General features: G+C 32.8%; 38 protein-coding genes, 2 tRNA genes, 3 rRNA genes and 1 pseudogene (1 of these 44 running past the window's edge). 26 read left to right on the forward strand and 18 right to left on the reverse strand.

Features of this window, described 5'->3' with window-relative positions:
- Both AWN65_RS09900 and AWN65_RS09905 read left to right on the forward strand, forming a co-directional pair.
- A protein-coding gene (locus tag AWN65_RS09900) for a SpvB/TcaC N-terminal domain-containing protein (RefSeq protein ID WP_060383020.1) crosses the window boundary here: on the forward strand, positions 1-8,135 show its 3' portion. 1,573 nt of this gene lie to the left of the window's left edge; 8,135 of the gene's 9,708 nt are visible here — the last part of the coding sequence; the start codon falls outside the window, past its left edge; its stop codon occupies positions 8,133-8,135.
- Positions 8,136-8,269: 134 nt separating this feature from the next.
- Complete coding sequence (locus tag AWN65_RS09905; RefSeq protein WP_123907311.1) at positions 8,270-8,518, forward strand: hypothetical protein; 249 nt, start codon at positions 8,270-8,272, stop codon at positions 8,516-8,518.
- Between the two features lie 56 nt (positions 8,519-8,574).
- Here AWN65_RS09905 and AWN65_RS14920 read toward each other — a convergent pair whose 3' ends face one another.
- A complete protein-coding gene (locus tag AWN65_RS14920; protein WP_158447602.1) occupies positions 8,575-8,748 on the reverse strand; it encodes a hypothetical protein in 174 nt (57 codons plus the stop codon).
- 194 nt (positions 8,749-8,942) lie between these two features.
- On the opposite strand from AWN65_RS14920, the gene AWN65_RS09910 reads away from it, so the two are divergent.
- The 3 genes from AWN65_RS09910 (at position 8,943) to AWN65_RS09920 (ending at position 11,647) form a co-directional block, all read left to right on the forward strand.
- Entirely contained in the window at positions 8,943-9,833 is an 891-nt protein-coding gene (locus tag AWN65_RS09910) for an RHS repeat-associated core domain-containing protein (RefSeq protein WP_060383022.1), read from the forward strand.
- A gap of 505 nt (positions 9,834-10,338) precedes the next feature.
- Positions 10,339-11,310, forward strand: a complete 972-nt coding sequence (locus AWN65_RS09915; RefSeq protein WP_060383023.1) for an RHS repeat domain-containing protein — start codon at positions 10,339-10,341, stop codon at positions 11,308-11,310.
- Between the two features lie 10 nt (positions 11,311-11,320).
- Positions 11,321-11,647 (forward strand): DUF1493 family protein, encoded by a 327-nt coding sequence (locus AWN65_RS09920; RefSeq protein WP_060383024.1) that lies wholly within the window; start codon positions 11,321-11,323, stop codon positions 11,645-11,647.
- 38 nt (positions 11,648-11,685) lie between these two features.
- On the opposite strand, the gene AWN65_RS09925 is transcribed toward AWN65_RS09920, so the two are convergent.
- Entirely contained in the window at positions 11,686-12,012 is a 327-nt protein-coding gene (locus AWN65_RS09925) for a helix-turn-helix domain-containing protein (protein ID WP_060383025.1), read from the reverse strand.
- 164 nt (positions 12,013-12,176) lie between these two features.
- Between AWN65_RS09925 and AWN65_RS15260 the strand changes: the two genes are divergently transcribed.
- From AWN65_RS15260 to AWN65_RS09950, 5 genes are all read left to right on the forward strand, one after another.
- Positions 12,177-14,456, forward strand: coding sequence for a CHC2 zinc finger domain-containing protein (locus tag AWN65_RS15260; protein ID WP_081078429.1), 2,280 nt, complete (start codon positions 12,177-12,179; stop codon positions 14,454-14,456).
- Positions 14,457-14,711: 255 nt separating this feature from the next.
- On the forward strand, positions 14,712-15,629 hold the full coding sequence (locus AWN65_RS09935) for a tyrosine-type recombinase/integrase (RefSeq protein WP_060383026.1): 918 nt from the start codon (positions 14,712-14,714) through the stop codon (positions 15,627-15,629).
- Positions 15,626-16,516 (forward strand): tyrosine-type recombinase/integrase, encoded by an 891-nt coding sequence (locus AWN65_RS09940; RefSeq protein ID WP_060383027.1) that lies wholly within the window; start codon positions 15,626-15,628, stop codon positions 16,514-16,516. The genes AWN65_RS09935 and AWN65_RS09940 overlap by 4 nt, the downstream gene beginning before the upstream one ends.
- Positions 16,517-17,338: 822 nt before the next feature.
- Positions 17,339-18,136, forward strand: coding sequence for an RHS repeat-associated core domain-containing protein (locus tag AWN65_RS09945; RefSeq protein ID WP_145902556.1), 798 nt, complete (start codon positions 17,339-17,341; stop codon positions 18,134-18,136).
- Between the two features lie 10 nt (positions 18,137-18,146).
- Positions 18,147-18,473, forward strand: coding sequence for a DUF1493 family protein (locus tag AWN65_RS09950; RefSeq protein ID WP_060383024.1), 327 nt, complete (start codon positions 18,147-18,149; stop codon positions 18,471-18,473).
- Positions 18,474-18,511: 38 nt separating this feature from the next.
- On the opposite strand, the gene AWN65_RS09955 is transcribed toward AWN65_RS09950, so the two are convergent.
- On the reverse strand, positions 18,512-18,838 hold the full coding sequence (locus tag AWN65_RS09955; RefSeq protein ID WP_060383025.1) for a helix-turn-helix domain-containing protein: 327 nt from the start codon (positions 18,836-18,838) through the stop codon (positions 18,512-18,514).
- Between the two features lie 164 nt (positions 18,839-19,002).
- Here AWN65_RS09955 and AWN65_RS15265 point away from each other — a divergent pair, with 164 nt between their 5' ends.
- From AWN65_RS15265 to AWN65_RS09995, 6 genes and pseudogenes are all read left to right on the forward strand, one after another.
- Positions 19,003-21,282, forward strand: coding sequence for a CHC2 zinc finger domain-containing protein (locus tag AWN65_RS15265; RefSeq protein WP_081078429.1), 2,280 nt, complete (start codon positions 19,003-19,005; stop codon positions 21,280-21,282).
- 255 nt (positions 21,283-21,537) lie between these two features.
- A complete protein-coding gene (locus AWN65_RS09965; RefSeq protein WP_060383026.1) occupies positions 21,538-22,455 on the forward strand; it encodes a tyrosine-type recombinase/integrase in 918 nt (305 codons plus the stop codon).
- Positions 22,452-23,342, forward strand: coding sequence for a tyrosine-type recombinase/integrase (locus AWN65_RS09970; RefSeq protein ID WP_060383027.1), 891 nt, complete (start codon positions 22,452-22,454; stop codon positions 23,340-23,342). The genes AWN65_RS09965 and AWN65_RS09970 overlap by 4 nt, the downstream gene beginning before the upstream one ends.
- 1,066 nt (positions 23,343-24,408) lie before the next feature.
- The gene (locus AWN65_RS09980) at positions 24,409-24,846 is read left to right on the forward strand and encodes a hypothetical protein (RefSeq protein WP_060383030.1); all 438 of its coding nucleotides are present in this window, start codon (positions 24,409-24,411) and stop codon (positions 24,844-24,846) included.
- Positions 24,843-25,082 carry a hypothetical protein gene (locus tag AWN65_RS09985; RefSeq protein ID WP_060383031.1) on the forward strand — a complete coding sequence of 80 codons (240 nt, stop codon included), beginning with the start codon at positions 24,843-24,845 and terminating at the stop codon, positions 25,080-25,082. Before AWN65_RS09980 ends, AWN65_RS09985 begins: the two co-directional genes overlap by 4 nt.
- A gap of 494 nt (positions 25,083-25,576) precedes the next feature.
- Positions 25,577-26,406: pseudogene (locus AWN65_RS09995) on the forward strand (IS3 family transposase); the annotation flags it as partial.
- A gap of 81 nt (positions 26,407-26,487) precedes the next feature.
- Here AWN65_RS09995 and rrf read toward each other — a convergent pair.
- From rrf to AWN65_RS10030, 6 genes are all read right to left on the reverse strand, one after another.
- Positions 26,488-26,596: ribosomal RNA gene (gene rrf, locus AWN65_RS10000) — 5S ribosomal RNA — on the reverse strand.
- A gap of 181 nt (positions 26,597-26,777) precedes the next feature.
- Positions 26,778-29,653, reverse strand: a 23S ribosomal RNA gene (locus AWN65_RS10005).
- A gap of 219 nt (positions 29,654-29,872) precedes the next feature.
- Positions 29,873-29,949, reverse strand: a tRNA-Ala gene (locus AWN65_RS10010).
- Positions 29,950-30,101: 152 nt separating this feature from the next.
- Positions 30,102-30,175, reverse strand: a tRNA-Ile gene (locus tag AWN65_RS10015).
- Positions 30,176-30,248: 73 nt separating this feature from the next.
- Positions 30,249-31,764 (reverse strand): 16S ribosomal RNA (locus tag AWN65_RS10020).
- The 16S, 23S and 5S rRNA genes sit together here with 2 tRNA genes alongside, the layout of an rRNA operon.
- A gap of 796 nt (positions 31,765-32,560) precedes the next feature.
- Positions 32,561-33,271, reverse strand: a complete 711-nt coding sequence (locus tag AWN65_RS10030) for a DUF4294 domain-containing protein (RefSeq protein ID WP_060383034.1) — start codon at positions 33,269-33,271, stop codon at positions 32,561-32,563.
- 80 nt (positions 33,272-33,351) lie between these two features.
- On the opposite strand from AWN65_RS10030, the gene AWN65_RS10035 reads away from it, so the two are divergent.
- Positions 33,352-34,440 carry a M42 family metallopeptidase gene (locus AWN65_RS10035; protein WP_060383879.1) on the forward strand — a complete coding sequence of 363 codons (1,089 nt, stop codon included), beginning with the start codon at positions 33,352-33,354 and terminating at the stop codon, positions 34,438-34,440.
- Positions 34,441-34,565: 125 nt separating this feature from the next.
- On the opposite strand, the gene AWN65_RS10040 is transcribed toward AWN65_RS10035, so the two are convergent.
- The 5 genes from AWN65_RS10040 to AWN65_RS10060 all read right to left on the reverse strand — a co-directional run bounded on the left by AWN65_RS10040 (position 34,566) and on the right by AWN65_RS10060 (position 42,141).
- Positions 34,566-35,870: a M43 family zinc metalloprotease gene (locus AWN65_RS10040; RefSeq protein WP_158447603.1), complete on the reverse strand. Its 1,305-nt coding sequence runs from the start codon at positions 35,868-35,870 to the stop codon at positions 34,566-34,568.
- Positions 35,871-36,345: 475 nt separating this feature from the next.
- A complete protein-coding gene (locus AWN65_RS10045) occupies positions 36,346-37,107 on the reverse strand; it encodes a cyclase family protein (protein WP_060383036.1) in 762 nt (253 codons plus the stop codon).
- Positions 37,108-37,615: 508 nt separating this feature from the next.
- On the reverse strand, positions 37,616-39,001 hold the full coding sequence (locus AWN65_RS10050; protein WP_060383037.1) for a hypothetical protein: 1,386 nt from the start codon (positions 38,999-39,001) through the stop codon (positions 37,616-37,618).
- 725 nt (positions 39,002-39,726) lie between these two features.
- Positions 39,727-41,118, reverse strand: a complete 1,392-nt coding sequence (locus AWN65_RS10055) for a hypothetical protein (protein ID WP_060383038.1) — start codon at positions 41,116-41,118, stop codon at positions 39,727-39,729.
- A gap of 63 nt (positions 41,119-41,181) precedes the next feature.
- The gene (locus AWN65_RS10060) at positions 41,182-42,141 is read right to left on the reverse strand and encodes a phosphoribosylaminoimidazolesuccinocarboxamide synthase (protein ID WP_060383039.1); all 960 of its coding nucleotides are present in this window, start codon (positions 42,139-42,141) and stop codon (positions 41,182-41,184) included.
- 155 nt (positions 42,142-42,296) lie between these two features.
- Here AWN65_RS10060 and hmpA point away from each other — a divergent pair, with 155 nt between their 5' ends.
- Together hmpA and AWN65_RS10070 are read left to right on the forward strand one after the other, a co-directional pair.
- Positions 42,297-43,493, forward strand: a complete 1,197-nt coding sequence (gene hmpA / locus AWN65_RS10065) for an NO-inducible flavohemoprotein (protein ID WP_060383040.1) — start codon at positions 42,297-42,299, stop codon at positions 43,491-43,493.
- Positions 43,494-43,501: 8 nt separating this feature from the next.
- Positions 43,502-43,930 (forward strand): Rrf2 family transcriptional regulator, encoded by a 429-nt coding sequence (locus AWN65_RS10070; RefSeq protein WP_060383041.1) that lies wholly within the window; start codon positions 43,502-43,504, stop codon positions 43,928-43,930.
- Positions 43,931-44,162: 232 nt separating this feature from the next.
- Here AWN65_RS10070 and AWN65_RS14960 read toward each other — a convergent pair whose 3' ends face one another.
- From AWN65_RS14960 to AWN65_RS10085, 3 genes are all read right to left on the reverse strand, one after another.
- On the reverse strand, positions 44,163-44,642 hold the full coding sequence (locus AWN65_RS14960; protein WP_060383042.1) for a hypothetical protein: 480 nt from the start codon (positions 44,640-44,642) through the stop codon (positions 44,163-44,165).
- Positions 44,629-46,545, reverse strand: coding sequence for a pyroglutamyl-peptidase I family protein (locus AWN65_RS10080; protein WP_060383043.1), 1,917 nt, complete (start codon positions 46,543-46,545; stop codon positions 44,629-44,631). Before AWN65_RS10080 ends, AWN65_RS14960 begins: the two co-directional genes overlap by 14 nt.
- A 110-nt stretch (positions 46,546-46,655) precedes the next feature.
- Positions 46,656-47,606 carry a PhoH family protein gene (locus AWN65_RS10085; RefSeq protein ID WP_060383044.1) on the reverse strand — a complete coding sequence of 317 codons (951 nt, stop codon included), beginning with the start codon at positions 47,604-47,606 and terminating at the stop codon, positions 46,656-46,658.
- A gap of 94 nt (positions 47,607-47,700) precedes the next feature.
- Between AWN65_RS10085 and AWN65_RS10090 the strand changes: the two genes are divergently transcribed.
- The 6 genes from AWN65_RS10090 (at position 47,701) to AWN65_RS10115 (ending at position 54,157) form a co-directional block, all read left to right on the forward strand.
- A complete protein-coding gene (locus AWN65_RS10090) occupies positions 47,701-48,522 on the forward strand; it encodes an SAM hydrolase/SAM-dependent halogenase family protein (RefSeq protein ID WP_060383045.1) in 822 nt (273 codons plus the stop codon).
- Positions 48,523-48,547: 25 nt separating this feature from the next.
- On the forward strand, positions 48,548-48,844 hold the full coding sequence (locus AWN65_RS10095) for a putative quinol monooxygenase (protein WP_060383046.1): 297 nt from the start codon (positions 48,548-48,550) through the stop codon (positions 48,842-48,844).
- Between the two features lie 71 nt (positions 48,845-48,915).
- Complete coding sequence (gldF, locus tag AWN65_RS10100) at positions 48,916-49,647, forward strand: gliding motility-associated ABC transporter permease subunit GldF (protein ID WP_060383047.1); 732 nt, start codon at positions 48,916-48,918, stop codon at positions 49,645-49,647.
- A gap of 1 nt (position 49,648) precedes the next feature.
- Positions 49,649-51,316 (forward strand): gliding motility-associated ABC transporter substrate-binding protein GldG, encoded by a 1,668-nt coding sequence (gene gldG / locus AWN65_RS10105; protein ID WP_060383048.1) that lies wholly within the window; start codon positions 49,649-49,651, stop codon positions 51,314-51,316.
- A gap of 98 nt (positions 51,317-51,414) precedes the next feature.
- Complete coding sequence (dnaN, locus tag AWN65_RS10110; RefSeq protein WP_060383049.1) at positions 51,415-52,533, forward strand: DNA polymerase III subunit beta; 1,119 nt, start codon at positions 51,415-51,417, stop codon at positions 52,531-52,533.
- Between the two features lie 277 nt (positions 52,534-52,810).
- On the forward strand, positions 52,811-54,157 hold the full coding sequence (locus AWN65_RS10115) for a DEAD/DEAH box helicase (RefSeq protein ID WP_060383050.1): 1,347 nt from the start codon (positions 52,811-52,813) through the stop codon (positions 54,155-54,157).
- 657 nt (positions 54,158-54,814) lie between these two features.
- Here the strand turns inward: AWN65_RS10115 and AWN65_RS10120 are convergent.
- Entirely contained in the window at positions 54,815-56,995 is a 2,181-nt protein-coding gene (locus AWN65_RS10120) for an ATP-binding protein (protein WP_060383051.1), read from the reverse strand.
- A gap of 86 nt (positions 56,996-57,081) precedes the next feature.
- Between AWN65_RS10120 and AWN65_RS10125 the strand changes: the two genes are divergently transcribed.
- A complete protein-coding gene (locus AWN65_RS10125; RefSeq protein ID WP_235588309.1) occupies positions 57,082-57,621 on the forward strand; it encodes a DUF4442 domain-containing protein in 540 nt (179 codons plus the stop codon).
- Positions 57,622-57,671: the final 50 nt, after the last annotated feature.

The following is a 57,671-nucleotide window of genomic DNA, read 5'->3' on the forward strand; positions in this document are numbered from 1 at the left end:
AACAGTTTTATCCTAGAAAAGAAGGTGCTTTCCAAAAAATAACCCGTAAAGGAAATAACCCTACCAACTATTATTGGATAGTAACAGACAAGAGCGGTACAACAACCTACTATGGCGGTACACCCGCTGGCATAGATAACACCGCTATTTTACAAGATACCAATGGCAATATAGGCCATTGGGCAATTACTTTACAAATTGACTTAAAAGGAAATACGATAGCCTATCAATACGAAAAATCCGAAGGCGAATTATATATCAAAAATATATATTATACTGGAAAAAATGACCAAAAAGGAGCATACAGCATACACTTTATTAAAGATACAGATTTAGGAGAACCCACTAGAGAAGACGTACAAATAGCAGCAAGATTAGGTTTTCAGCAAACCTCTAATAAACTATTGCGAAAAATAGAAGTCAAATTTAAAGACCAAATGGTTCGTAGCTATGGACTTACCTATAAACAAGGTGCATTTAAAAAAACATTGCTAAAAGATATAGAAGTATATGATACAAAAGGAAATCTGTTTTACAAAAACTCCCTCGATTATTATGACGATGTACGAGATGCTAGTGGCAACTACACCCCTTTTGGCGAAGAACAAACCTGGAGCGTACCTAATGATGGTATTACACCTGCTTTTGCCGCTTTTAAAGAATTTAAAGGAACTCACACTCTTACAGGAAGTTCCCGCTCTATTTCTGGAGGTTTTAATTATAGATTAGGAATTGGAATTCCAGGAATTGGAGTCTTAAATCAAAATACTTTAGGCGGACAAGGAGGAAACAACTGGAGCAATACCTCTACCTATGTTGCCTTAGAAGATTTAGACGGAGATAACTTACCTGACAAAATTTTCACCAAAGGAGATAAAGTCTATTTCAGAAAAAACCTTGGGGCAACAGGTATAAACCAATTTTCAGACACATACCACGTTATTAATATTGGGAATGTTGGATTCTCTAGAAACTATTCCTATAATTACGGCGTCGATCTAATTTTAGGCTTTGGACAATTGGGTGGTAATTTAGGATATGATCGACAAATATCAAAAAGCACCACCACCAGTTATTTTATGGATTTTAATGGCGATGGACTCACTGATTTTGCCGATGGCGGAACCGTTTATTACAACCGTTTAGTAAATGGCATCCCTACTTTTACCCCAAACAGTACAGGAACCCCTTCCCCCATAGTTAATGAAGGCGAGTTATTACTAACAGGCAATACACAAAACTCCGAAGCCGAAATAATAAAAAAGAACCCATTGCACGACATCGTACGCCTATGGCAAGCTCCAGCTACTGGATTTATACAAATTTCGCATATCTATAAATTACTAGAAGACACCTCCACTGATAGACAAAATTATAAAAACAATGATGGCACAGATAAAGCCGATGGTGTAACGTTATATTTTCAACAAAACAATAATTTAATCTGGTCTGAAACTATTGGAGCAACAAACTATCTATCAAAACAAAAACAAGACAATCTTTTTGTTACTAAAGGAGAACACCTCTATTTTAGAGTTAGTTCTATAAAAGATGGTAATTTTGATAACATCCTTTGGGAACCTACCATCAACTATCAAGACATAGACCCTAGTCATACGGACCCTAATGGCTTTAGTTTAAAAACTTACAATCCTAAAAAAGATTTTTTAGTAAGTTCACAAACACTTATTATGGCCCCAAAAGATTCTCCAATACGATTTGATGGTATTTTTTCTAAAAAAACAACTTCCGATCACATCCTTTTAAAAATTATTTCCAATAGATTCAGTCTTGGCGAAACAGTTGTCTTTTCAAAACAATTTTTAGCATCAGAAAACATTACATTCAATTTTAACACCATTCCTCTTATAAATGCCCTAAAAGGCGACGGATTCAGAGTAATCATAGAATCCGAAACAAATATAGATTGGAAAAATTTGATATGTAACCCTTCCATTATATACAAAGACCACTCCGACAACCAAGAAACAAAACCCCTAGAAGTTACACATACAATTTATAATCGAGTAGATGACAAATACATCCTCAACCACATTATACCTAGTTCCAAAGGAAAAGCAACCTTTCATAATTACAGCGGAGTAATTCAATTTAATAAAGTTAGACCTAATCAAAGTTTTGATAGCGACATACTAATAACAGCCAAACAAGAAGAAAAACTAGTAGCTAGAATTAGATACAAATTAACAGATGGATACCTAGCTTACACACCAAAAGCAATTGATCTATCATATCCTTACGACAGTATTGTAGCTAACAAACCTATTAAAATAGAATACTACTTCAATAACAAAAATACTTCAACCCTCTTTCAACAAAATCATTCTAGCGCATTCCTCGTTATAAAAGATTCTGTCATAATAAAAAACAAAAAAACATTAGTAGAATATAATTATTTCAGCTCAGAAAACAGCTACTACGGCAATTTTGATGATGTCGAAAAAAAATTAAAAATCAGAAATAGAAATTGGGGCGTATTTTTAATTAACGGAAATCTAGCAGCCAATACCATTGACAAAAACCTTATAATATCAGATAAAAAACCCTACGATATTGACCCAAAAAATATGCCAGACATCAGCGGAAACACATCTGTTACCCCAGCAACTCATGGACAATTTGAAGCCTCCAAAGAATACTTTATCCAAGCCCGAGGAAATTACGCTTCAAACAAATGGTTAGGCGCAGAAGATGCTATTTTTATCAAAGAAGAATATATTAGTTCAGCACGTCTAGGCGAAGATGATCTACAAAAATTCTTAGACACTTCCTTACCTACTGTTCAAGGAGGCGGCAGTCGAGCCTTATTTACCATATCAGAATCCACAAGTAACGCCTATGCTGCCGGCTTATCCGCTAGTTCTTCCGGGGCAGGTGCCAACTATTCAGAAGGCAAGTCTATCGTTATAGAAACTATGACCGATTTTAATGGAGATCGTTACCCCGATTTTGTACGCAATGGCAACGTACAATTTACAACCCCTAGAGGAGGTTTGTCTAACCTACAAAATAATATTGGCAATTTTAGCGTATCCATTATAGGAAGCAAAGGAGGAAGTGTCAATGGAAAATACAGTCATGGGAGTGCCAATTCATCTGATACAAAAACTAATGCAAAAACAACTGTGCAAAAAAGTTCTAATGATAAAAAATCAAATTCCGATGCCCAAAAAGCAGGAAAATACACCAGTATAAGCGGAAATATAGGCACAGGAAATGATTACTCCCAAAAAATACATACAGACATCAATGGTGATGGACTAACAGATCAAATTAACGATAACGGAATTGTTTTACTTAATACAGGATACCGATTTCTTCCCGATTACAATTGGAAAAACCTAAACAAAGGAATAAACGAAGGAAATTCATCCGATTTTGGAGCAGGATTAGGCTTTAGTTTCGCATCAGGCTCTATATCTGGAGGATTTTCTTATAATGGCTCTTCTAATGAACAATCTAAATCCTTTCTTGATATTAATGCCGATGGATTACCCGATAAAATAATTTACACACAAAACAACATCCTCATTTTCCTAAACCTAGGAAACGGTTTTGATACTAACCCATTACAATACCCAAAATACGCTAGTATGAGTAAAAACAAATCAACTAGTTATGGTATGAATGCTAGTTATGCTTTCGATTTTAGTTTAACCCCTATTCCTATTCGGATTGCTATACAAGCAGGGGCTAGCACCGGTAATTCAGTAAGCAAAATCGAATCTACTTTTAACGATATTAATGGCGATGGTAATTTAGACTACATAAAATCCGAAAACGAAGACAACCTTACCGTACGTCTTTCTAACATAAAACGTACCAACAAACTAAAAAGCGTAACTAACGCTATGGGCAATAGCTTTACCGTTGATTACGAATTTAAACCAAGCTCTTACGAAGCGAACGGAGCAAAATGGGTACTCAAAGAAGTAAACCTTTTTGACGGCCACACAGGCGATGGTGTAGACAACCTTATTAGCCGTTTTACCTATGAAAACCCTTATTACGACCGCCGTGAACGTGATTTTTATGGCTATGCCAAAATTACTACACAACAAATAAATGCTACCAACAATACCGTATATAACACCCAAATACAAGAGTTTTACAATACCGATTTTTATCGTAAAAACCTCTTAAAAAGCACTTTATTATTAGATAAAGACAATAAAAAACTACAAGAAACCAGCACCACCTATAGTATAACCAATGCTCAAAACCAAACCCCTATTACCGAGGGCTTGTTAAGCAACCCTGCCGCCGATTTGTTATCAGTGTTTATCGCACCTATACATACCCAAGAAAAACACTACGAAGCAGGCACCGCCTTTTTAGACAAAAACACCTATAATAAATATGATCCACAAGGTAATATTGTAGAATATACAGATTTAGGCAACGGCACACCACAAGATAAAGTAACCGCCAAAATAAGCTACCACAACAGCCTATCCCCTTATTACGATGGCATCCCTAAACAAATAGAAGTATTTACCATTGATGGACTAAAACGAAAACGAGCTACCCAAATAAACCCCGCAACAGCCGAGGTTACACAATTTAAAATGTATGCTAGTAACGACAAGGTAGCCATAACCGATATTGTATATGACACCTATGGCAATATTATAAAAATTACAGGCGCCCCTAATTACAAAAACCAACGAGCTCAAATTACCTATACCTACGACGATCAAGTCTACAGCCACATCACCCAAATACAAGACCATTTTGGGTATGCAAACAAAACGGAATACGACTACCGTTTTAACACCCCTATAAAAACCACCGATCGTAACGAACAAAGTACCCTATACACCCTAGACGACAAAGGACGTACCAGCACCATACAAGGCCCTTACGAAATAGCCAGTGGCAAACCCTACACCATTGCCTACGAGTATTACCCTACCGCAGAAGTACCCTATGCCAAAACCCGAAATTACGACCCTGAACTAAACAAAGACATAGAAACCTATACCTATATAGATGGGCTTGGGCGTACCTTACAGGTCAAAAAAACAGCCTCGCTTTTTGGCGGTATAGATGCCCCAGACCAAGAAGGTCATATTATATCGGGCAAGGTGGTGTACGATGCTTTTGGTAGAGCGGTAGAGAGTTTTTACCCAACCTTTACCACTACCCTAAACAACAGTTTTAGTACCCTAGCAAGCACCGTAAACCCTACTAAAACCCAGTACGATGCCCTAGGCAGAGCCACAAAAACAACCCTGCCCGATGGTAGTACCACCACCACCACTTTTGCCATAGAAAATTTTAAAGGCATAAATGCTTTACAAACCACACAAACAGACCCACACGGTAAGGTGGCAAAAACCTATACCGATGCCACTGGCAAAAATATAGCCACTATACAATATGACGGTGGCAACGAGCTACTTACCCAGTTTAGCTACAACGCCCTTGGCGAAACTGCCGCTGTTATAAACACTATGGGACAAACTACCCTAAGCACTTACGACTGGCTAGGCCGACGCACCCAGTACATACACCCCGATGCTGGTACTACCACCATTACCTACGACCTAGCAGGCAATATGACCAAAAGAGTAACTAGCCAAATAGAGCAAACCATGCCCGATGGCGGTATCCTATATGAATATGATTACAACCGATTAGAACACATAAAATACCCTAGATACCCACAAAACAATATAAGCTATTATTATGGTAGTGCTACCGAAAATGCCCCACGCCGTGGACGTATGTGGCTAGTAACCGATGCCAGTGGAGGTACCGAGTATTTTTATGGTAAACTAGGCGAGGTTGAAAAAGAAATAAAAACCCTACGCATAACCCCTACCGATAACCAAACCTACATTACCCAATACGAGTACGACACCTGGAACCGTTTGCAAAAAATGATATATCCTGATGGCGAGGTGCTTACCTACACCTACAACCGTGCAGGAAATTTACAAACAATGCAAGGCACCAAAGAAAACCAAACCTACCTCTATATTAAGCAACTAGCCTACGACGAGTTTGAACAACGCAAGTACCTAAAATACGGCAACGATACCCAAACCCATTACACCTACGACCCCACCTTACGTCGTTTGCAACAACTAAACGTAAACAGTGGTAACCGTGCCATTATAAACAACACCTACACCTACGACCTTGTAGGCAATGTACTAGGCATAAAAAACACCGTGCCTGTAGTAGCCAATAGCCTAGGCGGTAGTAGCCAGCAAAGCTACCAGTACGACGATTTGTACCGACTAAAAAACGCCACAGGCAGCTACAACGGCCAGAACAACCATGCCACCTACACCCTAGCCATGCGCTACAACAATATGCACAATATAGTAAGCAAAGAGCTACAACACCAGGTAAACGGTACCCAAAAAGGCTACAAACTAGACTACCAGTACAACAACACCCAGCACCCCAATGCCCCAAGTGTAATAACCGAAGACGGCAAACCCGAACCTCGTAACTACGAATACGACGGCAACGGCAACCCTACCCAATACCTAGAATTTAACAATTTTAGAAAAATGACATGGGACGAAGAAAACCACCTAATGGGCATAAACGACAACGGGCGTATGCACCTATACACCTACGACCACACAGGCGAGCGGGTACTAAAAAGCAGTGGCGACACCCAAAACGTAAGCATAAACGGCGCACAAGCCGCCAGCATAAACCATTTTGACAATTATACAGGTTACGTAAGCCCCTATTTTGTAATAAGTAAAGGCAAATTTACCAAACATTATTTCGAAGGCGCAGGGCGTATAACCTCCAAAATAGGACAAGGAACCTTTGCCCAACCTACCAAAATTACAGCAGGCGGAATAAACTATGCCCAATTAAGCACAGAACAACAACAGTGGTTAGACGACTATGTACGCAACCTAGGACTCCCTCCAGGACCACCCACACAGCAAGGACTATACGCCAGTCCAGCCGCTACAGGAAAGCCTTACCCAAGCCCGCCCAAGCAAAACGCTAACCAAAACCAAGAAACACCCGAGGGCTGGCCTAGACAACCCGTGTTTAATCCCCCAGGCAATGTACCAGGACCACCCATACAGTTTGGCGATCCTATAAAACCCGCAGATGTAACCGCAGGCGATGGTTTTGTAGGCAACGGCTTGTTTGAAAAAGATATTTTTTATTACCATAGTGATCATTTAGGGAGTACTTCGTATATTAGCTCTATGAATGGCCAGTTGTCTCAGCATGTAGAGTATATCCCTTTTGGAGAAGTCCTTTTTGAAGAACACTCCTCCTCTATTTCTATGCCGTATTTATTTAATGGAAAGGAATTGGATAGAGAGACCAATCTCACTTATTACGGAGCGAGATATTTGGATATGAAGACTTCCCTTTGGCTCAATGTTGACCCGCTAGCGGAACTTCAACCAAACAAGACACCGTACCATTTTTGTTCAAATAATCCAGTTAGTAGAACTGACCCAACAGGAATGCTGGATGGAGAATTTGAAAAAGATAAAGATGGTAATTGGCAAAAAACATCTAATGTTGGAGACAGCATCGGAGTAGATTTTTATCATTCTGATCAAAAAGACAAAACAGGAAATCAAATTACTTATGTGACTGATCGTAAAGGGAATTGGAATACAATCAAAAATGGTAAGGAACTATTAGCAAATAGTGAAATTAGAGATAGGAATACTGATTGGAATGATATATATAATGAATGGAGTGAAGGATATGGTCCTGAAAAAAGTATTTTTGAGGGGTCACATCCTGCCAATAAAGCTATTCACGACAATTATTTATATAGAGATTTAGAAGATAAATTTTTAGATTCAGGAAAAAGCAAAGGTGCTTATGAAGCTAACTTCTATTATGGATGGGATAATTATTGGACATATAACAATATGCAAGTTCAAATGATGGGAAGTTATAATGCAAGTTTTTATAAGTTAGGAGATACAGTCTTAAATCTTATTCAAGATTCTAAATCAAGAACATCTTTTTATTATCATTTACCAGTAGATAACTATCCAAGAGGAAGTTTAGAATATAATTTTAGAACTAAAAGTTTTGATTTGAATAACAGAGAAACAAATACTTTTCAAACTTATTTATTTTTAACTACAAAAAAATAATTTAAATGCAAAAAAAAAGGTTAATTATATTTTTTATAATATTTCTATTGTCTTTATTCTTATATAGTAATTTTTATGTTATCAATACAATAAAAGGAACATATGTAAATCGAAATTACCAACAGAAGCATTTTTTGAGTAATATACCATATGAAGCAGATACGTTAAAACTATTAGATAATAACAATTTTAGTAGCTCATATTATGGGAAAGGGAAATATAAAATCTACTATACAATTACAGGCACAAAGATTGTATTAAACTATGGACAAGGTATAGAAGAGGATAGTTTTGACACTTCTCTTGAGAGAGAATTTTTTTTAGGCAACCTTAAAATTAATTTATTTAAAGATTTAAATCAATTTTATGAAAAAGTAGATTGATAAAATTATAATTATACTTAAACAAACCCCGAGCCAACACTCGGGGTTTGTTATTTTTACAAAGTATAAGATTGTTTAGTTTTAAAATCTCGTATGTAAGCAGAAATCACTTTAAGGATAGTATTTTTTTCTTCTTGTGGTAGTTCTTCAATCTTTTGAAATTCTTTTATAAGCTCGGCATCTTTAAGTGGAATAGCAACAAAATTTGGTACGAAAATCTTAAGCCACATTTTGGTTTAAATTTCTTAAATATATTTCCATTTCGAGAGGTATTTTTATACCAGGACCACCCATACAGTTTGGCGATCCTATAAAACCCGCAGATGTAACCGCAGGCGATGGTTTTGTAGGCAACGGCTTATTTGAAAAAGATATTTTTTATTACCATAGCGATCATTTAGGAAGTACTTCGTATATTAGCACTATGAATGGTCAGTTATCTCAGCATGTAGAGTATATCCCTTTTGGAGAGGTGCTTTTTGAGGAACATAGCTCTAGTTTTTCTATGCCTTATTTATTTAATGGGAAGGAGCTAGACAGAGAGACTAACCTTAGCTATTATGGGGCGAGGTATTTGGATATGAAGACTTCCCTTTGGCTCAATATTGACCCACTAGCCGAGAAGCATCCTAATCAAAGTCCATATCTGTTTTGCAATGCAAACCCCATAATTTATATGGATCCTGATGGAAGGGATGGGATCATAGTTATAAAAGGAGGACAAATAACCATATCATCAAATATACAATTGTATGGTGCGGGTGCTACAAAAGCGGTAGCGGCACAATACCAAAAAGATATAAACTCAAGATGGGGAGGAACATATAGTGCAAAGACCTCTGATGGAAAACAGTCTTTTAAAGTAAATGTTAAAGTAAATGTTGGATTGTACGAAGGAAAAGCACAAAATGATCCAGCAATAATACCTGAAAGTTGGAATCCGAACAATCGCGATAATTTTATTGAAGTAGGAGCTGGAGTCGCTCGATCTTATGTCACTGGCGGAGATGAAGGAGAATGGAGAAGTCAAGGCAGAAATGGCAATACTTTAGCGCAAGATGATCCAGCACCTCATGAGGTAGGGCATTTATTAGGATTAGATGATAGATATACTGATGGTAATGGACCAGATAAAGGCTGGGGGAATAACATAATGGGAGACTCTAAAAATGGAAAAGTGGAGCAGAGAAATGTGGATGGAATTCTTCAGGATGCAATGAAAGCATACGAAAATTGGTCACAAGATAAAAATAACGCAGGTAAAGAATTTAGATATGAAATCGATGTTAACAGACCAAATAAAGAAAATAATTAGGAATTGTTTTTTTAGGTTATTAGTGATTGATTTATTTTTATTGCTATTGTATTGGTATTATCAACCTTTGTGCGAACCTTGCTTGGATAAAAATGATTGTCCCCCGTGTCTTTCAAAAGAACAGTATTTTATAATTTATTTAGGGGTCTTCTTAAATATAATATTTGGAATCTACTGTATTTTTAAGTCAAAGTCTATAAACAACAAAGCCCTCAAATGAGGGCTTTGTTGTTATTACAAACTATTCAATTTAGTAGCTTTAATAAAAATGGAATAGCAACAAAATTTGGTACGAAAATCTTAAGCCACATTTTGGTTTAAATTTCTTAAATATATTTCCATTTCGAGAGGTGTTTTTATACTAGGACCACCCATACAGTTTGGCGATCCTATAAAACCCGCGGATGTAACCGCAGGCGATGGTTTTGTAGGCAACGGCTTATTTGAAAAAGATATTTTTTATTACCATAGCGATCATTTAGGAAGTACTTCGTATATTAGCACTATGGATGGTCAGTTATCTCAGCATGTAGAGTATATCCCTTTTGGAGAGGTGCTTTTTGAGGAACATAGCTCTAGTTTTTCTATGCCTTATTTATTTAATGGGAAGGAGCTAGACAGAGAGACTAACCTTAGCTATTATGGGGCGAGGTATTTGGATATGAAGACTTCCCTTTGGCTCAATGTTGACCCACTAGCGGAGAAGTTTCCTCACGCTTCGCCATATAACTATTGTCTTGGAAATCCGATTAGGCTAACAGACCCAACAGGGATGGAGCCAGTAGATGAAAGAAACAATGATGAAAGAAAAATTGATATAACCGTACCTATTAGCTCTGGTTATGAAAGTAATTTACAAAAGTTACTAAATATAAACAAAACAGGAACTACTGGAATAAATCCAGATGGGGATAGTGATGATAGTGGGCTCAATCACGCGATGCATTTGGGGGATGATAATGGCTACGATAAAAATGGAAAACAAGTTAACAACAAAGGTGGAGATACTACTGATTATTTGTATGACGAGAAAGGTAACATTATAGATTCTACACCTGTGCAATTTAGAGCTGTATCGCAAGAAGAATTTAGAGAACTTGGAGGATTTAGAGGCTATGGAGTTAAAGGTTTTCCAATGGCTACTGGAGCTATTAATGATGATTCATTAAATTTTACAACAAATCTTGTAGGTGCTGGAGAAATTTATCATGGAGGTAAATTAATAGCAATGGGGTTCACTAAAGTATTAAAATCTTCTGTTGGGGTTAGAACAGTTTTAGGTGGCTCGAAATATACTTTAAAATCTTCAGTTTATTTCGAAAAAATGATTGGTTCTAAATCAATAAATGTTTTGGGAGTGAAATCTTTACCAACTCTATATGGAAGAAGTACCACTTGGGGTACATTTTTAGGAAGGAATGCTCCAATTATTGGGACAGGAAGAATCGGATTTGGAGGCTATTTAATAAGTAACTAAATCTATTAATATGGAAAAAGATACTAAAGTTTTAGATTTTTTAATAGCCTATACTGGTATAAAATCTTTAAAAAAGAATTCAAATATTGCAAGTGATCAGTATAAAATATTTGATTTAGATGCTGAAAATTTAATGGAAAATTTTTTCGAAAAATTTGAAATTAATTATAAAGGCTTTATCATTGACAAATATTTTAATTATCCTGATTATAGTTGGAGAGAATTAGTTTTTTTTAAACCTTTTTTTAAAAAGAAAGTATATTCAGAGAGACAGGAATTACTAATATCTCATTTAATTGAAGTTGCTAAACGAAAAGAATGGTTTGACCCATCGTAATATTATAAAAGCCGAGCGATGCTCGGCTTTTCTTTGTTTTATAAAATACTTTGAATTTTTCTTTTAGCAATAAAGGCATCAATAACCGAAAAAATATGGTTACGGTCAGCTTCTTCAAATTTAGAAACTTCTAAAATACGGCTACTGGTATCTTTATCAATTTGTACATCGTCTTTTCCAGTAAGGTAATCTAAAGACACATCAAGAATATCAGCAATTTTACGAGCTAAATCAATAGAGGGATAAACTTCGTTTCTCTCATATCTTCCTAATACATTTTTATGAATACCTAATTGACTAGCTAAGTCGGTTTGGGATATTCCTTTTTGTTTTCTAAGTTCAGAAACTACACTTCCAAAATCCATAATAAGAAACTTTATAGGGTTAAAAAACCTTGTTTACTATTGAATTGCAAAGATATGAAAACTAAATCAGTTCTTCAAAACTCAAAAAGTTTGCAAAATAAAACTAAAATGGTATCTTTGCACCTAATTAGTTGTCAAGAATAATTTTAAATATTTTTTAGTCAATGGAAATCCAAGACATCAAAGAGCAATTAACCATCGCCAACGTATTACACTACTACGGCTTAAAAACCGACAAACAAAGTCGTTTAAATTGTCCGTTTCACGAAGATAAAACCCCAAGTTTTCAAGTGTATTACAAAACACAAACGGCATACTGTTTTAGTTCCAATTGCAAAACACACGGCAAAAGTATTGATGTGATCGATTTTATACTGCATAAAGAAAACTGCACCAAACACGAAGCCATTAACAAAGCGGTTGAAATTTTAGGGCATAAAGAACCCAACAAAAATGAAAGGTATCAGCAAGATTTATCACGAGAGCAATTTTTGGGTAATATGTACCAGTATTTTAAAAATGCCATCAGCAACAGTAAACCAGCCAAAAAATATCTACAAAATAGAAATTTAGATAATAAAAAAATAGAAGTCGGTTACAATGGTGGGCAGTTCCATCACGGAGCAAGAAAAGACAAAACTTTAATTAATCAATGTTTAGAATATGGATTACTAATTGACAAAGGAAACAAAGGCAGAACAGGAGAAACAGCTTACAACGTTTTTGGCAAATGGTGTATTGTTTTTGCTTTAAAAAACAGAAATGATCAAGTAGTGAGTTTATACTTTAGAAGCACATTAAACGAGAAAGAAAGTAAACATTTTTATTTAAAAAACAGACAAGGTTTATATCCAAATTATCCCAATGTAAATACTAAAAAACTAATCTTAACCGAAAGTATTATTGATGGTGCAAGTTTGTTGCCAACGCTTGAAAAAGCCCCCTTTGGGGGTTGGGGGCTTATAGCTTGCTTTGGAACTAACGGATTGAATGATGAAATTTTAAAAGCAATAAAAGAACTCAAACAATTAGAAGAAATCATCTTTGCTTTTGACAATGATACCGCAGGTCGCACGGCGACAGCGAATTATTCTAAAGTAATATTAGAACTTATACCAGGAATAAAAATAAGCGTGTTAGAACCCATAAACAAAGACATCAATGAAACACTACAACTACACAACGAAGATATTTTTATTGAACTTTTAGACAAAAGAACACAGTTAAATCCTTCTTTTTCAATTGAAGATAAAACAACAGAACAGCCAAAAACTGAAAGCCAAAAACCATCAAACGCAATCGACTTCTTAAAACGAAAACATTTACTAAAAAACTTAAATATAGAAATCGGCAAAGCAGGAATAGTTGGAGAAGAAAACAGCAGAATGTTATTATTTTTAATCATCATTAGTTATTTAAATAAAAGTCCATTACACGCACTCGTACAAGGCTCAAGCGGAAGCGGAAAAACCCATATTATAAGCAGAATTGCAGACCTTATGCCTCAAGAAGACGTTTTAAGATTTACACGAATTACAGAAAGTTCTTTATACAATTGGGGTGAGTTTGATTTATTCCAAAAGGTGGTGATTATTGAAGATTTAGACGGTTTAAAAGAAGATGCACTATATGCTTTAAGGGAATTTATAAGTAATCAAGTATTAAGAAGTTCTGTAACTATCAAAGACAAAAAAGGAAACAATAAAAGCAGTCATAAAATAGTAAAAGGTCAGTTTAGTAGTTTATCGGCAACAACAAAAGGCGAAACCTACGAGGACAATATGAGTAGAAGTTTTTTAATTGCTGTTGATGAGAGCAAGGAACAAACCGCAAGAATAATCGAATACCAAAACAAACGCAATGCAGGAGAAATAGATCCAAACGAAAGTCAAAAAGCAATAGGATTTATACAAAGTATGGTAAGAAATTTAAAGGTTTATGAAGTTATAAATCCGTATGCCACACAATTACATTTACCAGAGAAAGTGCATAAAATAAGACGGTTAAACGAAATGTATCAAGCCGTAATCAAACAAGTAACCTTCTTAAATCAATACCAAAGAAAACTAACCAACAACAACCAATTAATAACCGAAATCGAAGACATAGAACAAGCCACCGAAGTACTTTTTGAAAGTATCATTTTAAAAGTTGATGAACTTGATGGAAGTTTAAGACAATTTTTTGAACGATTAAAAAAACACGTTAAAAACGAAAATCAAGAGTTTATTTTAAGAGATATAAGACAAGATTTAGGAATAAGTAAAACACAGATATTTAGATATATACAAACGCTTTTAGAGTTAGAGTACATCAAACAGGTTGGCGGTTTTGCAAACAAAGGCATAAAATATAAAATCTCCTATTGGGATAATTACCAAAAATTAAGAGCTGAAATAAAAGATTACTTAATGAACCAAATCGAAAGCCTTAAAAATAAGTAATCTTTTATTCATGAACTCCTTTAAAAAAACAATAAAAAAAGAAGTGAATAAATAAAAGACTTTTTAATGTTACAGATTGAACAGCTACGACAAGAGCAAAAGTAAGTTGGAACACTAAAAGAACGCAAAAGGAACACTAGAAAACCTTGTAAAGTATTGTAAAATATAAGAAAACAATAAAAAAATAGTCTAGCGTTCCTAAATTCAAAATATTGAGTAAGCAAAAGCATCATAAACCTTAAAAACATCATAAGCATGGGTGCTCCAAGTAAACACAAAATCTACACAGAATATTACCAAACAGAAGCCATAAACTACAAAAAACATTTAGACATTTTAGGATTAAACCCCGAAACCACACAAGCGAGATATTTATATCTGAAGGAGTTTTTTAGTTGGCTGGAAAAGTATCAAATATTTGAAATAAAAAAAGTTACACCAAAAGAAATAGCCGAATACAACAACTATCTAAAAGAAAAAATTAGTCAAAGAACTAAACAAAAACTAAAGCAGAAATCTATTTATGATAATATGCGAAATCTTCAACAATATTTAGGGTATTTATTAGAATTAGGAGTTATAAAAAGCAGTCCGGCATCACATTTAAAATTTACTCCAATCAATGAAAAAGTAGAACGATTTATTTTTACTCAAAATCAAATACAAGAACTCTATAAAATAGCGAATTTACAAGAAAAAACGATTTTAAATATGGGGTATGGTTGTGGGTTAAGAGTTCAAGAAATCAGCGATTTAAATAAAGAAGATATTAGAATAATTGAAAATTTAGTAATAGTACAAAAAGGTAAAAACAGCAAAAGAAGATTAATCCCAATTAGTGAAAAATTAGCCCAAGAATTACAAGAATATTTAGAAAGTTTAAAGCATAAAACTAATGAGTTTTTAATAAATAATAAAGCAAGAAGAATGAGTGATGATACTATAAATAAACACTTTAAGAAACTAATTTTAAAAACAGAATTTGGTAAAAAATTAAAGATTGAAGAATTAAATAAAATCGGAATTCACTCATTAAGGCACTCAATCGCAACACACTTACTACAAAACGGAATGAAGCTCGAACAGGTTCAAAAATTTTTAGGACATAGCCACATCGAGAGTACAGAAATATATACACATATAACTCAAAATCAAATTAATAATATGAAATGACACTACGTAATTATTTGGAAAAGAAATACAGCAAAAGCACATTAAACAGCAACTTATTTTTAATAAAACGATTTACAGATTACTACGGAAATAAAGCCAAATTAGCCACTTTTAAAGATATTTTAAACTACATAGAACACTTACGAAAGAATTACGATTTAAGTCCAAAAACATTACGACACTCGTTGTATGGAGTTAAAATTTACTTCAATTATTTATTAGAAATCGGAAAAAGAAAGGATCATCCTTGCAGTGAATTGTTTTTAAAAGATAAAATAGATAGACAAATACAAGTTGATACACTTTACAGCCCAGAAACATTAGAAAAATTCTTTGAAACCTATCAAATCAGAAAGAAAAAATATTTAGAAAACAGAAACAAAGTAATTATAAGTTTACTCATTTATCAAGCCTTAACCGTCAAAGAAATAGCAGAATTAGAAGTTGAAAACATCAATTTAGAAAAGTGTGAAATTTACATCAAAGGAAGTCTAGAAATCACTTCAAAAAGTCCACAATCAAGAACTTTACCATTACAAGCCAAACAAATATTATTAGTTTATAAATACTTAAATGACGATAGAATTAAACTACTGAAATACAACAATAAACAAGAAAATAAAACTTTTATACTTGGACAATACGGCGAAAAAATAAATGCACACGGAATCAGTAAAATGATAAACGAACAAAAACCAAAAAGCGAACAAATACAACCAATGAAAATCCGACAATCTGTAATTGCTAATCTATTAAAAAAAGAAAACGATACTAGAATAGTACAAGTTTTTAGCGGACATCGCAGGGCAAGTACAACAATCCAATACAAACAAACTGAACTGGAGCAATTACAACAAGCAGTAAACCAATACCATCCAATCAAATAAAAAAGCGGTGTGCTTCGCACGAAGTATTTGCACCCACCCAGCCAACGCACCCCAACGCTCCAGTGGTTCTCCCAACGCTATCGGCACTTGTTTTTCCCCACAGTAAGCCAATAAAAAAAGGGTTTTTGTTTTCCAAAGCCCATCGCACACAAAAAAACCTTTTTTTATCCGCTTACTTCCCACGCTCAAAAAACAAGAGCCGAAACCCAACCCTCAACCACTCCCAAAGCTATGTTACATAATAAGCCATTATGAGTCAAGCCCTAAAGGGTTCGCTTCGCCTTGCACCATAAGCTTATTATGTAAAATAGCCCCACTCCATCGCTCCCACCCACTGCCGACCCTACTGCCAACGCACTACGAAAGCTTTATTATTTGTAAATTCTTTGTTCAAAAAACTTCGCAAAATTACGCCTACTTCGTGAAAACTTGTAGCCTTAAATCTTTGCTTGTTTTTTATCACAAAAATTTTAAAAAACAGTACGATGACTAACGCCCTACGGTTGTTGGCTCATTTTTTTAGAAGATTGCCAAGAAGCCTTTTTTTCAATTGAAAAATAAAAAGTGGCAATCTTCCAAAAAAATCGAGCGAAAGAACAAAACCAACCCCAAACCACAGGCAAAATGGAAAGTTGGTTTTGTACTTGCTTTTACTTTTTCAATAAAAAACAACTTCTTTTTTTTTCAACTGAAAAACAATTGAAAAAATAAGTACTTTTGATTTTACAAATGGGATGCTACAAACTCACATATAATCCATTACAAATTGTTCGTAGGCACGAACCCAAGCCCTCGCGCGAGGCGAAAGTTGTGCAGTGTTGGATGTCTGTTGACCCGCTAGCGGAGAAGTTTCCTCACGCTTCGCCATATAACTATTGTCTTGGAAATCCGATTAGGCTAACAGACCCAACAGGGATGGAGCCAGTAGATGAAAGAAACAATGATGAAAGAAAAATTGATATAACCGTACCTATTAGCTCTGGTTATGAAAGTAATTTACAAAAGTTACTAAATATAAACAAAACAGGAACTACTGGAATAAATCCAGATGGGGATAGTGATGATAGTGGGCTCAATCACGCGATGCATTTGGGGGATGATAATGGCTACGATAAAAATGGAAAACAAGTTAACAACAAAGGTGGAGATACTACTGATTATTTGTATGACGAGAAAGGTAACATTATAGATTCTACACCTGTGCAATTTAGAGCTGTATCGCAAGGAGAATTTAGAGAACTTGGAGGATTTAGAGGCTATGGAGTTAAAGGTTTTCCAATGGCTACTGGAGCTATTAATGATGATTCATTAAATTTTACAACAAATCTTGTAGGTGCTGGAGAAATTTATCATGGAGGTAAATTAATAGCAATGGGGTTCACTAAAGTATTAAAATCTTCTGTTGGGGTTAGAACAGTTTTAGGTGGCTCGAAATATACTTTAAAATCTTCAGTTTATTTCGAAAAAATGATTGGTTCTAAATCAATAAATGTTTTGGGAGTGAAATCTTTACCAACTCTATATGGAAGAAGTACCACTTGGGGTACATTTTTAGGAAGGAATGCTCCAATTATTGGGACAGGAAGAATCGGATTTGGAGGCTATTTAATAAGTAACTAAATCTATTAATATGGAAAAAGATACTAAAGTTTTAGATTTTTTAATAGCCTATACTGGTATAAAATCTTTAAAAAAGAATTCAAATATTGCAAGTGATCAGTATAAAATATTTGATTTAGATGCTGAAAATTTAATGGAAAATTTTTTCGAAAAATTTGAAATTAATTATAAAGGCTTTATCATTGACAAATATTTTAATTATCCTGATTATAGTTGGAGAGAATTAGTTTTTTTTAAACCTTTTTTTAAAAAGAAAGTATATTCAGAGAGACAGGAATTACTAATATCTCATTTAATTGAAGTTGCTAAACGAAAAGAATGGTTTGACCCATCGTAATATTATAAAAGCCGAGCGATGCTCGGCTTTTCTTTGTTTTATAAAATACTTTGAATTTTTCTTTTAGCAATAAAGGCATCAATAACCGAAAAAATATGGTTACGGTCAGCTTCTTCAAATTTAGAAACTTCTAAAATACGGCTACTGGTATCTTTATCAATTTGTACATCGTCTTTTCCAGTAAGGTAATCTAAAGACACATCAAGAATATCAGCAATTTTACGAGCTAAATCAATAGAGGGATAAACTTCGTTTCTCTCATATCTTCCTAATACATTTTTATGAATACCTAATTGACTAGCTAAGTCGGTTTGGGATATTCCTTTTTGTTTTCTAAGTTCAGAAACTACACTTCCAAAATCCATAATAAGAAACTTTATAGGGTTAAAAAACCTTGTTTACTATTGAATTGCAAAGATATGAAAACTAAATCAGTTCTTCAAAACTCAAAAAGTTTGCAAAATAAAACTAAAATGGTATCTTTGCACCTAATTAGTTGTCAAGAATAATTTTAAATATTTTTTAGTCAATGGAAATCCAAGACATCAAAGAGCAATTAACCATCGCCAACGTATTACACTACTACGGCTTAAAAACCGACAAACAAAGTCGTTTAAATTGTCCGTTTCACGAAGATAAAACCCCAAGTTTTCAAGTGTATTACAAAACACAAACGGCATACTGTTTTAGTTCCAATTGCAAAACACACGGCAAAAGTATTGATGTGATCGATTTTATACTGCATAAAGAAAACTGCACCAAACACGAAGCCATTAACAAAGCGGTTGAAATTTTAGGGCATAAAGAACCCAACAAAAATGAAAGGTATCAGCAAGATTTATCACGAGAGCAATTTTTGGGTAATATGTACCAGTATTTTAAAAATGCCATCAGCAACAGTAAACCAGCCAAAAAATATCTACAAAATAGAAATTTAGATAATAAAAAAATAGAAGTCGGTTACAATGGTGGGCAGTTCCATCACGGAGCAAGAAAAGACAAAACTTTAATTAATCAATGTTTAGAATATGGATTACTAATTGACAAAGGAAACAAAGGCAGAACAGGAGAAACAGCTTACAACGTTTTTGGCAAATGGTGTATTGTTTTTGCTTTAAAAAACAGAAATGATCAAGTAGTGAGTTTATACTTTAGAAGCACATTAAACGAGAAAGAAAGTAAACATTTTTATTTAAAAAACAGACAAGGTTTATATCCAAATTATCCCAATGTAAATACTAAAAAACTAATCTTAACCGAAAGTATTATTGATGGTGCAAGTTTGTTGCCAACGCTTGAAAAAGCCCCCTTTGGGGGTTGGGGGCTTATAGCTTGCTTTGGAACTAACGGATTGAATGATGAAATTTTAAAAGCAATAAAAGAACTCAAACAATTAGAAGAAATCATCTTTGCTTTTGACAATGATACCGCAGGTCGCACGGCGACAGCGAATTATTCTAAAGTAATATTAGAACTTATACCAGGAATAAAAATAAGCGTGTTAGAACCCATAAACAAAGACATCAATGAAACACTACAACTACACAACGAAGATATTTTTATTGAACTTTTAGACAAAAGAACACAGTTAAATCCTTCTTTTTCAATTGAAGATAAAACAACAGAACAGCCAAAAACTGAAAGCCAAAAACCATCAAACGCAATCGACTTCTTAAAACGAAAACATTTACTAAAAAACTTAAATATAGAAATCGGCAAAGCAGGAATAGTTGGAGAAGAAAACAGCAGAATGTTATTATTTTTAATCATCATTAGTTATTTAAATAAAAGTCCATTACACGCACTCGTACAAGGCTCAAGCGGAAGCGGAAAAACCCATATTATAAGCAGAATTGCAGACCTTATGCCTCAAGAAGACGTTTTAAGATTTACACGAATTACAGAAAGTTCTTTATACAATTGGGGTGAGTTTGATTTATTCCAAAAGGTGGTGATTATTGAAGATTTAGACGGTTTAAAAGAAGATGCACTATATGCTTTAAGGGAATTTATAAGTAATCAAGTATTAAGAAGTTCTGTAACTATCAAAGACAAAAAAGGAAACAATAAAAGCAGTCATAAAATAGTAAAAGGTCAGTTTAGTAGTTTATCGGCAACAACAAAAGGCGAAACCTACGAGGACAATATGAGTAGAAGTTTTTTAATTGCTGTTGATGAGAGCAAGGAACAAACCGCAAGAATAATCGAATACCAAAACAAACGCAATGCAGGAGAAATAGATCCAAACGAAAGTCAAAAAGCAATAGGATTTATACAAAGTATGGTAAGAAATTTAAAGGTTTATGAAGTTATAAATCCGTATGCCACACAATTACATTTACCAGAGAAAGTGCATAAAATAAGACGGTTAAACGAAATGTATCAAGCCGTAATCAAACAAGTAACCTTCTTAAATCAATACCAAAGAAAACTAACCAACAACAACCAATTAATAACCGAAATCGAAGACATAGAACAAGCCACCGAAGTACTTTTTGAAAGTATCATTTTAAAAGTTGATGAACTTGATGGAAGTTTAAGACAATTTTTTGAACGATTAAAAAAACACGTTAAAAACGAAAATCAAGAGTTTATTTTAAGAGATATAAGACAAGATTTAGGAATAAGTAAAACACAGATATTTAGATATATACAAACGCTTTTAGAGTTAGAGTACATCAAACAGGTTGGCGGTTTTGCAAACAAAGGCATAAAATATAAAATCTCCTATTGGGATAATTACCAAAAATTAAGAGCTGAAATAAAAGATTACTTAATGAACCAAATCGAAAGCCTTAAAAATAAGTAATCTTTTATTCATGAACTCCTTTAAAAAAACAATAAAAAAAGAAGTGAATAAATAAAAGACTTTTTAATGTTACAGATTGAACAGCTACGACAAGAGCAAAAGTAAGTTGGAACACTAAAAGAACGCAAAAGGAACACTAGAAAACCTTGTAAAGTATTGTAAAATATAAGAAAACAATAAAAAAATAGTCTAGCGTTCCTAAATTCAAAATATTGAGTAAGCAAAAGCATCATAAACCTTAAAAACATCATAAGCATGGGTGCTCCAAGTAAACACAAAATCTACACAGAATATTACCAAACAGAAGCCATAAACTACAAAAAACATTTAGACATTTTAGGATTAAACCCCGAAACCACACAAGCGAGATATTTATATCTGAAGGAGTTTTTTAGTTGGCTGGAAAAGTATCAAATATTTGAAATAAAAAAAGTTACACCAAAAGAAATAGCCGAATACAACAACTATCTAAAAGAAAAAATTAGTCAAAGAACTAAACAAAAACTAAAGCAGAAATCTATTTATGATAATATGCGAAATCTTCAACAATATTTAGGGTATTTATTAGAATTAGGAGTTATAAAAAGCAGTCCGGCATCACATTTAAAATTTACTCCAATCAATGAAAAAGTAGAACGATTTATTTTTACTCAAAATCAAATACAAGAACTCTATAAAATAGCGAATTTACAAGAAAAAACGATTTTAAATATGGGGTATGGTTGTGGGTTAAGAGTTCAAGAAATCAGCGATTTAAATAAAGAAGATATTAGAATAATTGAAAATTTAGTAATAGTACAAAAAGGTAAAAACAGCAAAAGAAGATTAATCCCAATTAGTGAAAAATTAGCCCAAGAATTACAAGAATATTTAGAAAGTTTAAAGCATAAAACTAATGAGTTTTTAATAAATAATAAAGCAAGAAGAATGAGTGATGATACTATAAATAAACACTTTAAGAAACTAATTTTAAAAACAGAATTTGGTAAAAAATTAAAGATTGAAGAATTAAATAAAATCGGAATTCACTCATTAAGGCACTCAATCGCAACACACTTACTACAAAACGGAATGAAGCTCGAACAGGTTCAAAAATTTTTAGGACATAGCCACATCGAGAGTACAGAAATATATACACATATAACTCAAAATCAAATTAATAATATGAAATGACACTACGTAATTATTTGGAAAAGAAATACAGCAAAAGCACATTAAACAGCAACTTATTTTTAATAAAACGATTTACAGATTACTACGGAAATAAAGCCAAATTAGCCACTTTTAAAGATATTTTAAACTACATAGAACACTTACGAAAGAATTACGATTTAAGTCCAAAAACATTACGACACTCGTTGTATGGAGTTAAAATTTACTTCAATTATTTATTAGAAATCGGAAAAAGAAAGGATCATCCTTGCAGTGAATTGTTTTTAAAAGATAAAATAGATAGACAAATACAAGTTGATACACTTTACAGCCCAGAAACATTAGAAAAATTCTTTGAAACCTATCAAATCAGAAAGAAAAAATATTTAGAAAACAGAAACAAAGTAATTATAAGTTTACTCATTTATCAAGCCTTAACCGTCAAAGAAATAGCAGAATTAGAAGTTGAAAACATCAATTTAGAAAAGTGTGAAATTTACATCAAAGGAAGTCTAGAAATCACTTCAAAAAGTCCACAATCAAGAACTTTACCATTACAAGCCAAACAAATATTATTAGTTTATAAATACTTAAATGACGATAGAATTAAACTACTGAAATACAACAATAAACAAGAAAATAAAACTTTTATACTTGGACAATACGGCGAAAAAATAAATGCACACGGAATCAGTAAAATGATAAACGAACAAAAACCAAAAAGCGAACAAATACAACCAATGAAAATCCGACAATCTGTAATTGCTAATCTATTAAAAAAAGAAAACGATACTAGAATAGTACAAGTTTTTAGCGGACATCGCAGGGCAAGTACAACAATCCAATACAAACAAACTGAACTGGAGCAATTACAACAAGCAGTAAACCAATACCATCCAATCAAATAAAAAAGCGGTGTGCTTCGCACGAAGTATTTGCACCCACCCAGCCAACGCACCCCAACGCTCCAGTGGTTCTCCCAACGCTATCGGCACTTGTTTTTCCCCACAGTAAGCCAATAAAAAAAGGGTTTTTGTTTTCCAAAGCCCATCGCACACAAAAAAACCTTTTTTTATCCGCTTACTTCCCACGCTCAAAAAACAAGAGCCGAAACCCAACCCTCAACCACTCCCAAAGCTATGTTACATAATAAGCCATTATGAGTCAAGCCCTAAAGGGTTCGCTTCGCCTTGCACCATAAGCTTATTATGTAAAATAGCCCCACTCCATCGCTCCCACCCACTGCCGACCCTACTGCCAACGCACTACGAAAGCTTTATTATTTGTAAATTCTTTGTTCAAAAAACTTCGCAAAATTACGCCTACTTCGTGAAAACTTGTAGCCTTAAATCTTTACTTGTTTTTTATCACAAAAATTTTAAAAAACAGTACGATGACTAACGCCCTACGGTTGTTGGCTCATTTTTTTAGAAGATTGCCAAGAAGCCTTTTTTTCAATTGAAAAATAAAAAGTGGCAATCTTCCAAAAAAATCGAGCGAAAGAACAAAACCAACCCCAAACCACAGGCAAAATGGAAAGTTGGTTTTGTACTTGCTTTTACTTTTTCAATAAAAAACAACTTCTTTTTTTTTCAACTGAAAAACAATTGAAAAAATAAGTACTTTTGATTTTACAAATGGGATGCTACAAACTCACATATAATCCATTACAAATTGTTCGTAGGCACGAACCCAAGCCCTCGCGCGAGGCGAAAGTTGTGCAGTGTTGGATGTCTATTGACCCACTAGCGGAAGAGTTTCCTGACACTTCACCTTATGCATTTTGTGAAAATAATCCACTTCGATTTACCGACCCAACTGGTATGTCGTCAGAGGATGTCATAGATCCACCAGGAAAGAAAAAACAAAATCAACAAACTTTCTATTACTTTAAAGAAATTAGAAGTTCCAAAAGTACAAGGAGGTTATGTAGGTCAAGGATTAGATGAACTGGTAACAGCTGGTATACAATGGTTGGGAGAAAAAATTTCAGGTAGTGATGTATCAAAAGAAACATCTGAAAATGTTCAGTTAGTTACAAGTTTAGCTGTTGTTATTACATCCAAAGGTAAAAACACAAAAGCAGATACAGAATTAACAGAACAAGTATCTAAAAAACTAGGAGTTGAAACTGCTAATGGAATTAAAGTTACAGGATTTGGTAAACACGCACTAAATAGAGCAGTTGGAGATTTTAGTAGAAAGGGAGTAAAACCAGATGCGATTTTAGATGCTTTAAAAAACCCACTAGTTGTTAAAGATGCTATTACGGATGGATTAGGGAGACAAAGTCAAAGATTTATAGGGAAAGCAGGCGAAGTAGTTATAAATCCAAGCACAGGAAAAGTTATATCTGTAAATCCAACATCTTCAAGTAAAGCTGCTAAACTAATAAAACAGATTAAAGAATGAAAGTGAAATTTTCTAAAGACGAATTAAATCTTTTAAAGAATAATTTTTTTAAAGACAAGACAAATTATGACTTTGCCGTAAAAGAAAGCGAAATAATTAATATAGATAATAGCTTCGCTGATGAAATTAGAGACTGGGCTTTAGAAGAACAGCAATTAATTGGTTTTGATGAAGACTATGAATTAACTCAAGAAGGAAAAATACTTGAAAATATAATTGACAAATTATGTAATTAACTATAAAGCCCCGAAATCGGGGCTTTATTATTTTACATCGTTCAACACTCCAGAGAGCGCATCTTTTAATTTTTTCTTACCTACAAAAGCATTGGAATAGCAACAAAATTTGGTACGAAAATCTTAAGTCACATTTTGGTTTAAATTTCTTAAATATATTTCCATTTCGAGAGGTATTTTTATACCAGGACCACCCATACAGTTTGGCGATCCTATAAAACCCGCAGATGTAACCGCAGGCGATGGTTTTGTAGGCAACGGCTTATTTGAAAAAGATATTTTTTATTACCATAGCGATCATTTAGGAAGTACTTCGTATATTAGCACTATGAATGGTCAGTTATCTCAGCATGTAGAGTATATCCCTTTTGGAGAAGTCCTTTTTGAAGAACACTCCTCCTCTATTTCTATGCCGTATTTATTTAATGGAAAGGAGTGGAATGTCTATCTTTGATGGTACGAAAAAAGTAAGCCCGAAATATTAACTTTGTATTATGGGAAAAGTGTATGAAAATGAATTTAAAGTAATGATAGTAGAATTACTTAATTCAGGTAGAACAGTCAAAGAAGTAAGTGAAGAATACGGTCTCAATGACAGTATGTTACGTAGATGGAGGTGAGAATTTGAAGCAAAAGCAGGTGATTTTACCAAGAAAAAAGAATTTTCAGCTGAAGAGTTAGAATTAAAGGCCTTACGAAAAGAGCTAAAAGAGATTACTTTAGAACGAGATATTTTAAAAAAGGCGGTGAGCATCTTCTCCAAGAACGACAGATGAAATATGAATTCATTTATAAACATGAATCCAATTATCCTGTTAAGAAGATGTGTAAATATCTAAAAATCAGTAAAAACTCCTATTACAAATGGTTAACTACTAAAGATAAAATTCGGCAAAAAGCCTCTTTAATAGTATTAAAAGAAAGAATTCAATACCATTTTCAGCAAAGTAAAAGTGTGTACGGAAGCTATAGAATTAAGAAAGCATTAGAACGAGAAAATATCTATTATTCAAGAGCTTATATTGCTGTTTGGATGCAAAAAATGGGCTTAAAGAGTGTTTTAAGAAGGAAATATGTAATCACAACAAACTCTAATCATTCTTATCCAATCGCTGAAAATAAACTTAATAGAGAATTTACCAGTTATCAATTAGGAGAAAAATGGGTTTCGGATATTACCTACGTTCGAGTAAACGACAATTGGAATTATCTCACTACAATAATGGATTTAGCTGATAGAAAGATAGTTGGATGGCAATTAAGTGAGGATATGACAGTGGAAAATACCACTTATAAAGCCTGGATAAAAGCAAGAGAAAACAGACCCCATTCTGGTAAGTTTTGTCATGGACAAACACGTATAAAACAAAAAACCCTTCATCGTTTCGGATGAAGGGTTTCTAAAGAAAGGCGGCGATCTACTCTCCCACAGTATGCAGTACCATCGACGCTGGCGGGCTTAACTTCTCTGTTCGAAATGGGAAGAGGTGAGCCCCGCCGCAATAACCACCTTAAGGTTTTTAGTGATGAGTGATTAGTGAGAAGTGATTAGCTTAAATCTAGTCACTGGTTACTTATTACTTTTCACTGCAAGCTTTGCTTGCCAATATTTTAACATATTGAGATAAATATTCAATTTGGAAAGAATTTTACGCCCCACCCTTGCTCCTCCCCTTTGGGGAGGTTGGGTGGGGCACCAATAAGCTTACGGGTTATTAGTACTACTTGACTGTGACATTACTGCCTTTACATCTATAGCCTATCAACGTGGTGATCTTCCACGACCCTTAAAAGAAATCTCATCTTGTGGTGGGTTTCGCGCTTATATGCTTTCAGCGCTTATCCCTTCCCAACGTAGCTACTCTGCGGTGCTCCTGGCGGAACAACAGATACACCAGCGGTTGGTCCAACTCGGTCCTCTCGTACTAGAGTCAGATCCACTCAAATTTCTAACGCCCACAGTAGATAGAGACCGAACTGTCTCACGACGTTCTGAACCCAGCTCGCGTGCCACTTTAATGGGCGAACAGCCCAACCCTTGGGACCTTCTCCAGCCCCAGGATGTGACGAGCCGACATCGAGGTGCCAAACCCCCCGTCGATATGAGCTCTTGGGGGAGATCAGCCTGTTATCCCCGGCGTACCTTTTATCCTTTGAGCGATGGCCCTTCCATGCGGAACCACCGGATCACTATGCTCTACTTTCGTACCTGATCGACCTGTATGTCTCTCAGTCAAGCTCCCTTATGCCATTGCACTCTACGCACGGTTACCAAGCGTGCTGAGGGAACCTTTAGAAGCCTCCGTTACTCTTTTGGAGGCGACCACCCCAGTCAAACTACCCACCAAGCAATGTCCCCGCCAGGGGCGGGTTAGATCTCAGATAAGCAAAGGGTGGTATTTCAACAATGACTCCACAACGCCTGGCGACGCCATTTCATAGTCTCCCACCTATCCTACACATCACTTATCCAAGACCAATACTAAGCTATAGTAAAGGTGCACAGGGTCTTTTCGTCCCACTGCGGGTAATCGGCATCTTCACCGATACTACAATTTCACCGAGCTCATGGCTGAGACAGTGTCCAGATCGTTACACCATTCGTGCAGGTCGGAACTTACCCGACAAGGAATTTCGCTACCTTAGGACCGTTATAGTTACGGCCGCCGTTTACTGGGGCTTCAATTCAATGCTTCTGATTGCTCATAACATCTCCTCTTAACCTTCCAGCACCGGGCAGGTGTCAGGCCCTATACGTCATCTTACGATTTTGCAGAGCCCTGTGTTTTTGATAAACAGTCGCCTGGACCTTTTCACTGCGGCCAGCTTGCGCTGGCGACCTTTCTCCCGAAGTTACAGGTCTATTTTGCCTAATTCCTTAGCCATGAATCTCTCGAGCGCCTTAGGATACTCTCCTCAACTACCTGTGTCGGTTTACGGTACGGGTACTTATAATCTATGTTTAGAAGGTTTTCTTGGCAGCCTTTAGGTACTCTATCCCTTTGTCCGAAGACTCCGAGTACTATCGCATTTCACCAGTCCCAGCGGATTTGCCTACTGGGCCTATAGTTAGGTGCTTTAACGAACTATTCCGTCAGTTCGCGGTACTTTCACCACTGCGTCGCTCCATCACAATTATAAGTAGTACGGGAATATTAACCCGTTGGCCATCGACTGTTCCTTTCGGATTCGCCTTAGGACCCGACTAACCCGCAGCTGATTAGCATAGCTGCGGAAACCTTAGTTTTGCGGCGGGGGTGTTTCTCGCACCCCTTATCGTTACTTATGCCTACATTTTCTTTTCTAACTTCTCCAGCATCTCTCACAAGACACCTTCGGCGATGTTAGAATGCTCCCCTACCACTTGTACAGTGTACAAATCCATAGCTTCGGTAGTATGCTTATGCCCGATTATTATCCATGCTCGATCGCTCGACTAGTGAGCTGTTACGCACTCTTTAAATGAATGGCTGCTTCCAAGCCAACATCCTAGCTGTCGATGCAATCAAACCGCGTTTGTTCAACTTAGCATACATTTGGGGACCTTAGCTGATGGTCTGGGTTCTTTCCCTCTCGGACTTGGACCTTAGCACCCAAGCCCTCACTGCTGTGTATATTATATAGCATTCGGAGTTTGTCAGGAATTGGTAGGCGGTGAAGCCCCCGCATCCAATCAGTAGCTCTACCTCTATATAACTCTACCACAGCGCTGCACCTAAATGCATTTCGGGGAGTACGAGCTATTTCCGAGTTTGATTGGCCTTTCACCCCTACCCACAGGTCATCCGAAGACTTTTCAACGTCAACCGGTTCGGACCTCCACTGTGTGTTACCACAGCTTCATCCTGCCCATGGGTAGATCACACGGTTTCGCGTCTACCACTACTGACTATAGCGCCCTATTCAGACTCGCTTTCGCTACGGATCCGTGACTTAATCACTTAACCTTGCCAGTAACGGTAACTCGTAGGCTCATTATGCAAAAGGCACGCCGTCACAGCTTGTGCTGCTCCGACCGCTTGTAGGCGTATGGTTTCAGGTTCTTTTTCACTCCGTTATTCACGGTTCTTTTCACCTTTCCCTCACGGTACTGGTTCACTATCGGTCTCTCAGGAGTATTTAGCCTTAGCGGATGGTCCCGCCAGATTCAGACAGGGTTTCTCGTGCCCCGCCCTACTCAGGATACCACTATTCTTTATATTCTTTGCTTATACGGGACTTTCACCTTCTTTGGTTAACCTTTCCAGGTTATTCTAATTCTGTTTATAAGAAATATTGTGGTCCTACAACCCCGTTATTGCCGTAACAACAACGGTTTGGGCTATTCCGCGTTCGCTCGCCACTACTTACGGAATCACTTTTGTTTTCTTCTCCTCCGCCTACTTAGATGTTTCAGTTCAGCGGGTTTGCCTCCTATTGGATAATGCATCTTCAATGCATTGGGTTGCCCCATTGGGATATCTACGGATCTATTCGTGTGTGCCAATCCCCGTAGCTTTTCGCAGCTTATCACGTCCTTCTTCGCCTCTGAGAGCCTAGGCATCCCCCATACGCCCTTATTTTGCTTATTGTTTTCTTTTTTTTAATGATTAGTTCTTAGTAATTAGTGACTAGCCCTAAGACTAATTACTATTCACTCTGTACTAATTACTAAAGTGTTCTTTCTACTTGTTTGTATGTTTATCTCAATATGTCAATGAACTTTATTCAATTTGAAGATTTGATGATTCGTTAATTTGAAGATGTTATTCATTTTCAAATTTTCAAATCAATTCATTTTCAAATCAATTTGGTGGAGAATATCGGAGTCGAACCGATGACCTCCTGCGTGCAAGGCAGGCGCTCTAGCCAGCTGAGCTAATCCCCCATTCTTTTTCTATTTTGAATGTTGATTTATATATTTTGAATTATTTTTCAAATTCATGATTTAAAATTTATAATTCAAAATTCGCTTCTAGAATTTCCTTTTAAACTTAATTTTTTTAAATTTTCAAATTAATCAATTTTCAAATTTGTTTGTAGTCCCGGGCAGACTCGAACTGCCGACCCCTACATTATCAGTGTAGTACTCTAACCAGCTGAGCTACGAGACTCTGTATTTTAAGTCTTTTCTTTTTTTGAATTAACAGCGAGAGTAAGGGTCTATTTTCTTTTTTTTGTCTCTAGAAAGGAGGTGTTCCAGCCGCACCTTCCGGTACGGCTACCTTGTTACGACTTAGCCCTAGTTACCAGTTTTACCCTAGGCAGCTCCTTGCGGTCACCGACTTCAGGTACCCCCAGCTTCCATGGCTTGACGGGCGGTGTGTACAAGGCCCGGGAACGTATTCACCGCAGCATGGCTGATCTGCGATTACTAGCGAATCCAGCTTCACGGAGTCGAGTTGCAGACTCCGATCCGAACTGAGAACGGTTTTGTAGATTCGCGCCTACTTGCGTAGTGGCTGCTCTCTGTACCGTCCATTGTAGCACGTGTGTAGCCCAAGGCGTAAGGGCCGTGATGATTTGACGTCATCCCCACCTTCCTCACGGTTTGCACCGGCAGTCTTGCTAGAGTTCCCGACTTGACTCGCTGGCAACTAGCAACAGGGGTTGCGCTCGTTATAGGACTTAACCTGACACCTCACGGCACGAGCTGACGACAACCATGCAGCACCTTGAAAAACGTCCGAAGAAAGATCTGTTTCCAAATCTGTCGTTTCCCATTTAAGCCTTGGTAAGGTTCCTCGCGTATCATCGAATTAAACCACATGCTCCTCCGCTTGTGCGGGCCCCCGTCAATTCCTTTGAGTTTCACTCTTGCGAGCGTACTCCCCAGGTGGGATACTTATCACTTTCGCTTAGCCACTCAGATTGCTCCAAACAGCTAGTATCCATCGTTTACGGCGTGGACTACCAGGGTATCTAATCCTGTTCGCTCCCCACGCTTTCGTCCATCAGCGTCAATATACTCGTAGTAACCTGCCTTCGCAATTGGTATTCCATGTAATCTCTAAGCATTTCACCGCTACACTACATATTCTAGTTACTTCCAAGTAATTCAAGTCTTACAGTATCAATGGCCGTTTGATCGTTGAGCGACCAGATTTCACCACTGACTTATAAAACCGCCTACGGACCCTTTAAACCCAATGATTCCGGATAACGCTTGGATCCTCCGTATTACCGCGGCTGCTGGCACGGAGTTAGCCGATCCTTATTCTTACAGTACCGTCAAGCTCCCTCGCAAGGGAGTGTTTCTTCCTGTACAAAAGCAGTTTACAATCCATAGGACCGTCATCCTGCACGCGGCATGGCTGGTTCAGACTTGCGTCCATTGACCAATATTCCTCACTGCTGCCTCCCGTAGGAGTCTGGTCCGTGTCTCAGTACCAGTGTGGGGGATCTCCCTCTCAGGACCCCTACCCATCGTTGCCTTGGTGTGCCGTTACCACACCAACTAGCTAATGGGACGCATGCTCATCTTGTACCGTTGGAACTTTAATAATTAAATGATGCCATTTAATAATACTATGGGGTATTAATCCAAATTTCTCTGGGCTATCCCCCTGTACAAGGTAGATTGCATACGCGTTACGCACCCGTGCGCCGGTCTCAAAGGAGCAAGCTCCTTCTACCCCTCGACTTGCATGTGTTAAGCCTGCCGCTAGCGTTCATCCTGAGCCAGGATCAAACTCTTCATCGTATGTTTTTTATAGCTTTTGAGCTAAATATTTTTGACAAAGAATGCTAGTTTTCTTACTCTCTTATTTTTTTTGTTTTAATATTACTATTAAAACGTGCTGTCAATCCAATATGTCTATGAACTTGTTTCTTTTGTTTTTCGCTTTTGACTTATTGTCTTAGCGGCTGCAAAGGTAAAACTTCTTTTTAAATTCGCAAGATTTTTTTTGAAAACTTTTTTTGAAGTAAGCTTCTAAAATTTATCTTAAGGTTTTGTTAAAGAACTTCGCTGTTGCGGCTGCAAAGGTACGTTCTTTTTTTTGTTTTTTCCTAGTCTTTTTTTGCTTTTTTTGTTTTTTGTTTTTTAGTTGCTGTTTTTCAAATATTTAACTTTGTTTTTTATTTGTTTTGGGGTTTTTATTTGTTATTTTGGGTCGTGTTTGGTTCTAAAAAACTCGGTTTGTTTTCCTTTGTTATTATATGTTTGGTATTTGGTTTAATTGTAGCTATTTGGCTGTTTTGTTTTTTCTTGTTTGTTTCTAGGATATTTTTTGTTTCTTTTTTTTTATTTGAGGCTAAGGATGCGTGAGGGATGGAAGTGTCATCCTTTTGCTGATTTGTATGGCTCTTTTTTATAGGTATGGTTCTTTCAGCAAAAGATAGAACGGACAGCCCGACCCGAAGGGGCACGCTCATAAATATTGTAATTGAGATTTTAGTTTTTTTTTATTTTTAAAAATTTTATTATTCAAAGGAAGAGGGGTAATTTAACAAAGGCTATTTTCTCGATAAAAGAAAATAGCCTTTGTTGGTATAATTTATTTTTGTTGTTCAGAATGTCTTTCTTTATATTCTTTTACTTTTTGACGCCAATTTTTCTGAAGTTCGTTGTAATTGTGCCCTAATTTAGATTCTTGTGCTACTAACCTACCATCTATAAATGAACGATACAATACACTTTCTATTAAATAATCTTCTGCAACTAAATCAGGTTCGTATTTGGTCTTTAAGTTTATATCAAATAAACTTGCTGTATTGTTGGCCCAAAAAGCTTTCCATCCGCTTTTTAACTCTGAGATTAGGTCGTAGGTAGTAATTCCTGTTTGACGATGTATTAGTTTTACTAAAATCTGTCCATCTTTTCTGCTTAATTTTTTTAGTTGTTCTTCAAATTCTTCTGTTAAAAATTTTTCGACTAGTTTAAAATATTTTTTTTTGTCTCGTTCTGTTTTTAAAAGTTTCATTCCATTATTGAGTGCTACTAATCTATCGGCTGCTATTTTAGCGTAAGGGTAGGTTCTCATAACACGACGTTTTAATACCATGAAGCGTTTTTTTTCTTCTTCTGTTTTAAAATTGTAGGCTCTATTGGTTACTAATACTTCTTCTAACTGGTAGGATACTTGTGCTATTGTATCTTTTATATCTAGTTTTTTCTCGATTTCGGTAGAATCAATTTTTACTTCTTGGGCGGTAATAGTAAACATGGATAAGAAGAGAAATACTAGGGTTATGTTATATTTGTACATTGGGTTTTATTTTTGCTTCAAAATTATACATTTATTCTACAAGTGTTGTACCATTTTTTTATTTTAGCAAAAAAAATTTTATGAGTACTGAAACAATATTAAATGATCTTTCTATAAGTTTTCTAGAACGTTATTTAAACAATGCTTCTCCTACGGGATATGAGAGTGAAGGGCAAAAAATTTGGATGGATTATCTTAAATCTTATGTAGATACTTTTGTTACGGATACATACGGAACGGCTGTTGGTATTATAAATCCTGATGCCCCTTATAAAGTGGTGATAGAGGGTCATAGTGATGAGATCTCTTGGTATGTAAATTATATTACGGAAGAGGGATTAATATATGTGATCCGAAATGGTGGTTCTGATCATCAAATTGCTCCTTCGAAAAGAGTTAATATTCATACTAAAAATGGTATTGTGAAGGGTGTTTTTGGTTGGCCTGCAATTCATACGCGCGGAAGAGGTAAGGAAGAATGTGCGTCTTTGCATAATATTTTTATAGATTGTGGTTGTGGTAGTAAGGAGGAGGTAGAGGCTCTTGGTATACATGTGGGATGTGTTGTTACGTATCCTGATGAATTTATGATTTTAAATAAGGATAAGTTTGTATGCCGTGCTATAGATAATCGAATGGGTGGTTTTATGATAGCTGAAGTGGCTCGTTTGCTTAAGGAAAATAATAAGAAATTACCTTTTGGATTGTATATAGTAAATTCTGTGCAAGAGGAAATTGGGTTACGTGGTGCTGAAATGATTACACAAACTATTAAACCTAATGTTGCAATTGTAACAGATGTATGTCATGACACTACAACTCCTATGATTGATAAGAAAATTGAAGGTGATTTAAAAATAGGACGTGGTCCTGTCATTGCTTATGCTCCTGCTGTACAAAATAATTTGAGAGAATTAATTGTTGATACTGCTACAGAGAAAGGAATTCCTTTTCAAAGGCATGCTAGTTCTAGGGTTACTGGAACTGATACGGATGCTTTTGCTTATAGTAATGGTGGGGTGTCATCTGCATTAATTTCTTTACCTTTAAGATATATGCATACAACTGTTGAAATGGTACACAGAGAGGATGTAGAAAATGTTATAAAGTTAATTTATGAAAGTCTTTTAAGAATCGAGAATAATGAGACTTTTTCTTATTTTAAATAGAAAATAGTTTTATTTTTAAAGAAGAGGCTGTCCTAAAAGTAATAAATCAACATTATGTGATTTCTCCCTTTGGTCGAAATGAACAAGATTGCGAACTTTTTTGGACAGTCTCTTTTTATTAGTATTTATTTTTTTGTTATTTTCTTAGAAATGATTTTTCCTGAAACGGTGATTATTTTAACTATATATAGTCCTGTTTTTAAATTTTCTAGTTGATTTATATTTATTATCTTTTGATTAGTTGTTTGAAGATTGGTTAATATTTCTTTTCCTAGGATGTCAAATATTTTTATTTCTTTTATATCTTCTTCTACTGAAATTTCTATTTTGGAGTTGAATGGGTTTGGATATATGTTTATTGTTTTTTTTGCATCATATTGATTATTAGATAAAAGTTCTTCTTGTAGTAATCCTGTAACTACGAGGTTTTCTTTTTGCCATAGTTTTTTTCTACTGGAGTGATGTAATGCTTTGTACATGCGTTGTACTTGTCCTTTTGTGAACATTTTATAACATCCGTAAGCTCCATTATATCCCATATAATTTTCGCTGTTAATTTTTTCTTTATTACAGTTAAAGGCTGAGATACATTGGGTATTTGCTACTATGGTATCTTCTTGTGGGGTGTCATCTACTTCATCTGTTCCTTTGCATCCGTTTTCGAAGGTGTGTATGAGTCCTAAAAAGTGCCCAAATTCATGAGTAAGTGTGGAGGCAAATTCATCATTTGTATTACCATAAATGGATGTACCGCTATATACTATTCTTGAAAAATTATGATTTGTTTTTTCTTGATCTGGATATGTGGCTACACCGGAGTTATTTTCTTGATCATCAAAAATATCATTTTGAATATATACATTGATGTATTTATTGTTGTCCCAGGCATATTTGTTTTGTATTAAATTTTTGATTTTTTGATCATTATTTCCAAAGCCTTTTTCATCTTTTTTATAAAATATAACACATCCTTCTGGTCTATATTTTCCATTTTTTCCAATTTTTGCTAATTCAAACTTTATCTTTAATTTGGATTTTATAGCTTGAAAATCTGGATCAACTGTATTGTAATCATGATTGAGTCCGTTAAAATCTTCATTTACTTTTTCGAGTGCTTTTTTTATTTTTTCTATTGTAATATTTTTCTCATCTGCCAGATAATAGCCATTGGGTTTTGCTTTTTTAGTTTCTGGGTAATAAACATATCCTTCATCGAAAATATGAAAAACGACAGGGATGATAAACTCTTTTTCTAAATCTTTATCTGTTATCTCTGGTATGTTTACTTCTTCATCCCATTTTTTATTTGCTTGAACTCTTATTTTATTTACTTGGTTTTTATTGGTTTCTGTTGTTTTGCATTTTATATTTTGGGCAAAAACGGGATAACTTAACGCTAAAAATAGAAGTGTTTTAACTTTATTGATCATTTTCATATTAATTTTTGTTAATTTTTCAATAATTTAGACTAGGTTTTTAAGAACATGGTTGTTATGTTTTTAATAAAGTCTTTTTAGTTATTTTTTCTTATCAAATATTTTGATTAATAACGTCTAAAAGTCTACAAAATCATATAATGTAAACAGCTTTACTTACTGTTTAGAAAATACAATTGAGCGGAAAGTATGTTTTTTTACTTTCTTTTTTTATGTTTTAAATTCCTAGGTTAGAATTAGTTTTTAGTTAAGTTTTTTTGAAATTACTACAAATAGGTTTTGCTTGATATGTGATTTGCACATGAAGAAAAATAGAAAATTGATTTATCTAGCGTTTTTTCTTCTAGATAAAGTGGATATTTTCCACAAAATTTATTGTAAATAACAATAAATTTTGTGGAAAAAATAGTCTATTAAAGTATTCTTGGTATTTAAGAGGTGATTATATGGGGTAGGTAGATTAGTTTTTTTATTCTAATATAGCAACTACTCTAGATGGACCTGCAGAAGCTCCTTTTAATTTTAGGGGAAAGCAAGCAATTTTAAAGCCTGTATAAGGAAGTTGTTCTAAATTAACAAGTTGTTCCATGTGGCAATATTCATGATCTATGCCTACTAAGTGACCTTCCCAAAATATGTCGTTTCGGTTTTGTTTTTTTGCTTGTTCTATTTGATAAGGTAATGGCAAATCCCAACCCCATTGATCTATTCCCATTACTTTTACTCCTTTTTGAATTAAAAATAACGTTGCTTCTGCGGACATTCCTGTTCCTTTTTTGTAATAATCTTTATCGTATATATATTTATCTCGACCTGTTTTTATTAGTATAATATTTCCTGGTTTAATATCTATATTTTTTTGATTTAAAAAATTTTCGATATCTGTTTTTGTTATGATTTCAAAATCTTTTTTGTGTTTCATATCTATAACAATTCCTTCTCCGTAACACCATTCTAGAGGTATTTGTTCTATTGTTTTGGCTGGTTTGCCTTCACTCGTTGGTCCATAATGATAGGGTGCATCTAAATGGGTGGTAGCATGCACTCCTAATTGTTTAATCATATCATCTGCCCATCCTGTAAAATGTTTAGGAAATAATTTAAAGGGTAATCCAAATAGTCTTATAATCCACTTTGATTTTTTATGTGTTTTATGTTTGATTTTCACTTTCATAAAGAAAGGATCGTTAGGATTTTGATAGATTGTTTTGGATAGATCAATTATTTTCATGTTTATTTTTTTTATTAACTAAGATAGGGATCATTATAATATGAAATGATCGTGATTTTAAATCAAGTTAGGCTTTAGAATTTTATTACATATATTTTTTTAAATTTTAGAAATGTACTCTTTTTTCTTCTTCTCTTTTCATTCCAAAGTTTTATACATAATTTATTTTAAATCAAATACAATATATGGTAAAAAATCTATTTGTTTAGTATTTCTTTTATAAAATAACGAGGAAGGTCTAATTTGATAAAAAACGATGTTTAGATTATATATAAGAAATTTTGGGTTGTTTATTTTATTATATGTGGGTGTCTAAAAAGTGGTAACTTAATATTTAATTTATCACTTAAATGATAGAAAAAAGGTATATTGCCAGTACTGTGAATTTACTTTGTCTATTGGTTTGGCTCTAGTCTTCTTTTTGTTAAAATGAAAGATTACGACCTTTTAGAGCACCCTCATTTGAATAAAATTATATGTTTATATGATAATAAGATTTATTGAAATTTTATAGTTCTATTATCATTTCTCTTTTGAGATTTTTTAAAGATTGCTCGTTAACACGATATAATTCTATTTCTACTATTAATCTTCCTTGTTTTTTGACTGCTGAGTTTATTTTAAAATAAGGATCAATTAATAATACGTCTTGACGGAATGCTTTCCTATTTCTTCTAGGAGCTAAAGCATAAACAGAACTTCCATATAAATTAACCTTTTCTTCATATAACTTTAACGCCAATTGATTATTTGGTAAATGGATGATTGATTCTTCATCTATTATCTGAGGATTGTAATCTTTTATCATAACTCCAAATTGAGCCATTTTTATCCAACGCTGTGATGTTTTTTTTACTTTTTCTAGAACGTCACCATCAGGAGTATTTATTAGATAAGGTATCATATGTTGGTTTAATTCACTTGTTGTTTGAACAACTAATTCTTTAGATAATTCAGATAATGGTTTAAATCCTTCAAAATAATATTCAAAATTGGCTAATTCAACATCTCCTCTTGTTAACAAAGATAAACGACATGATATATTATTCCCATTTTCTAATCTTTCACTATCATGTATTAGTTGTAAATTAAATTCATTTGGCACATGTACTAAATCATCAAAAATAACATCAAGGTGCTTAAAAGTTCCTTGAACGTAGCGTTTTTTTATTTCATCTTTATTTAATACTACTTTTGTTTTATAATACAAATCTTTATCAAAAGATAAACTTCTATAACTTCCTACTATATTTTTATATTTTATCCTAAAATTAAACGCTCTATCCGTATAGGTTAGTTCTACAATTTCTATATTTTTCAGATCCTCATAAGTAAATTTATAATTCTTTTGATCTCTATTAAGAGCATGTATATCAACCCATTTACTCAAGTATTCCATAGTAATGAGATCTTTTTTATTTAATCGATAAAAAGCATCAAAATCTATACCTGTCAATTCTTCGGGATTTTTTTCAAATTCTGGTTTCCACCTTATAATAGCTCTATTTGCCATTTGTGAGTCATTAGGCTTTTGAACAAAATCTAAAAATGTATATACTTTTGAAAAAGCTTTTTTCCCAAATGTTCCAGAGATTTTCGCTTCGATTATACCTCTATCAATATCTTTTTTTTCTATTATTACTTCTTTTATTGATAATTCTTTGTTTTTAATATTCTTTGGTTCTTTTATTCTTGTTATATTGTTAGCTGCTTTATCAATATCTTGTGTAGATTCTATATCAAAATATTGTCTTAATTCATTTTCGGTTGGATCTACTAGAGCAACTACATCAGTAGTATTTACAGTATTATCCGTTTTTAGGTCTGTAAGTTCTTTGTCTTTACTACAAGACAATAACAGGTTAACCGAAAGGAGTAAAATCATTTTTTTCATAACATTTTATTTTTAATTTTATTTAGATTCATTATAAACTAAATCCAAGAAGAAGACTGCAAATATAATGCCAAAAACTAAATAATAAAACTTTTTTGTTTAATTTTATTTAACAAATAGGAATATAAGATCTTTCTACACTATTTTTATATCACTTTTATAGATAAAAGTTTTTAATAATAAAAAAGGTAAAAATAGTTTAATAGCAAAAAAAAGTTGGCAAAATAGCTGTTAAGTATTATAAAACTTGAAGTTTCGAAGAGTTTATTGAAACGAATTTCAATAAGCTTTTTTATTTATGAAAAGTTCAAAGAAAAAAACGATGTTCAACTTGTAAAAGTCTAGAAACTATAAAATGGGGAATTCAAAAAAATAAACAATAATTTAAGTGTAAGAATTACGAAAAATTATTTACTAGTGGGAATAAATCAGTTTCAAATTCTAATAAATAAATTTGGTTTAAAAATTGGGTAATTGGGATGTGTTTATATTATAAAAGCCAAATGAAACAAGTTTTTTGGCTATATTATTAGGTTCCTTATAATTAATAAAACATAAAAAAAGCTGCCTTTTTAGGACAGCCTCTTATAATTATCGTATAATCATCAAACTTATTACGGATTGGTTGCTCTTCAGACAACCAAAGTCCTCTCTAATTTGATAGGACAATAAAAGAATTAAAAGGTAAAAAAACAGTTGGTGTATTTTTTACCGCATTACCGTTTTTATAGATTTATTACTATTTCTCGTTTAAATCCACCTATGGTAGGGTATCCATCAATAAGAAAGTTTAATTCAAGTATTAATTTACCTTGTTTTTTAACTGCTGATTCTATACTAAAATTAGGTCTAAAGTATATATCTTTATGTGTAATATCTTGACTCAAAGGTATCAAAGTATCAAAAGAATCAGGATTATTGGTTTTTTCTTTTAATTTTAGCGCTAACTGTCCGTTTGATAAACGAATAACAAGATTATCTCCTAGGGTATTAATAATATTATCTTCTCTAATTATACTGTATTGAAGCTCTTTTTTAATTCTATTACGCAGAGGAGAAACTATTGTTTTTACATTTCCATCAGGCATATCTTTCAAAACATCTTGCATATAACGATCTAATCCATCGGTTCTTTGAACTATAAATTCATTAGGAAAATCAGATAAAGGCTTGAAACCTGAAATTTTATAGCCAATGTAATCAGCTAATTTTTCACCACCTTTTGCTAACAAAGAAACATCACAATTTATACTATTATTTCTATAATCTACATGATGCTTAGCAGAAATCTCTAAAACAAAATCATTTGAGTTTTTAAACAAGGTTTGTTTGAACTGTTCTAAATTTTCATACACACCAGATACATAATATTTTTTTATTTCATCTTTGTTGAAAACAATCTTTTTGTTATAATATTTTTCTTTATTAAAATCAAAGAATAAATAAAATGAATGTTTCCCTTTATATTCTAAAATAATGTCTGCGTTTGATACGGAATATTTTATTTCTGTAATTTTAATATTTTTTAAATCCTCAGAAGTGAATTTATATGCCTTATCAGAGTTTGGTTTTTTAGAATAGAAATCAAACCATTTACTTAGGTATTCTGTAGTAAATAAATCCGTTTTTTTTAACCTATAAAGGGCATCAAAATCTAAATCTGTTAATTCTTCTGGATTGTCTTTAAATTCAGGTTTCCATTCCATTTTAATATTTCTGGCAATATACGAATCTTCAGAATTATCATTAGGTCCATCTGACGAGCAAAAAAACGTATATGATTTAGAAAAGGGTTTATTAGCAAATTTTCCTGAAATTTTTGCAATTACCTCTCCTTTTGCTGCATCTTTTTTTTCTATTATGGTATTCTCAACTAATAAATCTACCTGTTTGTATCCTACTTTTTTAAGTCCTCTGGTGTTAGTAAGACTATTGACAATTTCATCTGTCTTTTTAATAGATGTTACTGGAAAACTAAAATATTCTTTTATATTATCTTCTGTTGGGTCTTGAGCAGCTACATCAGTAGGTAAATTTGTATTTAGATTAAGCAATTCTTTATCATTACTGCAGGATAGTAGTAAATTAATCAATAAAACTAAAATTACTTTTTTCATATCATTATATTTTATAGACTTATTTTTATAAGTCAGATCAAGAGCGCAAATATAACAAAAAAATTAAATATGTTTTTTTTCATTCAAAAAAGTTACAACATTCTTCTCAATTCGTTCATTAATATTTGAAATATCAGATTTTTCAAATTTTTGTCCGATAATATTTTCGTATAATTCTATATATCTATCTGAAACGGTTTTTATATACTCATTGGTCATTTCTGGTATCTCTTGTCCTTCTTTGCCTTGAAATCCATTTGTAATTAACCATTGGCGCACAAATTCTTTTGACAATTGTTTTTGTTCTTCTCCTCTATCTTGTCTTTCTTGGTAACCATCAGCATAAAAATAGCGAGAAGAATCAGGTGTATGAATTTCATCAATTAATACAATTTCCCCTTCTTTTGTTTTACCAAATTCGTATTTTGTATCTACTAAAATTAATCCACTAGACGCAGCAATTTCAGTACCTCTTTGAAATAGAGCTCTCGTATATTTTTCTAAAACTAAATAATCTTCTTCTGAAACGATTCCTTTTGTTAAAATTGTCTCTCTTGAAATATCTTCATCATGTACTCCTACTTCTGCTTTAGTTGTGGGTGTAATTATAGGCTCTGGAAATTTATCATTAGGTTTCATTCCTTCTGGCATTGTAACACCACATAATGTGCGTTTTCCTGCGTTATATTCACGAGCTGCATGACCAGATAAATATCCTCTAATAACCATTTCTACTTTAAAAGGTTCGCATAAATGACCAATTGCTACATTAGGATCTGGTGTTGCCACTAACCAATTAGGAACAATATCTTTTGTCATTTCCATGAATTTTGTAGCAATTTGATTTAGTATTTGTCCTTTATACGGAATTCCTTTTGGCATGATAACATCAAAAGCGGATAACCTATCGGTAGCAATCATTACTAATAGATCATTATTGATATTATAAACTTCACGTACTTTTCCGTGATAAACTGATTTTTGCCCAGGAAAATTAAACTGGGTAGAAGTAATAGTGTTCATTGTGTTGTTGTTATAATTTACATTGTTGTAAACAGTACTACAAAAGTAAAGGTTTCCTATTTACTTACAAGATAAATCATTTTTTTATTTGTTGTATTTAAAATACAACTTATTATTATTTTTTAATATATTTGCTTGATAAAACACAATTTATAATGACAACAACCGAAAAAGAATTAATTAAAGCAACTATCCCTGTATTAAGAGAAAATGGTGTATCATTGACAAAACATTTTTACAATAGAATGTTTACTTATAATCCTGAATTGAAAAATATTTTTAATTTAGGAAATCAAGCAAGTGGTAAACAACAAACTGCTTTAGCTATGGCTGTATTAGCTTATGCAGAACATATAGAAAACCCAAGTGTATTAATAAATGTACTTAAAACAATTGGCAATAAACATGTTAGTCTTAATATTACTAAAGAGCAATATGAAATTGTAGGAAATCATTTAATTGCTTCCATACAAGAAGTTTTACAAGAATCAGCAACAGCGGATTTATTAAATGCTTGGACTAAAGCTTACTGGCAATTAGCTCAACTAATGATACAAATAGAAGAAGAAATGTATCAAAATAATCTTAGCAAAAAAGGAGGATGGAAAGGATGGAGAAGTTTTATCATTACGAGAATAATTGAAGAAAGTGAAGAGATTAAATCTTTTTATTTAGCTCCCAAAGACAACGAAGCGATTGCTGATTACTTACCTGGACAATACATTACAATAAAAACTCATATAGAAGAATTAGGGCATGAACAACCAAGACAATACAGTCTTTCATCCTCATTTAACGAAAAATATTATAGAATATCTGTAAAATCAGAAAAAGGCACTAACAATAATCCTGACGGATTAGTTTCTAATACTCTACATCATAAAAAAGAAGGAAGTGAAGTATTTGTATCAGCACCAGCAGGCATTTTTAATATTGAAAAGAAAATAGATTATCCAATGGTTCTAATAAGCGGAGGAATAGGAATTACTCCACTATTAAGTATGCTTCAAAGCCAAAAAGATTATGACAATCAGACTATATGGATACATAGTTGTCGTAATGAAAAAGTACAAGCATTTAGAGATGAAGTAGAAGAAATAGCTCAAAAAGACAAAAATTTAAAATCGTATACATATTATGAACAAATAGACTCTGAAACGGACAGTGTAAGGAGAGGACGGATTAATTTAGTAAATCATCAAGAAGAAATTTTAATAGAAGATGCTAAATATTATATTTGTGGACCTGAATTATTTATAAAATCACATTATCAATCGCTCATTAATTTAGGTGTGGATAAAGACGCTATTCATTTTGAAGAATTTGGTCCACAGCTTTTGAATCTTAATTAAAAAAGTTTATGAAACTGAATCATTTTACTGATTTTTCTATGCGAGTACTAATTTTTTTAATTCATCTAAATAAAGAAAAAGCTACTTCTTTAGATGAGCTAGCTAGTACTTTTAATTTATCTAGGAATCATCTCATAAAGGTGATTCAGTTTCTTTCTAATCATAATTTAATAGAAACCAAAAGAGGCAAAGGAGGCGGAATACGTATTGCTGAAAAAACCTTAGAAACCCCTCTTGGCAATTTAATTCATTTATTAGAACAGGATGAAAATCCTATTATTGATTGCAAAGCTAAACCTTGTATTTTTTCGAGTAGTGAATGCCAATTAAAACATTTATTACAGAAAGGCTATAATTCATTTATCCTAACTTTAAATGAGTATACTTTAGAAGACCTTCGTTTTAAAAACTGGAATGAAATACTTAACCAATCGTAATAATTTTTATTACCTCTTATATTGTAATTGTTTTATTTTTTTTATAAATTAGTATTTGTCGTCTTAGAGCTTTGCGATGGTGTGAGTAAAGAAGCCTAGACTTTCAGTTTGAGAGATACTGAACTTTACAAATACAAAACCAACATTAAATTGAGTCTGAAGCCACACTATTTCAAAACTCTTGTTGTGCGATCGGCAAAATTGGTGCAATTATAGTTCGTTTACTGTTCATTTATTTTACAAAAATCAACTCTGGTTTTTGAGAATCAGTAACTTCATATTCTCCTTCTTTAAAATTGATGACAAATTTTTCTAATTTAGTGTCTTTTTTAGAATTTAAAAAATTAAAATGTATTAACATAATCTTACTATTTTTTTCAATTTTAAAAATTAGTTTAAATACACCTATTTTTTGTTCATTCCAATATTCTGATTTTATACTTCTAATTTTTATAAATTTATGAACCCTATTTTCAAACATTAGAGGTTTGTTGTTTTTAGGAGTATCAATTTCAGTTTGTACTATTGATAGTTCCATTTGAGCAGTTTTTGAAAATAAGTGAGTTGAGTCTTTAGTAATAAATTGAAGCTTTTTATTGTTATCTAAAACATAAATATTTCCATAAAAATAATATTTTTTCGTACTTGGTTGTGCGTAAATATTGATAAAAAACAAAAAAGCTAAGAAAAGTAATAATTTATTTAGTCGCATTTTTAATTATTTTAGTCATTATATCTAAAAAATCATCGGTATTCAAATTGTCAGCAATGTGTATATGTCCAACTGCTTTAAAATTATTCATAGCCAAATCATCTCTTTTTTTGGCGGCTCTGTACATAATTTCATTAGATAAATAATCCCCACCAGATCCCGAATCATTTGTTGATTTTCCTTTTATATTTATTTTTTTAAATGTTGGTGAATTGTTATTTTTAGAGGGATGATCTTCAGAATTGTTAAGATCATCAATATAGGTTTGATCAAAGTAAATTTTTCCAGTTGAAGGAGACAAATCTCCTGTCATTATTTTATTAATAGGCAAGGTTGTTTCATAAAACTCATTACCTGTTAAAATTTGTTTAAATCTTTCTTGATTATATTCTAAATACGTAGAACCTATATTCGCATTATCCAAAAATCCACCACGAAATTTACTAGCAAATCTTTCTAAATCAAAGTTAGAATCATTTCTACTTGTTGTTATCATTATATCAAATTGAGAAATATATTTTTCCACCAAATTTTCTATGATACCATTGTCAAAATCTTCATAACGAACAGGTACAACAACGCATTGAATATAAGCATTTCCAACTGTTAATCCATTAAGGTATAAAGCTGATATTCCTGAAGGATTTGAAGTTTTAATATCTCCTTTTATTTTTTTGTGGAAAGGATTTAAAACAAACGGATCAAACCCCGTAATCAAAACTTTTTTCTTGCCACTCGCTTTTGAGAAATCTATTCCAGTATAATTACGGCTGTTTTCTTCAAAAAGCTGTATTGCTTTGTAAAGTTTACTATTTTTCGGAACTATTGATTTGATAAAGAAATCGTCTTGGTCTTTTTGGGGTAATGTTTTAATATCTTCTATGTAAACATATTGGCGTTTTAGGATTACTTGCATTGCAATTCTTGCCCAATACAATGGTCGGTCATCAAGAATGGCTTCTATTTCTTTTATTTCCTTTTTCTTTTCGCCTGTTTTTTTGATATTGGTAACAATGGTAGAAGTATGGTCTTTGTGTTGCCAAACGGCATAATCCCACAATTCTTTAGCACTTTTTATTACTTTTACCTCGATTTGGTCTGTGGTTAAATCTCTGTTATCCTCGCATAGATATTCAGAGAATCCATCTACAATGTTTTTTATGGCATCGTTTTTTTCTTTGTGCGCGTCTATAAATTTATTTTCGTAGTTGGTTAATAAATCTTTTGAACCTGAATCATCTGTTTTGAATAAACCTATTAACTCTTCATAATTTCGTTTGTAGGTTACTGGTTTTAGGCGTTCGCCTTCGAGTGGGAAATAAACGGGTTTGGCTTCAAAGCTAATTTTGACATAAAATTCGTTTAAATCTTCTTCTTTTATTTTGGTTATGTGTTGGTCATAATCGTATTCTTCTAAATCATCGCTGTACCAATTTGGATTGAGTTCAAAAAGTGGCGTTTCGTATTGATTGTTAAAAACAGGAACAAAGCCCCAACGGTAACCGCTACCGTTCATCATATCAAAATTTTGGTTCTTGCTTTTTGATTTTCCTTGCAAGGTAAGATAAATCATTTTGCCGTCTTTGGCATTTTTGGTGGTAACTTTTATTTTGAGTTTTTGACCATAATAAAAATCTTTGGTGTTTTGATTGAGTAGTTTATTGTTTTGGTCAAAAAATTCTACTTTTTCAACATAAGGATGCGTAGTGTAATATTTTTCAGGTGGAACATATTCGCCAAATGTAACTCCTTTTTCTTTTCCGCTCATTATAATTTGTTCACCAGCATTATATTCAATACTTTCTGCCCAAATATGATAATCTCCACCAACTGTCTCGGTTATTTTTCCGTCAACTATGATTGTCTTGCTTCCTCCAGTAAATATTTTTGTCGTTTCTCGCATTTTCCTTCTTTGGTTAAAGGTTCTCGTTGCTGACGCAGAACATCCTTATTTGTGTATTTACTCGTATTCAACAACCATTCTCACAAGGTTATTTTAGCAACGTTTATTGATTAATCTTGATTTTCTATGCTTTTATAAGCATCAATAATTTTTTTAACTAATTTATGACGTACAATATCTTTATCATCTAAATAAATTATTCCTATTCCGTCTACATTTTTTAATACTAAAAGAGCTTCTTTTAATCCTGATATTGTTCTACGAGGTAAATCTACCTGACCTGGATCTCCTGTAATAATAAATTTAGCATTTCGTCCCATACGAGTCAGAAACATTTTCATCTGACTATGTGTTGTATTTTGAGCTTCGTCTAATATAACAAACGCATTATCTAATGTACGACCACGCATAAAAGCTAGAGGTGCAATTTGAATAACCCCTTTCATAATATAATCTTCTAAAGTTTGAGGAGGAATCATATCACGCAGAGCATCGTAAAGTGGTTGCATATACGGATCTAACTTTTCTTTCATATCTCCTGGTAAAAAGCCCAGATTTTCGCCAGCTTCTACAGCAGGTCTAGTTAATATAATTCGCTTTACTTGTTTTTCTTTTAAAGCTCTAACAGCCAAAGCAACTCCTGTATAGGTTTTTCCTGTTCCTGCAGGTCCTACAGCAAAAACCATATCATTTTTTTGTAAAGTATCTACTAACAATTGTTGGTTGGGGGTCATGGCTTTTATTAGCTTCCCTCCTACACCATGAACTAATATTTTATCATGATCAGATATTTTAGAATTTGATTGTACATCTCCTTCTATAATTCGCATAATAACATTATCATCTATACTATTGAAACGTGTAAAATGAAGCATCAATCTACGAAATCGCACTTCAAATTCATCTAACACTTCTTCCTCTCCAAAGGCTTTTAACGTAGTTCCTCTTGCTATAATTTTTAGCTTTGGATAGTATTTTTTTATTGTTTCTAAATGTTTGTCATGAGCTCCCCAAAATTCTTTAGGAGCTATATTTTCTAATTCTATAACCCTTTCGTTCAAAGTCAGATTAATTTAGTTAAAAATAAATTCGTTTTGTTTATCCCAAATCTACTAATTTTGCCTCAATAATACAGCAATAGTTATAAACAATCGAATGTCAATAATTACACTTACTACCGATTTTGGAGTCAAAGACCACTTTGTAGGTGCACTAAAGGGAAAAATTTTCACACAAATTCCTAATGCTCAAATTGTTGATATTTCTCATCAAATAGACCTATTCAACATAATAGAAGCAAGTTACGTAATTAGTGCTGCATATTACAACTTTCCCAAAGGTACTGTTCATCTAATAGGTGTAGATAGTGAACAAACCATAAACACAAGGCATCTGGTAGTGTATTGGAACGAACATTATTTTGTGTGTGCTGATAACGGCATCATGAGCTTGGTCTGTCAAAACCAAAAACCAGAAAACATAATCGAAATTAATGTTACAAATCACCTCCCTCAAACGGCTACTGATACGGACATTTTGTTAGCTGTAGCTTGTCATATTGCAAAAGGAGGACAATTAGATATCATTGGCAAAAAGATTGAGGATTTGAAGCCACAAAATCAACTACAAGAAATAGTAGAATCAAACAAAATAAAAGGAAATGTTATATACATTGATCATTACGGAAACTGCGTGACCAATATTACTCGTAATTCTTTTGAAAAATTAAATATTGATAAAAAGTTTGAAATAAAATTTGGTAACAAGACCATAAAGAAAATACATCGTTCTTATTCTGATTTTAACATCAGAGAAGGTTATACGCTTAAAGACTATGAGGGCGAAAAATTAGCACTCTTTAATGAAGCAGGCTACTTAGAAATTGCTATATTTAAAAGCAACCCAAATACCACTGGCACAGCTAAATCTTTATTGGGTTTAAAATATAGAGATACTATTAGCGTTATTTTTGAATAAATTTAAATCCATAACAACCATCTATATGCTAGTCCGAATAGTAAAACTTAGTTTTCACGAGCAAAACATACCCACTTTTTTAAAAAATTTTGAGCAAATAAAAAATGAAATTCGAAATTCACCTGGAAATCAATTATTAGAACTTTATCAAGATCAAGATAATCCGTGTATATTTTTTACTTACAGCTATTGGGAAAGCGCAGAAGATCTAGAAAATTATAGAAATTCTGCATTATTTGATGAAGTTTGGACCTTTACAAAAAAACTATTTAATGATAAACCAGAGGCTTGGAGTGTAAACAAACTGGTTTCTTTAGCGTAAAGCTTTGCTTCTATATCTATCTATTAATTTTTTATTATATTTTTAGGACTTTTGAACCTATACCATATTTTATGAAAGCCATACTTTTTAAAGAATTTCGATTATTTTTTGGATCTCCTATTGGTTATTTAGTTATTGCTTTATTTTTGCTCATAACGGGATTATTTTTATGGGTTTTTGAAGGTGACTATAATATACTTAATTCTGGTTTTGCCGATTTAGCTCCTTTTTTCACAATTGCTCCTTGGATTTTATTGTTTTTAATTCCTTCTGTAACAATGCGTAGTTTTGCCGATGAAAAAAAACAAGGAACTATCGAACTCCTATTAACCAAACCTATACGTTTAGGTCAAATTGTTATTGGTAAATCCCTAGGTGCTTTTTTATTAATTCTTATTGCTATAATCCCTACCTTAGTTTACATAAAAATGATTTATGATTTAGGATTGCCCGAAGGAAATTTAGATTTTGGCAGTACATTAGGATCTTATTTTGGATTATTATTTCTAATAGGATCATATACTTCAATAGGTGTTTATACTTCTACTTTATCAGATAATCAAATTGTGGCTTTCTTAACGGCTGTATTAGTCTGCTTTTTATTTTATTTTGGATTTCAAGGTATTTCTACACTCACCTTTTTTGGAAATTTTAATGACTTTGTAGCATCATTAGGAATGGACTATCACTACAAAAGTATCAGCCGAGGAGTCATTGACACACGTGATCTAATCTATTTTATGAGTGTCATTTTTTTCTTTTATACACTAACTGTTACTAACCTTAAAAAATACAAGAAATAAGATGAAAGATTCCACAAAAAAAATAATTGGTCTTATCCTTGCATTAGTTCTACTAAATAGTATTAGTCATTATATTTTCAAACGTTTTGACTTAACACAAGATAAAAGATATACATTATCAGAAACCTCTTTAAATATTCTAAAAAACGCACAAGAACCACTTTATGTGGATGTTTTTTTAGAGGGCAATTTCCCTATAGAGTTCAAACGCCTACAACGAGAAACAAAACAAATATTAGAAGAATTAAAAGCTTATAATTCTAATATTATCTTTCAATTCGTTAATCCACTTGAAAACCCCGAAGAAGCAGAAGCTGTAATGCAACAATTTTATGAACGTGGACTAACTCCTGTCAAAATAACGGTTGATGACAAAGGAAAACAATCACAAGAAGTTGTCTATCCTTGGGCTATTGCTACATATAAGGGTAAAAGCACAAAAGTTCCTCTACTTAAAAATCGTATGGGAGCTAGCACAGAACAAAAAGTTATTCATTCAGTACAACATCTAGAATATGCTTTTACAGATGCCTTTCATAAAATAACTACCCCAAAAAAGAAAAAAATTGCAATCATAAAGGGCAAAAATGAGCTCCCAGATATTTTAAAAGCTGATTTTTTACAAACGGTTCGTGATAATTATTTTATTGCCCCTTTCCCTATTGATTCTGTAAAAACAAAACCTGAATTAATACAAAAAGCACTCAAAACATTTGATTTAGCTATTATTGCAAAACCAAAATCCAGCTTTACTGATGCTGAAAAACAAGTATTAGATCAATTTATAGTAAATGGAGGAAAAACACTTTGGTTAATAGACGCTGTAAATGTTTCTATGGAAGATCTTAATCAAACAGGAAATACATTAGCATTCACAAACGATTTAGGTTTAAATGATTTGTTCTTCAAATATGGTTTTCGTATAAATCCTGTTTTAATTAAAGATATGCAAGCTGTTCCTATAGCATTAGCTACAGGCAAAAGAGGAAGTGAAACACAATATCAAAACTATCCTTGGTTCTATTCTCCTTTTGCATATACAGAAAGCAAACACCCCATTGTAAATAATATTGATGGTGTCAAGTTTGAGTTTTCGAGTCCTATTGACACTTTAAAAAATAATATCAAAAAAACTATTTTACTAAAATCCTCTCCTTATTCAAAAACAGTAGGTACACCTGTGGAAGTTAGTCTTGAAATGGTAAATGAAAAACCTCTTGCAAAAGATTATACTCCTGGAAATTTTCCTATAGCATTATTATTAGAAGGCAAATTTCATTCTGTTTTTGAAAATCGTATATTGGCCTTTAAATCATCTGAATTTAAAAATATAGGTAAGGATTCTAAAATGATAATAGTATCTGATGGTGACATTATTAAAAACCAACTTGATCAAAATGGACAACCAATGGAGCTAGGTTTTGACAAGTGGACCAATCAAATATATGCTAATAAAGAGTTCTTGATGAATTGTGTAAACTTCTTATTAGACGATACAGGACTGATTTACATACGTAGTAAAGAGGTAAATCTACCATTATTAGACAAAGAAAAAGTATACGAAGAATATGCTTATATTCAATTCATTACCGTTGGTGCACCATTACTTATTTTAATTCTTTTTGGCATTATTTTAAACTATTTAAGAAAGCGAAAATTTGCTCAATAATTATTTAAAAAAATAATTTCAAAAACTAATTAGTTTACGATATATTTGTAAAAACTAAAATCTATACACCATAAGGTTACTTACTTAAATAATTTGCGATGAAATTTATTGTATCGAGTTCTTATTTACAAAAACAACTACAGGTCTTGGGTAGTGTAATAAACAGTAGCAATACTTTGCCTATTCTAGACAATTTTTTATTTGAATTAAAACAAGACCAATTAGTCGTTTCTGCCTCAGATTTAGAAACTACTATGTCGGCTTCTTTAAACATAGATTCTACCAGTGAGGGAAGCGTGGCTGTACCCGCTAAATTGCTATTAGAAATTTTAAAAACATTTCCAGAACAACCTCTTACCTTTACAGTAGAAGAGAATAACACTATTGAAATTAGTTCTCAATCTGGTAAATATGCCTTAGCATACTCACCAGGTGCTGAGTTCCCTAAAGCTGTCGTTTTAGAAGACCCTTCTAAAACATTAGTACCAGCAGAAGTATTATCAACAGCTGTAAGTAAAACTATTTTTGCAGCAGGTAATGACGATCTTCGCCCTGTAATGAGTGGTGTGTTTTTTCAGTTTTCACCAGAAGGATTAATTTTTGTAGCTACAGATGCTCACAAATTAGTTAAATATGCTAGAGCTGATGTAAAAGCTTCTCAAGTTGCCGACTTTATCATGCCAAGAAAACCTTTAAACATTCTAAAAGGTATATTAGCAGCCTCTGACTCAGAAGTTACTATAGAATATAACGATGCTAATGCCACGTTTTCTTTTGACAACTACGTCTTAACTTGTCGATTAATTGATGGAAAATACCCTAATTACGAAGCTGTTATTCCTAAAGAAAATCCCAACAAATTATTAATAGATCGTGCACAATTTTTAAGTTCAGTACGTCGTGTGGCTATTTTTTCAAACAAGACTACACACCAAATCCGTCTTAAGATTGCAGGTGCTGAATTAAACATTTCAGCAGAAGATATTGATTATTCAAATAAGGCAGAAGAACGTCTTACTTGTGATTACCAAGGCGATGATATGCAAATTGGATTCAACTCTCGTTTTTTAATGGAAATGTTGACAAATTTACAAAGCGACATGATTCAGTTAGAAATGTCTATGCCTAATCGTGCTGGTATATTAACTCCCGCTGATGGATTAGACGAAGGAGAAACCGTTACTATGCTTGTAATGCCTGTAATGCTAAATAGTTAAAAATACTAATGGCTGTCCGAGAAGATCATAATCTTATCATTGCTATAACAAAAGAAAATAATAAACTTTATTATAAAAATTGTCCTCTTTATAAAAAGAAACAATCAAAACATTAAGTCATTACTTTTCGGACAACCTTTCTAGACTTCCTAAGCAGCTAATTTCTCTTTTTCACAAGAAAAATACTTCTAAATATAAATTTCAATTGAAGTTATAGTTCTTTATTTTAAAAATATCGACTATAAACAATACCTTTGCAAAAAATATAATTAGAAATATGTCTTCATTTGAGCAATTTAATCTACCAAAATCTTTACAAAAATCATTAGACGAATTAAAATTTGTCAGTCCTACTCCCATACAAGAAAAATCATTTAATGTAATCATGTCGGGTAGAGATGTAATGGGAATTGCTCAAACAGGAACAGGTAAAACATTTGCCTATTTACTTCCTTTACTAAAGCAATATAAATTTGCTCAAACATACAATCCTCGTATAATGATTTTAGTTCCTACCAGAGAACTCGTAGTACAAGTAGTAGATGAAGTAGAAAAACTCACACAATATATGTCCGTTAGAACCTTGGGAATTTATGGAGGTGTGAACATAAATACTCAAAAAAACCAAGTATATCAAGGCATAGATATTCTAGTAGGAACACCTGGACGTATAATGGACTTATCTTTAGATGGTGTCTTATCACTACAAGAAGTCACTAAACTAGTAGTTGATGAATTTGATGAAATGTTAAATTTAGGCTTCCGTCCTCAAATTACATCTATCTTAAGTATGTTAAAACCGAAACGTCAAAACATTCTTTTTTCAGCTACAATGACAGATGAAGTAGACGAAATGCTGAATGATTATTTTGATTTCCCTGAGGAAGTTACTCTTGCCAAATCAGGTACTCCCTTAGAGAAGATAGAACAATTATCATATCATGTCCCTAACTTCAATACAAAGGTCAATTTATTAAAACACTTATTACAAACAAGTGAATCATTAGAACGAATTCTAATATTTGTTAATAATAAAAAAATTGCGGATATGCTTCATGATAAAATAGAGGCAGAATTCCCTGATGAATTTGGTATAATTCATTCAAATAAATCGCAAAATTATCGTTTACTTACTATGTCTTCTTTTCAAAAAGGGGAAATAAAAGGGATCATTACTACTGATGTAATGGCAAGAGGATTAGACATTTCTAACATTACACATGTCATAAATTTTGAAATGCCTGAAATTCCAGAACAATACATCCACCGCATTGGTAGAACTGGACGCGCAGATTCAGAAGGCGTTGCTATCAGTTTTATTACACCTAAAGAAGAAGATATAAAAATAGAAGCTGAAATGCTAATGGATTTAGAAATTCCTATTTTAGAGCTTCCTGACAGCATAGAAATTTCTACACAACTAATAGGTCCTGAAAAAGAAAAGCAAAAAATAAAACATTTACTTAAAAAAACAAAAATATCAGAGAATAGCGCTTTTCAAGAAAAATCAGAAAAAAATAAAAAAATAAATTTAGGAGGCCCTGGCAAAAGAAAACCGCGTAAAACAGCCCCTAGAAATCGTGCCGTTGAACGCAAACGCGCAGAAAAACGTAAGAAAAAATAAAACTACTAAAAAAAGTATCCTAAAAGTCTAAAACCTTAATTCTAAACAAAGTCAACGGACTCAAGAAACTAGATAAGTCTAATTATTTACTTTTAGGATACTTTTATTCATCAAATTAAGTATGATCCTCACAATATAAACACAGAAAGCAAACTGAAGAAACAAATTATTATTTACTTCTATTTTAATCGCTTAATATTTTTTCACACAAATAATCTAATCTTTATTTCTTCTTCTAAAACTTTCCTTGGGGAGCAATAGTATTACAATGTTAACCATTGAAAAAAGTTAACTTTACTACAATAATTTATACCATTTAAACTTTAAAATTCCCTCATAATACTATTTTTTTTAACCTTGAGACTGTCCAAAAAGTTCGCAATCTTGTTCATTTCAATCAAAGAAAGAAATCACATAATACGATTATCAGACTCCTCCTTACATCGGAGTGACAAACTGCATATTAATTTAGATACTATTCTACAAAAGCAATAAATTAGTATTGGTTCTCGATACGCTTCGCGCTCGAACTAACGATGATTTCAATTATATACTCAACCGTTTGTTCGGGTTGTTTTAAAATAAAAAAACAGATCAAGAATTTTACTTTTTAATTCAGTACATTTTAAGTTTAAATGGTATTACTTAGAACGTTTTCTAAAATTCAACATACTCATTTAAAACATTCAATAATTGTTCTTTTTCAAAAGGTTTTATCAATACATCATTCATTCCTGCTTTTTTACATTTATTGAACACCTCAAATCTATCAAAAGCAGTCAATGCAATAATAGGGGTTTTAATTTTTAAGTTTCTTATATGAATAGCGGTTTCGTATCCGTCATAAATAGGCATATTAATATCTAAAAAGATGATATTAAATTGTTCTTTTTTACAAATTTCTATTGTTTGTAAACCATTTTCAACAATTATAACGTGGTAGCCAAAAGATTGTAATATCTTTTCTGTTACTATTTGATTAATCTTATTATCTTCTGCTAAGAGTACTTTAAGTTTTCTTTCTTGTTTTTCTTCTACTAATAAGTGAGGTAAAGAAATCTGATCATCTATTTCAAAACTCAACTGAAATATTACCTTTGTCCCCTTACCTTCTTCACTTTCTAAAAAAATGGCACCTCCAAACAGAGCTATTAGTTTTTTTACAATTGGCAATCCTAAACCTGTTCCTTGATAGTCTTCTTCTCTTCGTTCTATTTGAACAAATTCTTCAAAAATACGTTTTTGGTTTTCTTTGGCAATTCCTATTCCTGTATCTTCTACAACAAATTCTAAACATATTTGATTATCTATTCTGGTAAGCAATTGAACACTTACATCTACTTTCCCTTTTTCTGTAAATTTGAGGGCGTTGCTAACCAAATTCATTAAAATCTGAGATAATCTAAGACCATCTCCTATAATTTTTTCTGGTATTCTAGGATCAATTTTTATATTAATTGTGTTTTTTGTTTTAACTGATTGCATATAGAAACTATTTTTAATAGCTTCCATTTTATCCCAAAGATTAAAATTACTCTTTTCTAGGACAATTTTTTTTTCTGTTATTTTATAAATTTGTAAAACATCGTTTACTAAAGACAGCAAATATTGGGCTGAAAACTTTAAAGACTCTAAATATTTACTATTTTTAATTTCGGGATATTCATCTGCTAATAAATCAGAAATCCCTATAACTCCGTACAAAGGAGTTCGCAATTCATGTGTAATAGTTGAAACAAATTGTGATTTAAGTCGTGTAGATTCTTCTGCTCTATCTTTGGCTTCTTCTAACTCGTTATTAATTCTTTTCAAACGCACAAAACTTTTACGTCTATGCTGATTGTTCTGATATAGTATATAGACCAAAATAATTAAAAACCCTACAATAATCATAAACAAAAAAATGATTAGATAGGTTTTTTTAAAACTAAGTTCTTGTTCTTCTTTTTGTTTTTCAATATAATTTATTTGTTCCTCATACTCTTTTATCTTGATAGCATCCTCTTCACTTTTTACTGATTCTGAACGAGATTCGTTATAAACTTTGTCTTTATATTGAGAACTTAATTTTTGGTATTTTAAAGCTTTTTGATACTCTTTAAATTTTTCAAAATGCAAAGCATAATCAAGATAAACTTCTGACAAATAACTATCAAGCAAATTTTCTTTTTCTTTTAATCCATAATGAATTGCTTTTTCAAAAAAGTATTCTGCTTTAGCTTTTTCATTTTTATAGCTATGATAACGCGCCCATAAAGCATTGTAATTCAATTGTGCCTCTGATTCCTTTTGCCCCGTTATATACAAACTCGCCTTTTTTAAAAAAGGTATTGCTTCTTCATAACGATTTTCATCAACGTAAGCTCCTGCAATATTCAAAGAGTTATAAACGGTTTGAATAGGTTTATTTATTTTTTCTGTATAAAATAATCCTTTTTTATAATATTTAATACCTTCTTCAAAATTATTTTCATAATAAGAACAAAGAGCTCCAAGATTATTATATATTAAATTCTTAAGGGTATCATTATCCTCTATATTAGCATAATATAATGATTTTAAAAAATAATCTTTTGCTTTTTTAGTATTTGCAAATTCAGTAAAATTAGACCCTAAAATCAGATAGGCTTTAGATTTCAAAGCATTGTTGTTTAACTGAAAGGATTCTGATAGTATTTCTTGAGCTAACATCATTGATTTTTTGGGATCTAACTCTCTCAATGCTTTTTTTGCTCTTTCTATTTTTAATTCAGTTTTTTTTACGGCATCTACTTCTTGTGAAAAAACATCATTAGTTCTAATAATAAGACTCAATATAATTATAAAAAAAGGACGCATCTTCTCACTATTTGATTTTTTAAAGAAAGGAATTTAGTCAAAAATAGTTTATTTTTGACAATTAAAACTGTTTTACATTAATTTTAATGAATGAAACACCAATGTATCAACGTCTTTCTAAATTTGCTCAAAAATTCATCAAACCTTCTATTTTTTTAAAATATGGGTTTAACTTATCTCCTATGTACAGGCGAAGTACAGCTCGGGTTATGTATATATCAGAAAACCTAAAAAATATATACATTAAGATCCCTCATAATTATAAAAATAAAAATTATGTTGGGTCTATTTTTGGTGGTAGTCTTTTTTCTGCGGTAGATCCTATTCCTATGACGCAATTAATGTACCTTCTTAAAGAAGATTATATTGTATGGGATAAAGCAGCCTTAATTCGTTTTAAAAAACCTGCACGAGAAAACGTATATGCAACTTTTCATTTTAGTGATGAGGAAATAAACGAAATCATTGAAAAAGTACGTATAAATAAAGAAATAGAACATACTAAAACAACATATATCACCAATAAAACAGGAGATATTACATTTTGTGAAGTAACAAAAACTATTTACATAGCAGAGAAAGAATTTTATAAGGAAAAATTAAAGAAAAGAGAACTGTCTTCTTGAATTTCGACTTGTTTTTTTCTTATTTTCCCAACAAAAATTACTAACATATT

It is taken from the genome of Flavobacterium covae (genome assembly GCF_001534645.1).
Lineage (GTDB): Bacteria > Bacteroidota > Bacteroidia > Flavobacteriales > Flavobacteriaceae > Flavobacterium > Flavobacterium covae.

What these genes read in the sequence shown, in the direction of transcription:
- AWN65_RS15265 (WP_081078429.1), top strand. Translation starts at nt 19,003, where the DNA reads ATGGAAATCCAAGACATCAAAGAGCAATTAACCATCGCCAACGTATTA.
- dnaN (WP_060383049.1), top strand. Translation starts at nt 51,415, where the DNA reads ATGAAATTTATTGTATCGAGTTCTTATTTACAAAAACAACTACAGGTC.
- AWN65_RS10095 (WP_060383046.1), top strand. Translation starts at nt 48,548, where the DNA reads ATGCTAGTCCGAATAGTAAAACTTAGTTTTCACGAGCAAAACATACCC.
- AWN65_RS09950 (WP_060383024.1), top strand. Translation starts at nt 18,147, where the DNA reads ATGGAAAAAGATACTAAAGTTTTAGATTTTTTAATAGCCTATACTGGT.
- AWN65_RS09920 (WP_060383024.1), top strand. Translation starts at nt 11,321, where the DNA reads ATGGAAAAAGATACTAAAGTTTTAGATTTTTTAATAGCCTATACTGGT.
- AWN65_RS10090 (WP_060383045.1), top strand. Translation starts at nt 47,701, where the DNA reads ATGTCAATAATTACACTTACTACCGATTTTGGAGTCAAAGACCACTTT.
- AWN65_RS10055 (WP_060383038.1), bottom strand. Translation starts at nt 41,118, where the DNA reads ATGAAAAAAGTAATTTTAGTTTTATTGATTAATTTACTACTATCCTGC.
- AWN65_RS10070 (WP_060383041.1), top strand. Translation starts at nt 43,502, where the DNA reads ATGAAACTGAATCATTTTACTGATTTTTCTATGCGAGTACTAATTTTT.
- AWN65_RS09915 (WP_060383023.1), top strand. Translation starts at nt 10,339, where the DNA reads ATGGATGGTCAGTTATCTCAGCATGTAGAGTATATCCCTTTTGGAGAG.
- AWN65_RS10080 (WP_060383043.1), bottom strand. Translation starts at nt 46,545, where the DNA reads ATGCGAGAAACGACAAAAATATTTACTGGAGGAAGCAAGACAATCATA.
- AWN65_RS10035 (WP_060383879.1), top strand. Translation starts at nt 33,352, where the DNA reads ATGAGTACTGAAACAATATTAAATGATCTTTCTATAAGTTTTCTAGAA.
- AWN65_RS14920 (WP_158447602.1), bottom strand. Translation starts at nt 8,748, where the DNA reads ATGTGGCTTAAGATTTTCGTACCAAATTTTGTTGCTATTCCACTTAAA.
- AWN65_RS10060 (WP_060383039.1), bottom strand. Translation starts at nt 42,141, where the DNA reads ATGAACACTATTACTTCTACCCAGTTTAATTTTCCTGGGCAAAAATCA.
- hmpA (WP_060383040.1), top strand. Translation starts at nt 42,297, where the DNA reads ATGACAACAACCGAAAAAGAATTAATTAAAGCAACTATCCCTGTATTA.
- AWN65_RS09910 (WP_060383022.1), top strand. Translation starts at nt 8,943, where the DNA reads ATGAATGGTCAGTTATCTCAGCATGTAGAGTATATCCCTTTTGGAGAG.
- AWN65_RS10030 (WP_060383034.1), bottom strand. Translation starts at nt 33,271, where the DNA reads ATGTACAAATATAACATAACCCTAGTATTTCTCTTCTTATCCATGTTT.
- AWN65_RS09985 (WP_060383031.1), top strand. Translation starts at nt 24,843, where the DNA reads ATGAAAGTGAAATTTTCTAAAGACGAATTAAATCTTTTAAAGAATAAT.
- AWN65_RS10040 (WP_158447603.1), bottom strand. Translation starts at nt 35,870, where the DNA reads ATGATCAATAAAGTTAAAACACTTCTATTTTTAGCGTTAAGTTATCCC.
- AWN65_RS10045 (WP_060383036.1), bottom strand. Translation starts at nt 37,107, where the DNA reads ATGAAAATAATTGATCTATCCAAAACAATCTATCAAAATCCTAACGAT.
- AWN65_RS14960 (WP_060383042.1), bottom strand. Translation starts at nt 44,642, where the DNA reads ATGCGACTAAATAAATTATTACTTTTCTTAGCTTTTTTGTTTTTTATC.
- AWN65_RS09945 (WP_145902556.1), top strand. Translation starts at nt 17,339, where the DNA reads ATGTCTGTTGACCCGCTAGCGGAGAAGTTTCCTCACGCTTCGCCATAT.
- AWN65_RS10120 (WP_060383051.1), bottom strand. Translation starts at nt 56,995, where the DNA reads ATGCGTCCTTTTTTTATAATTATATTGAGTCTTATTATTAGAACTAAT.
- AWN65_RS09935 (WP_060383026.1), top strand. Translation starts at nt 14,712, where the DNA reads ATGGGTGCTCCAAGTAAACACAAAATCTACACAGAATATTACCAAACA.
- AWN65_RS09955 (WP_060383025.1), bottom strand. Translation starts at nt 18,838, where the DNA reads ATGGATTTTGGAAGTGTAGTTTCTGAACTTAGAAAACAAAAAGGAATA.
- AWN65_RS15260 (WP_081078429.1), top strand. Translation starts at nt 12,177, where the DNA reads ATGGAAATCCAAGACATCAAAGAGCAATTAACCATCGCCAACGTATTA.
- AWN65_RS09970 (WP_060383027.1), top strand. Translation starts at nt 22,452, where the DNA reads ATGACACTACGTAATTATTTGGAAAAGAAATACAGCAAAAGCACATTA.
- AWN65_RS10050 (WP_060383037.1), bottom strand. Translation starts at nt 39,001, where the DNA reads ATGAAAAAAATGATTTTACTCCTTTCGGTTAACCTGTTATTGTCTTGT.
- AWN65_RS09925 (WP_060383025.1), bottom strand. Translation starts at nt 12,012, where the DNA reads ATGGATTTTGGAAGTGTAGTTTCTGAACTTAGAAAACAAAAAGGAATA.
- AWN65_RS09965 (WP_060383026.1), top strand. Translation starts at nt 21,538, where the DNA reads ATGGGTGCTCCAAGTAAACACAAAATCTACACAGAATATTACCAAACA.
- AWN65_RS10115 (WP_060383050.1), top strand. Translation starts at nt 52,811, where the DNA reads ATGTCTTCATTTGAGCAATTTAATCTACCAAAATCTTTACAAAAATCA.
- gldF (WP_060383047.1), top strand. Translation starts at nt 48,916, where the DNA reads ATGAAAGCCATACTTTTTAAAGAATTTCGATTATTTTTTGGATCTCCT.
- AWN65_RS09940 (WP_060383027.1), top strand. Translation starts at nt 15,626, where the DNA reads ATGACACTACGTAATTATTTGGAAAAGAAATACAGCAAAAGCACATTA.
- gldG (WP_060383048.1), top strand. Translation starts at nt 49,649, where the DNA reads ATGAAAGATTCCACAAAAAAAATAATTGGTCTTATCCTTGCATTAGTT.
- AWN65_RS10125 (WP_235588309.1), top strand. Translation starts at nt 57,082, where the DNA reads ATGAATGAAACACCAATGTATCAACGTCTTTCTAAATTTGCTCAAAAA.